53 protein-coding genes (1 of these 53 only partly in view) are annotated in these 56,660 nt (G+C 65.5%); 25 read left to right on the top strand and 28 right to left on the bottom strand.

Annotated features, from left to right (window positions below; translation table 11 throughout):
- The first annotated feature begins 527 nt into the window (after positions 1-527).
- The 3 genes from IB243_RS24795 to IB243_RS24785 all read left to right on the top strand — a co-directional run bounded on the left by IB243_RS24795 (position 528) and on the right by IB243_RS24785 (position 4,143).
- Positions 528-725 (top strand): hypothetical protein, encoded by a 198-nt coding sequence (locus tag IB243_RS24795; protein WP_192429806.1) that lies wholly within the window; start codon positions 528-530, stop codon positions 723-725.
- Between the two features lie 182 nt (positions 726-907).
- Positions 908-2,548: a diguanylate cyclase gene (locus tag IB243_RS24790; protein WP_225585318.1), complete on the top strand. Its 1,641-nt coding sequence runs from the start codon at positions 908-910 to the stop codon at positions 2,546-2,548.
- Positions 2,549-2,658: 110 nt separating this feature from the next.
- Positions 2,659-4,143, top strand: a complete 1,485-nt coding sequence (locus IB243_RS24785; RefSeq protein WP_192429804.1) for an FAD-binding oxidoreductase — start codon at positions 2,659-2,661, stop codon at positions 4,141-4,143.
- A gap of 47 nt (positions 4,144-4,190) precedes the next feature.
- On the opposite strand, the gene IB243_RS24780 is transcribed toward IB243_RS24785, so the two are convergent.
- The 7 genes from IB243_RS24780 to IB243_RS24750 all read right to left on the bottom strand — a co-directional run bounded on the left by IB243_RS24780 (position 4,191) and on the right by IB243_RS24750 (position 16,548).
- The gene (locus tag IB243_RS24780; RefSeq protein WP_192429803.1) at positions 4,191-5,522 is read right to left on the bottom strand and encodes a diguanylate cyclase domain-containing protein; all 1,332 of its coding nucleotides are present in this window, start codon (positions 5,520-5,522) and stop codon (positions 4,191-4,193) included.
- Positions 5,523-5,702: 180 nt separating this feature from the next.
- Complete coding sequence (locus IB243_RS24775) at positions 5,703-6,458, bottom strand: MipA/OmpV family protein (protein ID WP_370540387.1); 756 nt, start codon at positions 6,456-6,458, stop codon at positions 5,703-5,705.
- Between the two features lie 100 nt (positions 6,459-6,558).
- Positions 6,559-7,383: an undecaprenyl-diphosphate phosphatase gene (locus IB243_RS24770; protein ID WP_057272860.1), complete on the bottom strand. Its 825-nt coding sequence runs from the start codon at positions 7,381-7,383 to the stop codon at positions 6,559-6,561.
- A 107-nt stretch (positions 7,384-7,490) separates the two neighbouring features.
- Positions 7,491-8,927 carry an efflux transporter outer membrane subunit gene (locus IB243_RS24765; RefSeq protein WP_100199395.1) on the bottom strand — a complete coding sequence of 479 codons (1,437 nt, stop codon included), beginning with the start codon at positions 8,925-8,927 and terminating at the stop codon, positions 7,491-7,493.
- A gap of 9 nt (positions 8,928-8,936) precedes the next feature.
- Complete coding sequence (locus IB243_RS24760; RefSeq protein WP_192429802.1) at positions 8,937-12,119, bottom strand: efflux RND transporter permease subunit; 3,183 nt, start codon at positions 12,117-12,119, stop codon at positions 8,937-8,939.
- Entirely contained in the window at positions 12,116-15,220 is a 3,105-nt protein-coding gene (locus IB243_RS24755) for an efflux RND transporter permease subunit (protein WP_192429801.1), read from the bottom strand. The genes IB243_RS24760 and IB243_RS24755 overlap by 4 nt, the downstream gene beginning before the upstream one ends.
- A gap of 14 nt (positions 15,221-15,234) precedes the next feature.
- The gene (locus IB243_RS24750) at positions 15,235-16,548 is read right to left on the bottom strand and encodes an efflux RND transporter periplasmic adaptor subunit (RefSeq protein WP_192429800.1); all 1,314 of its coding nucleotides are present in this window, start codon (positions 16,546-16,548) and stop codon (positions 15,235-15,237) included.
- 297 nt (positions 16,549-16,845) lie between these two features.
- Here IB243_RS24750 and IB243_RS24745 point away from each other — a divergent pair, with 297 nt between their 5' ends.
- Genes IB243_RS24745 through IB243_RS24710 form a run of 8 tightly spaced genes read left to right on the top strand, consistent with a single transcriptional unit; the run spans position 16,846 to position 22,721 of the window.
- Positions 16,846-17,256 (top strand): DUF2306 domain-containing protein, encoded by a 411-nt coding sequence (locus tag IB243_RS24745; RefSeq protein ID WP_192429799.1) that lies wholly within the window; start codon positions 16,846-16,848, stop codon positions 17,254-17,256.
- Between the two features lie 45 nt (positions 17,257-17,301).
- A complete protein-coding gene (locus IB243_RS24740; RefSeq protein ID WP_057272863.1) occupies positions 17,302-17,874 on the top strand; it encodes a DUF6622 family protein in 573 nt (190 codons plus the stop codon).
- Positions 17,875-17,932: 58 nt separating this feature from the next.
- Complete coding sequence (locus IB243_RS24735; protein ID WP_010459716.1) at positions 17,933-18,223, top strand: 2TM domain-containing protein; 291 nt, start codon at positions 17,933-17,935, stop codon at positions 18,221-18,223.
- A gap of 37 nt (positions 18,224-18,260) precedes the next feature.
- On the top strand, positions 18,261-19,331 hold the full coding sequence (locus IB243_RS24730) for an alpha/beta hydrolase family protein (RefSeq protein ID WP_370540386.1): 1,071 nt from the start codon (positions 18,261-18,263) through the stop codon (positions 19,329-19,331).
- Positions 19,332-19,364: 33 nt separating this feature from the next.
- The gene (locus IB243_RS24725) at positions 19,365-20,417 is read left to right on the top strand and encodes an alpha/beta hydrolase (protein ID WP_192429798.1); all 1,053 of its coding nucleotides are present in this window, start codon (positions 19,365-19,367) and stop codon (positions 20,415-20,417) included.
- 59 nt (positions 20,418-20,476) lie between these two features.
- On the top strand, positions 20,477-20,800 hold the full coding sequence (locus IB243_RS24720) for a 2TM domain-containing protein (protein ID WP_192429797.1): 324 nt from the start codon (positions 20,477-20,479) through the stop codon (positions 20,798-20,800).
- Positions 20,797-21,885, top strand: a complete 1,089-nt coding sequence (locus IB243_RS24715) for a sensor histidine kinase (protein WP_192429796.1) — start codon at positions 20,797-20,799, stop codon at positions 21,883-21,885. Before IB243_RS24720 ends, IB243_RS24715 begins: the two co-directional genes overlap by 4 nt.
- Entirely contained in the window at positions 21,882-22,721 is an 840-nt protein-coding gene (locus IB243_RS24710; RefSeq protein ID WP_192429795.1) for a LytTR family DNA-binding domain-containing protein, read from the top strand. The genes IB243_RS24715 and IB243_RS24710 overlap by 4 nt, the downstream gene beginning before the upstream one ends.
- Positions 22,722-22,734: 13 nt before the next feature.
- Here IB243_RS24710 and IB243_RS24705 read toward each other — a convergent pair whose 3' ends face one another.
- The 12 genes from IB243_RS24705 to IB243_RS24650 all read right to left on the bottom strand — a co-directional run bounded on the left by IB243_RS24705 (position 22,735) and on the right by IB243_RS24650 (position 35,339).
- Positions 22,735-23,376: a LysE family translocator gene (locus IB243_RS24705; protein WP_192429794.1), complete on the bottom strand. Its 642-nt coding sequence runs from the start codon at positions 23,374-23,376 to the stop codon at positions 22,735-22,737.
- A 97-nt stretch (positions 23,377-23,473) separates the two neighbouring features.
- The gene (locus tag IB243_RS24700) at positions 23,474-24,100 is read right to left on the bottom strand and encodes an ATP-binding cassette domain-containing protein (RefSeq protein WP_192429793.1); all 627 of its coding nucleotides are present in this window, start codon (positions 24,098-24,100) and stop codon (positions 23,474-23,476) included.
- A gap of 190 nt (positions 24,101-24,290) precedes the next feature.
- On the bottom strand, positions 24,291-25,298 hold the full coding sequence (locus IB243_RS24695; protein WP_192429792.1) for a zinc-binding alcohol dehydrogenase family protein: 1,008 nt from the start codon (positions 25,296-25,298) through the stop codon (positions 24,291-24,293).
- Positions 25,299-25,314: 16 nt separating this feature from the next.
- Positions 25,315-26,274, bottom strand: coding sequence for a sugar kinase (locus IB243_RS24690; protein ID WP_192429791.1), 960 nt, complete (start codon positions 26,272-26,274; stop codon positions 25,315-25,317).
- Positions 26,271-27,788, bottom strand: a complete 1,518-nt coding sequence (locus IB243_RS24685) for a mannitol dehydrogenase family protein (RefSeq protein ID WP_192429790.1) — start codon at positions 27,786-27,788, stop codon at positions 26,271-26,273. The genes IB243_RS24690 and IB243_RS24685 overlap by 4 nt, the downstream gene beginning before the upstream one ends.
- The gene (gene manD, locus IB243_RS24680) at positions 27,788-28,999 is read right to left on the bottom strand and encodes a D-mannonate dehydratase ManD (RefSeq protein ID WP_192429789.1); all 1,212 of its coding nucleotides are present in this window, start codon (positions 28,997-28,999) and stop codon (positions 27,788-27,790) included. Before manD ends, IB243_RS24685 begins: the two co-directional genes overlap by 1 nt.
- 22 nt (positions 29,000-29,021) lie before the next feature.
- On the bottom strand, positions 29,022-30,545 hold the full coding sequence (locus IB243_RS24675; protein WP_192429788.1) for an altronate dehydratase family protein: 1,524 nt from the start codon (positions 30,543-30,545) through the stop codon (positions 29,022-29,024).
- The gene (locus IB243_RS24670; RefSeq protein ID WP_192429787.1) at positions 30,542-31,948 is read right to left on the bottom strand and encodes a TRAP transporter large permease; all 1,407 of its coding nucleotides are present in this window, start codon (positions 31,946-31,948) and stop codon (positions 30,542-30,544) included. Before IB243_RS24670 ends, IB243_RS24675 begins: the two co-directional genes overlap by 4 nt.
- Positions 31,949-31,962: 14 nt before the next feature.
- Positions 31,963-32,574 carry a TRAP transporter small permease gene (locus IB243_RS24665; protein WP_192429786.1) on the bottom strand — a complete coding sequence of 204 codons (612 nt, stop codon included), beginning with the start codon at positions 32,572-32,574 and terminating at the stop codon, positions 31,963-31,965.
- Between the two features lie 11 nt (positions 32,575-32,585).
- A complete protein-coding gene (locus tag IB243_RS24660) occupies positions 32,586-33,554 on the bottom strand; it encodes a sialic acid TRAP transporter substrate-binding protein SiaP (RefSeq protein ID WP_010459745.1) in 969 nt (322 codons plus the stop codon).
- 53 nt (positions 33,555-33,607) lie between these two features.
- Positions 33,608-34,621 carry an L-idonate 5-dehydrogenase gene (locus IB243_RS24655; protein WP_192429785.1) on the bottom strand — a complete coding sequence of 338 codons (1,014 nt, stop codon included), beginning with the start codon at positions 34,619-34,621 and terminating at the stop codon, positions 33,608-33,610.
- Between the two features lie 19 nt (positions 34,622-34,640).
- Positions 34,641-35,339 carry a FadR/GntR family transcriptional regulator gene (locus IB243_RS24650; protein ID WP_192429784.1) on the bottom strand — a complete coding sequence of 233 codons (699 nt, stop codon included), beginning with the start codon at positions 35,337-35,339 and terminating at the stop codon, positions 34,641-34,643.
- Positions 35,340-35,859: 520 nt separating this feature from the next.
- Here IB243_RS24650 and IB243_RS24645 point away from each other — a divergent pair.
- The 7 genes from IB243_RS24645 to IB243_RS24615 all read left to right on the top strand — a co-directional run bounded on the left by IB243_RS24645 (position 35,860) and on the right by IB243_RS24615 (position 40,694).
- Positions 35,860-36,228, top strand: coding sequence for a hypothetical protein (locus tag IB243_RS24645; RefSeq protein ID WP_192429783.1), 369 nt, complete (start codon positions 35,860-35,862; stop codon positions 36,226-36,228).
- 135 nt (positions 36,229-36,363) lie between these two features.
- Entirely contained in the window at positions 36,364-37,332 is a 969-nt protein-coding gene (locus tag IB243_RS24640; RefSeq protein ID WP_192429782.1) for an MBL fold metallo-hydrolase, read from the top strand.
- Positions 37,310-37,912, top strand: a complete 603-nt coding sequence (locus IB243_RS24635; RefSeq protein WP_057272875.1) for a histidine phosphatase family protein — start codon at positions 37,310-37,312, stop codon at positions 37,910-37,912. Before IB243_RS24640 ends, IB243_RS24635 begins: the two co-directional genes overlap by 23 nt.
- A gap of 264 nt (positions 37,913-38,176) precedes the next feature.
- Positions 38,177-39,076 (top strand): transglutaminase family protein, encoded by a 900-nt coding sequence (locus IB243_RS24630; RefSeq protein ID WP_035196774.1) that lies wholly within the window; start codon positions 38,177-38,179, stop codon positions 39,074-39,076.
- 85 nt (positions 39,077-39,161) lie between these two features.
- The gene (locus tag IB243_RS24625; RefSeq protein ID WP_010459758.1) at positions 39,162-39,332 is read left to right on the top strand and encodes a hypothetical protein; all 171 of its coding nucleotides are present in this window, start codon (positions 39,162-39,164) and stop codon (positions 39,330-39,332) included.
- A 136-nt stretch (positions 39,333-39,468) separates the two neighbouring features.
- Positions 39,469-40,158, top strand: coding sequence for a glutathione S-transferase family protein (locus IB243_RS24620; RefSeq protein WP_057272876.1), 690 nt, complete (start codon positions 39,469-39,471; stop codon positions 40,156-40,158).
- 17 nt (positions 40,159-40,175) lie between these two features.
- The gene (locus IB243_RS24615; RefSeq protein WP_192429781.1) at positions 40,176-40,694 is read left to right on the top strand and encodes a low molecular weight protein-tyrosine-phosphatase; all 519 of its coding nucleotides are present in this window, start codon (positions 40,176-40,178) and stop codon (positions 40,692-40,694) included.
- Positions 40,695-40,701: 7 nt separating this feature from the next.
- Here the strand turns inward: IB243_RS24615 and IB243_RS24610 are convergent, their stop codons facing one another.
- The 7 genes from IB243_RS24610 to IB243_RS24580 all read right to left on the bottom strand — a co-directional run bounded on the left by IB243_RS24610 (position 40,702) and on the right by IB243_RS24580 (position 48,963).
- Complete coding sequence (locus IB243_RS24610; RefSeq protein ID WP_192429870.1) at positions 40,702-41,784, bottom strand: XdhC family protein; 1,083 nt, start codon at positions 41,782-41,784, stop codon at positions 40,702-40,704.
- Positions 41,785-41,973: 189 nt separating this feature from the next.
- Complete coding sequence (locus IB243_RS24605; protein ID WP_010459765.1) at positions 41,974-42,600, bottom strand: CoxG family protein; 627 nt, start codon at positions 42,598-42,600, stop codon at positions 41,974-41,976.
- A 46-nt stretch (positions 42,601-42,646) separates the two neighbouring features.
- The gene (locus tag IB243_RS24600; RefSeq protein WP_010459767.1) at positions 42,647-43,885 is read right to left on the bottom strand and encodes a VWA domain-containing protein; all 1,239 of its coding nucleotides are present in this window, start codon (positions 43,883-43,885) and stop codon (positions 42,647-42,649) included.
- The gene (locus IB243_RS24595; RefSeq protein WP_192429869.1) at positions 43,872-44,786 is read right to left on the bottom strand and encodes a MoxR family ATPase; all 915 of its coding nucleotides are present in this window, start codon (positions 44,784-44,786) and stop codon (positions 43,872-43,874) included. Before IB243_RS24595 ends, IB243_RS24600 begins: the two co-directional genes overlap by 14 nt.
- A 232-nt stretch (positions 44,787-45,018) precedes the next feature.
- Positions 45,019-45,810, bottom strand: coding sequence for a xanthine dehydrogenase family protein subunit M (locus tag IB243_RS24590; protein ID WP_192429780.1), 792 nt, complete (start codon positions 45,808-45,810; stop codon positions 45,019-45,021).
- 155 nt (positions 45,811-45,965) lie between these two features.
- The gene (locus IB243_RS24585; RefSeq protein ID WP_192429779.1) at positions 45,966-48,353 is read right to left on the bottom strand and encodes a xanthine dehydrogenase family protein molybdopterin-binding subunit; all 2,388 of its coding nucleotides are present in this window, start codon (positions 48,351-48,353) and stop codon (positions 45,966-45,968) included.
- 139 nt (positions 48,354-48,492) lie between these two features.
- Positions 48,493-48,963 carry a (2Fe-2S)-binding protein gene (locus IB243_RS24580; RefSeq protein WP_192429778.1) on the bottom strand — a complete coding sequence of 157 codons (471 nt, stop codon included), beginning with the start codon at positions 48,961-48,963 and terminating at the stop codon, positions 48,493-48,495.
- 178 nt (positions 48,964-49,141) lie between these two features.
- On the opposite strand from IB243_RS24580, the gene IB243_RS24575 reads away from it, so the two are divergent.
- Complete coding sequence (locus IB243_RS24575; RefSeq protein WP_057225494.1) at positions 49,142-50,287, top strand: sigma-54-dependent Fis family transcriptional regulator; 1,146 nt, start codon at positions 49,142-49,144, stop codon at positions 50,285-50,287.
- Positions 50,288-50,415: 128 nt separating this feature from the next.
- Here the strand turns inward: IB243_RS24575 and IB243_RS24570 are convergent, their stop codons facing one another.
- Together IB243_RS24570 and IB243_RS24565 are read right to left on the bottom strand one after the other, a co-directional pair.
- A complete protein-coding gene (locus tag IB243_RS24570) occupies positions 50,416-51,222 on the bottom strand; it encodes a TOBE domain-containing protein (protein ID WP_192429777.1) in 807 nt (268 codons plus the stop codon).
- Positions 51,223-51,261: 39 nt separating this feature from the next.
- A complete protein-coding gene (locus tag IB243_RS24565) occupies positions 51,262-51,705 on the bottom strand; it encodes a helix-turn-helix domain-containing protein (RefSeq protein ID WP_057225491.1) in 444 nt (147 codons plus the stop codon).
- A 115-nt stretch (positions 51,706-51,820) separates the two neighbouring features.
- Here IB243_RS24565 and IB243_RS24560 point away from each other — a divergent pair, with 115 nt between their 5' ends.
- The 6 genes from IB243_RS24560 to modB all read left to right on the top strand — a co-directional run.
- A complete protein-coding gene (locus IB243_RS24560; RefSeq protein ID WP_192429868.1) occupies positions 51,821-52,279 on the top strand; it encodes a DUF2938 domain-containing protein in 459 nt (152 codons plus the stop codon).
- 61 nt (positions 52,280-52,340) lie between these two features.
- Positions 52,341-52,943 carry a flavodoxin family protein gene (locus tag IB243_RS24555; RefSeq protein WP_192429776.1) on the top strand — a complete coding sequence of 201 codons (603 nt, stop codon included), beginning with the start codon at positions 52,341-52,343 and terminating at the stop codon, positions 52,941-52,943.
- Complete coding sequence (locus IB243_RS24550) at positions 52,940-53,188, top strand: DUF2798 domain-containing protein (RefSeq protein ID WP_192429775.1); 249 nt, start codon at positions 52,940-52,942, stop codon at positions 53,186-53,188. Before IB243_RS24555 ends, IB243_RS24550 begins: the two co-directional genes overlap by 4 nt.
- A 75-nt stretch (positions 53,189-53,263) precedes the next feature.
- Positions 53,264-55,231, top strand: coding sequence for a diguanylate cyclase (locus IB243_RS24545; RefSeq protein ID WP_192429774.1), 1,968 nt, complete (start codon positions 53,264-53,266; stop codon positions 55,229-55,231).
- A gap of 85 nt (positions 55,232-55,316) precedes the next feature.
- Positions 55,317-56,084: a molybdate ABC transporter substrate-binding protein gene (gene modA / locus IB243_RS24540; protein WP_225585313.1), complete on the top strand. Its 768-nt coding sequence runs from the start codon at positions 55,317-55,319 to the stop codon at positions 56,082-56,084.
- Positions 56,085-56,241: 157 nt separating this feature from the next.
- Positions 56,242-56,660, top strand: partial view of a molybdate ABC transporter permease subunit gene (gene modB / locus IB243_RS24535; protein WP_010459794.1) — the 5' portion only. 265 nt of this gene lie beyond the right edge of the window; only the first 419 of its 684 coding nucleotides appear in the window; it begins with the start codon at positions 56,242-56,244; its stop codon lies off the right edge, out of view.

The following is a 56,660-nucleotide window of genomic DNA, read 5'->3' as shown; positions in this document are numbered from 1 at the left end:
CTCCGGGAAATACGCGGGTGAATTGGTGCTCACCCCATTGCGCTAATCGACCCGCATTGCCCCGCTCGTGCCGCCCCGCGCCCCCACCGACATCGCCACTGCGGTGTGCTGCTCCGAACTCGCCCATCGCGAGGGACGGAATGACAGCGATGGCGCAGATGCCGGAGCCCACATACAGATCCAGGGCAGCGGATGCGAATACCGGAGCTAACCTGGGAATGATCGGCACAGCGAAGAGCCTGAAAGCCGTGGCCGTCCATGTACTGGGTCACAACAAAGACACAATGCCGGCGTCAGGACGTCAGAAGCATCTGGAAATGCTTGCGTTCAAGGACGTTCTGAACAGCAACTCGGCGTTTCGGACAGGACCAGCAGGCGCCGGTTGCGCGAGTCGATGGCAGGATCGTCGACTTCTTCAGTTTCTTTGCGAATGGCGAGGCGATGCAGCAATGTCACGGCGGCCTGGACTACGACGATTCACACGACGTGAAAGCCTATGCCAAGCTGATCAATGCCGCCATCGCGGCATGGAATCCATCCATGGTTTCAAGCGACTGACGATGGTGCACTCCACAACGAGACAAGCGCCGCGCCGGCTCGCATCTGATGCCGGTGATGATCCGCAGCAGCTGATCCGCCTCGCAGACGCGGCCATGTACGCTGGTAAACAGAGCGGCAAGCATTCCATTCTTCGCAACCAGGGCGACCTGGCACTGTCGTCATGATGCAGGCGCACACCCTACGCCCCTGGCGGGTTCTGCTCCTGTTGCAGCGCCGGGCTCCGGGCTTGTTCCGTGGCCTGGGCTGGTGCCTGCCATGGCTGCTGTTAGCCATGGCGTTGACGCTTGCAGGCCCAACACGTGCAACAGCGGCAACCCCACTGGAACTGCTCGACGACAGGCCTTCCATGGAGGCATGGCCCGCTGTGTCGGTGCTGGCCGATCCCTCGGGCACCCTGCTGGTGGAGGACATCCTGGCGTCGCTCTCGCGCTTCGAACCACCGCCGGGCACCAGCGGCACGCTGGGCGTGCGCACCGAGCCCGTGTGGTTGCACATCCCCGTGATGGTGTCGCCCAGCTCCAGCGGAGTCTGGGTGCTGGACATCGACTACCCGGTACTCCAGCGCATTGAGGTATACCTCACCATCGACGGCCATGTGACCCTGCAGGCCACACTGGGCAGCCTGCAGCCCTACACCCAGCGCCCCCTGCGCAGCCGCTCTCACGCACTGGCGCTGAACATGCTGCCGGGGCACGCCTACGACGTGCTGCTGCGCGTTGAAACCCGGGGCGCCATGGTGCTTCCCATCACCCTGAGCAAACCCACCGAATGGCACAGCAAGGCCCTTAACGAGCAAATGCTGCAAGGCATCCTGACCGGCCTGGCGCTGTGCCTGATCATCTACAGCCTGGCGCAATGGCTCAATCTGCGGGACGTGCTGTTCATCCAGTATGCGCTGCTCATCACCGGCAGCCTTCTGTTTTCACTGCACCTGTTCGGCCTGGGCGCGCAGTATCTGTGGCGCGACATGCCCTGGATGGAGGTGCATGCCGCCAGCCTTGCAGCACTGGCCGCCACCTGCGGCTCCTTCCTCTTCATCAGCCAGGCCTTGGCGGGCGAGCGCCCAGAGAGCTGGCTGCGGCGCTGCATGCGCGGTGGCGCCGTGGTGTGCGTGGCACTCGCCGTTCTGTATGCGCTGGACGTTCTGAGCACCCGTGCGGTCACCGGGATCGTCAGCATTCTGGGGCTGGTGCCGGCGCTTATGGGCATCCCAGGCTCTGTGCGCCGCGCCCGCAGGGGAGACCCCGTCGGCACGACCCTGCTGCTGGCCTGGCTGCTGTATTTCCTGGCCACCGCCACCGTCATCGGCGTGATCAGGGGGTGGGTGCCAGTCAATTTCTGGACCTTGCATTCCTTCCAGTTTGGGGCAACCCTCGACATGCTGCTCTTCATGCGTGTGCTGGGTCTGCGCACCAAGGCCCTGCGCACGGCAGCCGTGGACGCCAACCGCGAACGCGACGCCATGCGATCCCTGGCACACACCGACCCCTTGACCGGCCTGCCCAACCGGCGCGGCCTGAACATCGCACTGGCCTCGGCCCTGCCTCGGTGCGGGCCTGACAAGCTCCTGGCCGTGTATGTGATGGACCTCGATGGTTTCAAACCCGTGAACGACCAGCATGGCCATGACGTGGGCGATGAGCTGCTGGTCGCGGTGACCCGACGCCTGCAGGGCCATGTCCGCCAGAGCGACGTGGTGGCGCGCCTGGGAGGCGATGAATTCGTGGTGATGACGGGCCACCTGGGCAGTGCACAGCAAGCCCAGGAACTGGGCCACAAACTGCTGGACGCCTTTCGCACGCCCTTCACGCTGGGGGATGTACAGGTGGAAGTGGGCTTGACCATCGGCTACGCGATCGCCCCGGACGACAGCAACGACGCCCAGGGCCTGCTGAAGCTGGCGGATGCAGCGATGTACAGCGGCAAGCAAGGCGGCAAATTCTGCCTTCGGCGCAATACGGGCGACCTGGCGCTGTCTTCGGCTTGAGCACACAACGGATGCTCAGTGTCTGAGCAACAAGGGCCATTCCGAACTGGTCAAACGGCTTGGCTTCCGTTAAACACGGGACTTCGCGTTCTCACCAAGGATTGTTCACCATGGCCCATCGCAAAAGCCCCGCCCGCATTGCCAAAGACACCCGCATTGCGCATTTCCAGTCGCTGGCAGCCAGCCAGGCCACAAAGAATGCGCCCGGTGCAACCCTGACCTGGGATGCCGTGGCGGCACTGGAGGCCAAGCTGGTGGGCCGCATCGTGTTGCCGTCCAGCCCCAACTACAACGCTGCGCGGCAAGAATCCAACCCCGCGTTTCAGGCCTATCCCGAAATCATCGTGTACTGCGCGTGCGAGCACGACGTGCTCGAATGCCTTGCCGTGGCCCGCACCTACCAGGTATGGGTGGCCGTGCGCTGCGGTGGGCACAGCACGGCGGGCTACTCTGTCAACAGTGGCATGGTGGTGGACCTGAGCGATATGAGTGGTGTGGTACTGGACCCAGCCCGCGCCTGCGTGCACGTGCTGCCAGGCACCGACTTCGACCATTTCAACGGTGCCATGAACCATACCGGTTGGCATGTGCCCACGGGAGCGTGTGGCAGCGTGTGCGTCGGGGGCTTCGTGCAGGGTGGCGGCTACGGCTACACGTCGCGGGCCTTCGGCATCCAGAGCGATGTGGTGGAATCGTTCCGGGTGGCGCTTGCCAATGGCACCATCGTCACCGCCAGTACCCAAGAGAACCCGGGCCTCTACTGGGCCATGCGGGGGGGCACGGGGGGCAATTTCGGCGTCCTGCTGCAAGTCACCTACCGCATGCACCGGCTTGACCAGGTGTGGGCCTGGGCCATCAGCTGGGATGCCGCGCATGCGGCTGAGGTTCTCACGACGATGCAAGCCCATTACATGAAAACCGGCGCACCCGATGCCCTGGGCTACATGATGAATCTGGGCTACCAGAACAGCACACCGGTGTATATGGTGCAAGGCATGTTCTGCGGCACACGCGATGAGGGCATGAAGGCCATTGCGCGGCTGATGGCGATACCAAGCGCACAGCTGCTGGTGGACAAGACGGGCACCTACCCCGACATGAACATCTGGCTGGAAGACCACCCCTACACCTTGCCAGACAACCTGCCGGACGGCGTGGCGGAAACCAAGGCCTGCGGCTACATCAGCACACCGCTGTCAACGTCGGACTGGCAACGCATCATCGATTACTTCAAGACCTCGCCAAACCCATGGTCGCTGGCTTATCTGGAACCCTATGGTGGTGCCATCAACCGCTATCCCGTGGCAGACAGCGCGTTCATCCACCGTCATGTGGATGCGGATCTGGTGGTGGACGTGTTCTGGACCAATGCCACCGAGCGAGCCCAGATGGAGGCCTGGCTCGATGGATTCATGAACCTGGTCAAGCCCTTCCTGAACGGGCACGTGTACCAGAACTACCCCGACGCAGGACTGCAGGACTTTGCCCAGGCCTACTGGGGGCCCGCGTACCCGCAGCTGCAACAGATCAAGGCCCAGTACGACCCCGAGAATTTTTTCCACTTTCAGCAGAGCATCCGGCTGCCCAGGAAGTAGAAACAGGGCGGCGGGAACCGGGCGACAGGGGCCAAGAGCCCTTGAGCTCAAGAACCAGTAATTTCAGCGTAGTGGAGCCGGCCCTTGCCCGCGCGCTTAGCGCAATACATCGCCTGGTCGGCGCGGTTCATCAGGGCATCAATGTCACCCTCCAGCGGGGGATGTACCGCGACACCGATGCTCGCGCCGACAAACAAATCACGCCCCTCCACGGCCATGGGCTGGTGCAGGGCTTCGATGATGCGGTGGCCGATGGTGTCCGTCACATCGCGGGTGACATCCCGGTCCAGCATGACCAGGAATTCGTCGCCCCCCAGCCGCGCCATGGTGTCACCCGTACGCACGGTGCTGGCAATGCGTTGGGCAACAATGCGCAGCACTTCGTCCCCTGCGCGGTGGCCTTCGGTGTCATTCACGCCCTTGAACCCATCCAGGTCGATGAACAGCAATGCAACAGATCCGGCATTGCGCCGAGCCTGGGTCAAAGACTGTTCCAGGCGGTTCTGAAAAGCCGCGCGATTGAACAGTCCCGTCAGCGAATCGTGGTTGGCCAGGTAATGCTGATGGCGGGCAATCTGGATCTTGGCCGAGACGTCCTGGACCAGCGCCATGATCGATGTGACCTGCCCCTGCGCATCGGTCAGCGCGGAGTTGAACCACTCGCAATGCACCTCGCTCCCGTCGTCCCGCACAAAGCAGGTATCCGCACGGTTCTGGGACTCCTGCCCGGACTGCAAGCGCTGCAAAGCACTTTGAAGCCCTTCGTCCTGGGATGATAGGTTCACAAGTTCGGTCAGCAACCGCCCCTCCAGCCCCGCGACATGCAGCCAGCCCATGAGCTGCACAGCGCGCTGCGAACAGTGCAGGAGCCTGAGGTTGTGGTCCATCTCCAGCACCGCAAGCGGGCTGTTTTCCATGTGGGAGGACAGCCGCTGGTTGGCGGCGCGCAGCGCATTCATGGTGACCTGCAACTCGTGGACGTCGAGCGCCGTGGTCAGGAAACCATCCACAAACCCATGCCGGTTGTGCCAAGGGGTCAGGCAGATGGTGCGCCATTCATCAATGCCATAGGGGGTGCGCAAAAGGCGCTGGTACTGCACCCGCTCGCCCTGCAGAACACGCTCGACAAAGGGCATGAAACGGGCGCAATCGCTCTCGCCATACACATCGACAAGAGATTTCCCAATCAGCTGCTGGGGCACCGTGCCGAACCATCGGGCATATTCATCGTTGACATAGATCATGGTCAGACTGCGATCGACCACGGCCATGGTTGCACCGGCGCTGCGTGTGATCAGATCCAGCAAATCCGCCTTGGACCAGGAAGCCTTGGCGGCGGCGTTGGGGGGCTGCGACAACTCAGGCTCGTCTTGCATCATGCGGCGAAAGCCCCCGGCGGGGAAATGATCATCAACAGAGGAGGCAATCCAACGCCGCCCCCCTTGGCGGTGGCCGCTTCGCATTGCCTTGCTACAGGTAACAGGGTGTCAACGGCAGCTTATCACTTTCGGCCAGAACCGTTGCCCGCGCAAGCCGCAGGCGCCCACCGTAGAACGGCTCTAGCGGCAGCAGCGGTACGCCAGACCCACGGACACGGAATACCCAGTGGGCTCCACCGTGAGCGGGCTGCGGCGTGCATCACCCTTCAGTTGCGATAGACGCGCCGCCCCGAGCACCACCCAGTGGCGATTGATGGCAGACATAACCTCCACGCCGGCGTCCACGCTGTAAAGGCCCGCGCCCGGGTCAAATGCCGGCAAAGCACCTGCACCGCCTGCAGGCACACCAAAATGGCCCCGGAGGTAGGTGTGATCCGCGAAGCTGGCACCGATCCCGAAGACCACCTTGGTTTGCTCGGTTACCGGCCATGTATAGCCTACGCTGGTGGACAGCTGCGCGCCGCCGTCGCGCCCCAGAATGTCTTGCGAGAGGCCCGCTCCCACCGACCAGCGTGGTGTCAGTGCATAGCCTGCACTCACCCTCGCGCGCAGTGTGGAGCGGACAGATGGCAGTCCCACCAGGATCGGGGCATCCGAGCCATCCCGGCCTTTGTCGATGCGCAGCGATGCGCTCAGGTGGAATTGATCTCCCTGCGCCAATGTCGCACTGGCACCCGATTCGCGCGGGCCCAGCCCATGCCCCATGAAGGCACTGCCACGCGATGTACTCAGCCTGAAGCGTCCGTATTCAACAGCCCATGCAGGCCGCAGGCTGTTCTTGCGCCCGTCACCGCCCGCATAGTCCGGGCTGGAGCCAACAATGGCGCCCAGCGCATAGTTGAACAGGGGCTTGGGCGGCGCTTCGGGAACAGGCACATCCTGAGCATGCGCCAAGGGCCCAGCACAAAGGCCCGCAAATATCGCGGCGCATGAAACGAGAGAAACCAGCGGTGCAGGACGGCTCATCCGTGAATTATCAATCCGCCCAATGCACCCATCCAGTCCATGCGGTCACCAAAACAACGATACCAAACACGATGCGGTAGTACGCAAACGGTACAAAGCTGTGGGTACTGATGTAGCGCAACAACCAGCGCACACACAGCCAGGCACTCAGAAAGGAAAAGACCAGCCCGGTGACGAACATGGGCAGATCGGCCGCTGACAGCAGCGCGCGCTCCTTGTATAGGCTGTACACCCCGGCGCCAATGAGCGTGGGAATGGCCAGAAAGAACGAAAAGTCGGTGGCAGCCTTGCGCGACAAACCCAACAGCATGCCTCCGATGATGGTGGAGCCGCTGCGGCTCGTGCCCGGCACCATGGCAAGACACTGCACCAGGCCCACCTTGAGGGCGTCCAGCGGCGTCATGTCATCCACCGACTGGATGCGGGTGGCGGCAGGCGATCGGCGCTCTGCCCACAAAATGATGAAGCCACCAATGATGAAAGTGCTGGCCACCACCACAGGGGTGAACAGATGGGCCTTGATGGCCTTGCCAAACAGCAGGCCCAGCACCACGGCAGGCAAAAAACCGATGACCACATTGAGCACAAGCCGCTGCGCCTGCCGCTGCGTGGGCAAGGCCACCAGCGTGGCGTGGATCTTCTGCCAGTACACCAGGATCACCGCAAAGATCGCACCGGTCTGGATGGCGATGTCAAACACCTTGGCCTTGGCATCATCAAACCCCAGCAGGGAGCCCGCCAGGATCAGGTGCCCCGTGGAGGAAATGGGCAGGAACTCGGTCAGGCCTTCGACCACGCCCATGATGGCGGCCTTGACCAGCAATACAACGTCCACGCACACTCCTTGAGATAAATTTGAATCAAATAAGGCTCTACCGCTTATCCATCAAGCGCTAGTAGCTATCAAAACAGGAGTATATGCCTAACATCCTGGCGCGGCCTTCAGGCAGGGGGTTGCCACGGTGACTGCCACCCGCCACCCAGCGCCTGTACCAGCGTCACCACCGCCAGCTGGCGGTTGACCTGCAGCTGCAGCAGCGCGCGTTGGGCGGACAGTGCAGACACTTGCGCTGTCACGACCTCGGTGTAGCTCACCTGCCCTTCACGGTAGCGGTTGAGCAATTGCTGCGCCGTACGTTCGGCGGCCGATACGGCCTCGCGCCGCAAAGGCTCCTGTTCTCGCAGGGTGCGCAGCACGGTGAGCTGGTCTTCCACGCTCTGGAAGGCCGTCAGTACCGTCTGCCGATAGACGGCCACACGGGCCTCGCGTGCAGCCTGCGCCTCCTCCACGCGGGCAGCCGTGGCACCGGCATCAAACAAGGTCTGTGCAATGGAAAGCCCCAGCGACCACACGGTGCCCGACGCTTTGAAAAGATCCGCCACGCTGCTGCCACCGCTGCCGAGTGTGGCGCCCAGGCTCAGGCTGGGAAAATACGCCGCGCGCTGGATGCCGATCTGCGCATTGGCGGCGGCCACAGCCCGCTCCGCCGACGCGATGTCGGGGCGGCGCTGCAGCAAGGTCGACGGGACGCCTGACGGTACCTCGGGCACTTCGGCCACCCACGGTGCGCGGGGCAGTGCAAAGTCAGCGGGAGCCCGCCCCGTCAGCACCGCCAGGGCATGCTCGAACCTCGACCGGTTCTGGCGCACGGTAGCCAGGTCGGCCCGGGCGTTGGCCAGCTGGGTCTGCGCCTGCAGCACATCGGTCTGCGCCACCACCCCGGCTGCGTAGCGGTTTTTTGCGATCTGCAGGCTGCGCTCGTAGCCCTCCACCGTGGCCTCCAGCAGCCCGATTTCAGCATCGGCCTCGCGCAGCTGGAAATAGGCCGATGCCAGGCTGCCCACGGCGGACAGGCGGGCCGACGCAAGGTCGGCCTCGCTGGCCTGTGCACTCGCCTGGGCATTGTTGACGCCGCTTTCGAGCCGCCCCCACAGGTCCGGGGCCCAGTCCACCCCCAACGAGGCTTGCGTGGTGGTGCCGGATCGTGTGGCCCCCTCGCCGCCCGAGCGCGTGGCTCCGCCCGACAGGCTGACGGAAGGCAGCAGCCCGGCGCGCTGCTGCCGCACCACGGCCTGCGCCTGGGCATAGGCGGCCACTGCCGCAGCGATGTTCTGGTTGGAAAGCTGCACCTGCTCTGCCAGTCGGTTCAGCTCGGCGTCGCCGAACAGCGCCCACCAGGGTCCACGGTCCAGCGCATCGGCTGGCACGGCAGGCGCCCAGGTGGCGCCCGCCTCCTTGAACGCCGCAGGCACCGGCATTTCGGGGCGCTGATAGGGCGGTGTGACAGAGCAGGCCGAAAGCAGCGTCAGCGCAAGCCCCAGGCTGGCCAGCCGGGCGGCATGTGCGCCCGAGGTAAGTGGGATGAAGGGAAAATTCATGGTGCGCAATCAGACAGCGGCACCGGGGGCTCCGGCACGGCTCAGTTGTTGTTCATTGGGTGCGGGCTTGCGCAGTTTGTCGAGCAGCACATAGACCACCGGTGTTGTCAGCAAGGTGAGCAACTGGCTGGCAATCAGGCCACCGATGATCGCCACCCCCAGGGGCTGGCGCAGTTCAGAGCCCTGGCCAAAACCGATGGCCAGCGGCAAGGCGCCCAGCGCCGCCGCCATGGTGGTCATGAGGATGGGCCGAAACCGCAACAGGCAGGCCTCGCGCACAGCCTCCAGGGCCGTGAGCCCGCGCGCGCGCTCGGCGTCCAGTGCGAAGTCGATGATCATGATGGCGTTCTTCTTCACGATACCGATCAACAGAAACACCCCGATGAGCGCAATGATGGTGAACTGCATGTTGAACAGCAGCAGCGCCAGCACCGCCCCCACGCCCGCGGACGGAAGCGTGGTGAGCACCGTGATCGGGTGGATGAGGCTTTCATACAGAACGCCCAGCACGATGTAGATCACCACGATGGCCGTGATGATCAGGAACGCCTGCTGCCCCTGCGACTGCTGGGCGCTGAGCGCCGTGCCCTGAAAACTGCCGCGCACGTTGGTGGGCATGGCAATGTCCGCCTCGGCCTGCCTAATCACCTGGCGCGCCTGCGCAAGCGAGGTCCCCGGGTCGATGTTGAACGAGATGGTGGTGGCCAGTTCGCCATCCTGATGGCTGATGGAGGTGGGAGACGCCCGCTCCACCACGCGCGCCACTGCGCTGAGCGGCACCATGGTGGACGGCGTGGTGCTGATGACGTTGCCCGTGGACGCGCCACGCTGGCCGGGGTTGGCCGCCGTACCCGTGGCGCCGCTGGGGTTCGCCGCCACGTAAATGTCCTTGAGGGCGGGCGGCCCCCGCGTATATTCAGGCCCCCATTCCATGATGACGGCGTACTGGTTGAGTTCACCATAGATCGTGGCCACCGAGCGCTGGCCAAACGCGTTGTACAGCGCGTTGTCGATGGCCGATGCGCTCACGCCCAAGCGCGACGCACTCGCGCGGTCCACCTCCACATAGGTCTCCACGCCGTTCTCGGCCTGGTCGGTGTCCACGTCCTTGAGCAAGGGCTCGTCCTTGATCCGATCGGCCAGCTTGCCCGCCCACTGCTTGAGGTCCGCCATGTTGTCGCTCTTGAGCGTGTACTGGTAAGTGGAGTTGCTGGACCGGCCGCCCATGCGAAGGTCCTGCACGGGATTCAGGAACACCCTGAGGCCGGTGATCTGGTTGAGCTGTGGCCGCAGACGGGCGATGACGGCAGGCGTACTGTCGGTACGCTGCTTGAGCGGCTTCAAGTTGACGAACATGAAGCCACCACCCGCCCGGCTGCCGCCCGAGAAGCCCACCACCGTATCCACAGCCGGGTCCTTGCGGATGATCTCCACCGCCTCGCGCAACTTGCGCGCCAGGGCATCGGACGAGATGCTCTGGTCGGCCCGCAGGCCGGCATTGAGCTGCCCATTGTCCTGCTCGGGAAAGTACCCTTTGGGGATCTTGGCGAACAGGTACACGTTGAGCCCGATCACCGCCAGCAGGATGAGCACCACAAGACCCTTGCTGGCCAGGGCCCAGTCCAGGCTGTGTTCGTACCCACGCAGCACGCCCTGGTAGCCCCGCTCTGCCCAGCGTGCCAGGCGCGATGGGGGCTTGTCGCTGGCCGGGTCGTACGCCCGCAGCAGCCACGCGCACATCATGGGCGTGGTCGTGAGCGAGATCACCAGCGAGATCATCACCGCCGCCGACAGCGTGACCGCGAACTCGCGGAACAGCCGGCCCACCTGCCCGTCCATGAACAGCAGCGGGATGAACACCGCTACCAGCGACAGGCTGATAGACAACACGGTGAAGCCCACCTCACGCGCACCTTGCAGCGCTGCCTCCATGCGGTCCATCCCGGCCTCGATGTGCCGCATGGTGTTCTCCAGCACCACGATGGCGTCATCCACCACAAAACCTGTGGCGACGGTCAGTGCCATCAGGCTCAGGTTGTTCAGGCTGAACCCCAGGAAGTACATCACCCCGAAGGTGCCCAGCAACGACACCACTGTGGCCACAGCCGGGATCACCGTGGCGCGCGCCTTGCGCAAGAAGAGGCCCACCACCAGCACCACGAGGGCAATGGACACCATGAGTGTCAGCTCGATCTCATGCAGGGACGAACGGATGGAGTTGGTGCTGTCGGACGCCACGGCCACCTGGATGTCCTGCGGCAGCTGGGCCTGCAAATCGGGCAACAGGGCACGCACGGCATCCACGGTCTCGATGATGTTGGCCCCCGGCTGGCGCGTGACCAGCACGATGATGGCGGGGTCGCCATTGAACAGACCCACCGTGCGGCGGTTTTCCACACCGTCCACCACGCGCGCCACATCCCCCAGCCGCACGGCGGCGTTGTTGCGCCAGGCAATCACGAGCGACTCGTACTCTGCCGCTTTGCGCGCTGGGGATGGCGTGTAGATCTGCAACCGGCGGCCATCCCCTTCGATGGCGCCCTTGGGCCGGTTGGCGTTGGAGGCCTGGATGGCCGCACGCACATCTTCGGTGCTGATGCCATAGCGATTGAGCGCGAAGGGCAGCAACTCAACGCGCACGGCGGGCAGCGACCCGCCCCCGATCTCCACCTCGCCCACACCGTCCACCTGCGAAAGGCGCTGGCTCACCACATTGGAGACGGCGTCATAGATCTCGCCCGGCGTGCGCGTCTTGGAGGTGAGCGCCAGGATGATGACCGGGGACGCCGCAGAGTTGCGCTTGCGGTAGGTGGGGTTGCTGCGCAGTGTGGCGGGCAGATCGGCCCGCGCCGCGTTGATGGCGGCCTGCACCTCGCGCGCTGCCGCGTCGATGTTGCGGTTCAGATCAAACTGCAGGCTCACACGGGCCGATCCGTTGGAGCTGGTCGAGGTCATTTCGTTGACCCCGGCAATCACCCCCAACCGCCGCTCCAGAGGCGTGGCCACGCTGGTGGCCATGGTTTCGGGACTCGCCCCCGCGAGGCTTGCCGAGACCGAAATGGCCGGATAGTCCACCTGCGGCAAAGGCGATACAGGCAGCACAAAAAAAGCGGCGATTCCAGCCAAGGCTAGGCCAATGGTCAGCAGCACGGTGGCTACGGGCCGCTCCACAAAGGGGCGCGACAGGTTCATGGAGCCTCTCCGGCCTGAACCGGCGCCGCCGCCGTGCCCCGGCCTGACCATCGACGACCCAACCGGTCAAACGCCAGATAGATCACCGGGGTGGTGAACAGCGTGAGCATCTGGCTCAGGATCAGCCCCCCAAAAATGGCCAGCCCCAGGGGCCGGCGCAGCTCGGCCCCTTCACCCCAGCCCAGCATCAGCGGCAGCGCCGCAAACAGCGCCGCCAGCGTGGTCATGAGGATGGGGCGAAAGCGCAGCAATGCAGCCTGGTGGATGGCTTGCTGCGGCCCCATGCCCTGGTGGCGCTCCGCGTCGATGGCGAAGTCGATCATCATGATCGCGTTTTTCTTGACGATGCCGATCAGCAGGATGATCCCGATGATGCCGATCACCCCGAGATCATTGCCCGACACCATGAGCGCCAGCAGGGCCCCCACCCCGGCGGAAGGCAGGGTTGAGAGGATCGTCACCGGGTGGATATAGCTCTCGTACAGCACCCCGAGCACGATGTACACGCAGACCATGGCCGCCAGGATGAGCCACAACTGGCTGGACAGCGATTTTTCGTAAGCCCCGGCAGCCCCCAGAAACTCCATCGACAGGCCCTGTGGCATGCCGATCTCCTTGGCGGCAGCGCGGATGGCGTCCACCGCGCTGCCCAAAGATACGCCCTCGGCCTTGTCAAACCCCAGCGTCGCCGCCGGGTACTGGGCCACGCGCGTGACCTGCAGCGGTGCCAGTTGCTCACGGATGGTGGCCACGGCCGCCAGGGGCGTGGGCGTGCCGGAGCCCGTGCGCAACTGCAAGGTGCCCAGGGCTTCAGGCGTGTTCATGCCTTCCTGCTGCGCCTCCAGAATCACCCGGTACTGGTTGGTCTCGGTAAAGATGGTGGACACGATGCGCTGGCCAAAAGCGCTGTAGAGCGTATCGTCCACCGAGCTGGCCGTGACCGACAGGCGCGATGCCGTGTTGCGGTCAATGTCCACGAAGGCCGAAAGCCCTTGCGCGCCCGCGTCGGTCGTGGCGTTGCGCACCTTGGGCTCGCTCTGCAGCCGCAGGGCGAGTTTGCGGGTCCAGCCATTGACCTGCTCAGCGTCTACTCCGCCAATCGACACGCGGTACTCGGTGGGCCCGGTTTCCGCATCGATGGTCAGATCCTGCGTGGGCTGCAGGTACAGCGTGACACCCGCCACAGACCGCACATGCTCACGCAGCCGCTGCATGATGGCTTCCTGCGCATCCCGCTGCGGCTTCAAGTTGATCAGCATGCGCCCGGCGTTGAGCATGGTGTTGTTGGCCGCATCGACACCCACAAACGAACTGAGCGACAACACATCCGGGTCCTGCAGGATGGCGCGCACGGCCGCTTGCTGCAGTTCGGTCATGCGGGCATATGAGACATCTTGCGATGCCTCGATGCGCGCCTGAAGTTGCCCGGTGTCCTGCGTGGGGAACAAGCCCTTGGGAATCACCACATACAGCAGCGCCGTGAGTGCCAGCGTCATCACAGCCACGACCATGGTTGCGCCCTGGTGGCGCAGCACCCATTGCAGCCAGCGGTCGTAGCCCCCGATCACCCGCTCGAACCCCCGGTTGATGCGCCCTGCGACGCCCTGCGGGCCTCCCACGGGCTCCGGGCGCAGCCAGCGCGCCGCCATCATGGGCACGAGCGTGAGCGACACCACGCCGGAGATCAGGATGGTGATGGCCAGCGTGACCGCAAACTCGCGAAAGAGCCGGCCCACCACATCACTCATGAAGAGCAGCGGGATGAGCACCGCGATCAGCGACACGGTCAGCGAGATGATGGTGAAACCGATCTGCGTGGCCCCCTTGAGCGCCGCCTGGAACGGCGACTCCCCCTCCTCCAGGTAGCGTGCAATGTTCTCGATCATCACGATGGCATCGTCCACCACGAAGCCTGTGGCAATCGTCAGCGCCATCAGGCTCAGGTTGTTGAGGCTGTAGCCCAGCAGGTACATCACGCCACAGGTGCCGATGAGCGAAATGGGCACGGCCAGGCTGGCAATCACCGTGGCGCGCAGGCTGTGCAGAAAGAAGAAGATCACCAACACCACCATGAGCACGGCCAGAACCAGTTCCAGCTCCACATGGTGCACCGAGGCCCGGATGCCCGTGGTGCGGTCAGACAACACCTGCACCTTGAGCGACGCGGGCAGGCCCGCCTGCAGCTCGGGCAGCAGCTTCTTGATGTTGTCCACCGTGGCGATCACGTTGGCGCCCGGCTGGCGCTGCACGTTGAGGATGATCGCCGGAGTCTCGCCCGCCCAGGCGCCCAGGCGGTTGTTCTCGGCGCTGTCCACCACCCGCGCCACCTCCAGCATGCGCACCGGCGCACCGTTGCGCCACGACACGATGAGGTTCTTGTAGTCGTCCACCGTCAACAACTGGTCGTTGGCGTTGATGGTGTAGGAGCGCTGCGGGCCATCAAAGCTGCCCTTGGCACTGTTGGCATTGGCCGACGTGATGGCCGTGCGCAGGGTGTCGAGGCCAATACCGTACGACGCAAGCGCCTTGGTGTCGGCCTGGATGCGCACCGCAGGCCTCTGCCCGCCCGCCAGCGACACCAGCCCCACGCCTGATACTTGGCTGATCTTCTGCGCCAGGCGCGTGTTCACCAGGTTCTGCACCTCGGTGAGCGGCAACGTGTCAGAGCTGATGGCCAACGTCAGCACCGGTGCATCCGCCGGATTGACCTTGGCGTACACCGGTGGCGCGGGCAGGTCCGCTGGCAGCAGCGAGTTGCTGGCATTGATGGCGGCCTGCACCTCTTGCTCGGCCACATCCAGCGCCAGCCCCAAGCCAAACTGCAGCGTGATGATGGACACCCCCGAGGCGCTGGTGGAAGCCATGCGCTCCAGCCCCGGCATCTGGCCAAACTGCCGCTCCAGCGGAGCACTCACGGTGCGGCTCATCACCTCGGGGCTGGCCCCAGGGTACAAGGTCTGAACCTGGATGGTGGGATAGTCCACCTCGGGCAGTGCCGACAGCGGCAGGAAGCGGAAACCCAGCAACCCTGCCAGCACGATGGCAATCATCAGCAGCGCGGTGGCCACGGGCCTTTCAATGAACGGACGCGATGGGCTCATGCTGGCATCCGCGCTCAGGGGTTTTGCGCAGGGCGCTGACGGCGCTGGCGACCTTCACCCGAAGCGCCGCTGCGCGGGCTGCTGCCCCCCGCGCGGGGTGGGCGTGCGGCCTGCGCACCCGGCAGCTGCACGGCCATGCCATCCTGCAAACGGTCCCCGCCCTCGGTCACCACACGCTCGCCCTCCTTCAGGCCCTCGGCGATCGCCATCAGCCCCACCGTGGCCTGGCCGCGCTTGACCTTGCGCAGCGACACCGTGCGGTCTTCGTTGATGACATAGACATAGTCGCCATTGGCACCGGTGCGCACGGCAGTCACGGGCACCACCAGCGCAGGCACATTGCGCAGCAGCAGCTGCACGTTCACAAACTGATTGGGAAACAGCGCGCCCGCCGCATTCTCGAACCGCGCCTTGGCCTTGACGGTGCCTGTAGTGGTATCGACCTGGTTGTCCAGCGTAGAAAACCGGCCTTTGTCGAGCTCGGCCTTGCGGGTGCGGTCCAGTGCCGTCACGGCCAATGCATCCGCGCCGCCATGAGTGGCCTGGGCGGCCTGGATGTCTGCCACACGGTCCTGCGGCACCGAAAACTGCACATCAATCGGGGCCACCTGGGTGATGGTGGCCAGGCCCGCCGCGTCCCCCGAGGTCACGTAGTTGCCCGCATCCACCGCGCGCAAGCCAATCCGCCCTGTGGCTGGCGATGTAATGCGCGTGTAGCCCAGGTTCAACCGCGCTGTGCCCTCCTGGGCCTTGTCGGTCACCACCGTGCCCTCCAGCTGCTTGACCAGCGCGGCCTGGGTGTCCACATCCTGGCGCGCGATGGAGTCTTGCGACAACAGGGTGCGGTAACGCTCCAGGGTCAGGCGGGCGTTCTCCAGCTGCGCCTCGTCGCGCTGGCGGGTGCCCTGGGCCTGCATCAGTGCCTGCTCGAAGGGCCGGGGGTCGATCTGCGCCAGCAACTGTCCCTTCTTGACCATCTGGCCCTCGGTGAACAGCACCTGGGTCAGCATGCCCGACACCTGGGGCCGCAGCGTGACCGTGGTGGCCGGGATCACCGTACCCAGTGCGTCGACGACCACCGGCAAATCCGCCTTGCGCACCAGGGCGTCCCCCACCGTCACCATGGGGCGTCCACCCCCTGGAAAGCCCGGGCCGCCGCCGGATTCGCCATTGGCCCGCTCGATGAGATACCACGCGGCCCCCCCCACCAGCGCCACCAGTACCAGGGCCAGAAGACTCCCTACCCAGCGGGAACGTCGTGGCGGTTTGCCAGAGGGGGCGGGGGGAATCGCCGATGGCGGGGGCGCGTTGACTTCTTGGGGATTCATGGCGGTCCTGATTCGTGTTCTCGGGTGCAGGCTGGGCCGGGGTCCAACCGTACCGGATCGTAGAGGCTCATTTCGCGCTCTGCCTTGAACGCTGTGCGAAGAAAAGTAAACCTTGGGGTCAAAGCCATGGGAGCGGGGAGACCCATGCCCCAGCGACTGCCCCCGGAAGCACCCACAGGTCGCGCCTCGCTCCTGCATTTCACGGCAGTCGATCCGCATTTCGTCGCAAGCCGCTGGAATCACCCCGGCGGTGGCGGCAAAGTCCGCTCCATTGAAGAACGAGCCCGGAGCACCGCCATGCAACTCACCCCCGTCATCGCCATTCACCTCGCCGCTGCGCTGGCAGCCACCGCCATCGGCCCCATCGCCCTGTGGGCCCGCAAGGGCGCTACCCAGCGCCCCCGCCTGCACCGCGCCGCCGGGTACGCCTGGGTGACCCTGATGGTGGCCGCGGCTGTCTCTGCCATTTTCATCAATGGAGGCAATGGTCCCCGCTGGGGGAGCTTCGGGCCCATCCACCTGCTGATTCCGGTCACGCTGGGCCTGCTGGTGCTCTCCTTTGTCTTCCTGGCCCGCCGCAACATCGAAGGCCACCGCCAGACCATGCAAAAGGTCTACATCGGCGCCTGCGTGGTGGCCGGTGGCTTCACCCTTCTTCCCGGACGCTTTCTGGGGCACTCGCTCTGGTCTGCACTGGGCGTGATCTGACTCTTTCCTCCACCCCCCTATCCATCCCTACCCAGGAACCACACCATGCTGCTCAATATGATTGTTCACCAGCCTCAGGCGCTGATCCAGGTCGTCACCCACACCCCCTACTGGGTCTGGGGCCTGCTGGCTGCCTTGGTGGGGCTGGGAGCCAGCCAGCTGTACGACCGCACCGCCAGCCTGCGCCGGACCCAGCTCATGCCCCTGGGCATGGCCGTCTTTTCGGTCGCCGGCGTCCTGTCGGCATTCGGCAGTTCGGCGCCCATGGCCGCACAGGCCGTAGGCGTCTGGCTGGCTGCCGCCGCCGCAATCACCGCGCTGGCACTGTGGTTCCAGCCCACGGCCCCCACCGGCACGCTCTACGCATCCTCGTCGCGCAGCTTCTACGTGCCAGGCAGCGCCATGCCACTCGCACTGATCGTCGGCATCTTTCTCACCAAGTATTTCGTGGGGGTCGAGCTGGCCATGCAGCCCTCCCTGGCGCGGGACGGCGACTTTGCCCTGCAGATCTCGGCCCTGTATGGCGTGTTCAACGGCCTGTTCGCCGCCCGTGCACTGCGGATGTGGCGCCTGGCACAGCAAAGCGTGGTCTACGGCGCAGCCCCCGTGGGCACCTGAGCCCCGCCAGAACCCTCCACTTCCATCGAACTGCCTCACCTTGCCTGGAGACATCACCATGCGCTACGCACACCTCACCCAAGACCCCATCGAACGCCTGGCCCGCAAGCGCGCCGGGGCCAAGCTGGGCTGGTACATGCACGCCGGGGTCTATCTGCTGGTCAACCTGCTGCTGATCACCCTGTCGGCTGCCAGCGGCCGGCATTGGGCGGTGTACCCCGCGCTGGGATGGGGCATCGGCCTGGCGGTGCATGGGGCGGTGGTGTTCCTGGTCGCGGGCGGCGGGCTGCATGAGCGCATGGTGCAGGCCGAGCGAGACCGCCTGGCGCAGCAGGGCCCACGTCCTTGAACCCGCCAACACCCTCCATCTGCACGAAAGAAATCCCATGAAGATGCTTCGACGCCTGACCCTCGCCCTGCTGGCCCTGGGCGCTGCCGCCGCATGCCAGGCGGGCATCGGCCTGGCGGAACTGCCGGGCTTGCCGGGGGATGGCCCCGTCACGGTGTTCTACCCCAGCAGCAGCGCCGACGAACCCGTGCAACGCGGCCCCTTCCAGCTGCAGCTGGCCTGGCAAGGCACCCCCGTGCGGGGCAACGGCCGCCTGATCGTCATCACGCACGGTTCGGGCGGCAACCCTTGGGTACACACCGATCTCGCGCGCGCAATGGTGGCTGCAGGTTTTGTCGTGGCATTGCCCGAACATGCGGGAGACAACTCCAAGGACCCATCCACCCCCGGCCCCGAGAGCTGGAAGCGCCGCCCCGCAGAGGTCTCCCGCGCCATCGACACCGTGGCCCAGGACACCCGCCTGGCCCCACTGCTTGCCTTGGACAAAGTGGGGGTCTTCGGCGGTTCCGCCGGTGGCCACACTGCCCTGAGTCTTGCAGGCGGCGCATGGTCCCCCGCACGCTTCCGCCAGCACTGCGAAGCCCACATCGCTGAGGATTTTTCCTCCTGCGTCGGGTTTATCACCCGGCTGCACGGCAACCTGCTGGATGGCCTGAAGAAATGGTTTGCACTGGCCGTGATACGCCACCGCTTTGGCGATGAAACCGCCTACACGCACCAGGACCCCCGCATACAGGCTACCGTGGCCAGCGTGCCCTTCGCAGCCGACTTTGACATGGCCACCCTCGCCACCCCGCGCATCGCACTGGGGCTGGTGACCGCTGGCATGGATGTCAACCAGGTTCCTCGCTTTCACAGCAGCGCCGTGCTCGCTGCCTGCCAAGACCGCTGCACCCATGTGGCCCACCTGCCGGGCGCCAGCCACGGCGCCATGCTGTCGCCCATGCCACCGCTGCACCTGCTCAACGACGTGCAGACCGCGCTGCTGGGCGATCCCCCCGGTTTTGACCGCAAGGTGCTGCCCGACGTGGATGCACGGATCGTGGCTTTCTTTGCGCAGCACCTGCAGCCACTGCAAGCCCCGCCACCGCTGCAGGCGGCGCACTGACCGGGCCTCAACAATCCACTCGCCCCTCCCATCATGCTGCTCCTCTCTGCCGCCACACTCGGCCTGCTAGCCACCATGACGCCGTCCGCCACACTGCGGCCCCGCCGCCGGTACCCCATGCTCATCACAGCCATCCTCCTGACCGCAGGCCTTGCAGGCCTTGCAGGCCTTGCCGCCGCCATTGCCTGGGGCGGCCCCAAAAACATCCCGCCACTGACCAGCGTCAACGACCCGTTCAAGGGCGTGGACTACAGCCGCGTTCCTCCGGCCCAGCGTTACACAGCGCGCGATGGCACATCGCTGGCATGGCACAGCTACAGTCCCCCCCAGGCAACGGCAGACGCCCCAAAACACCGAGTGGTGCTGGTGCATGGGTCTTCCGCGCGCGGACAGTCCATGCATGTGCTGGCGCAGGCGCTGGCGGCCGAGGGGCATGCCGTGGCGACCCTGGACATACGGGGGCACGGCGCATCCGGCCCTCGGGGCCAGGCCGCCTATGTGGGCCAGCTGGAAGACGACATCGAAGACTTTCTGCGCGCCGTGCCGCACACTGGCCCGCAAACGCTGATGGGGTTTTCGGCAGGCGGCGGGTTTGCGCTGCGTTTCGCAGGCGGCGCGCGGCAGGACCTGTTTGACCGCTATGTGCTGCTGTCGCCTTTTTTGCACCACAACGCACCCACATCGCGGCCTCACAGCGGCGGCTGGGCGTCGGTAGGCCTGCCCCGCATGGTTGCCATCACGATGCTCAACCAGATCGGTATCACCCGATGGAACCACCTGCCCGTGCTGAGCTATGCCCTCAACGATGCAGCACGCGAGCTGCTCACGCCCCGCTATTCATATACGGTAGCCACCAACTTCCGCCCCCACGATGACTACCAGGCTGACATCCGCAATGCCCGGGGCACCGTCTGCATCGTGGCCGGACAGGACGACGAGCTTTTCTACGCAGACCGCTTTGCCGATCTGTTTGCCCAGGCCGGCAAGCCCGTGCCCGTCACCCTCGTGCCTGGCGCCAACCACATCGGGCTGACGCTGGACGCCCAGGCTGTGGCCACGGTGGCGCGCCACGCCTGCCCTGCGTAGCCCGCCCCTAGAATCCCTGCAGCGCCACCCAGCTTCCAACCCTCCCCCCCGCCACTGCCATGTCCTCACCCCTGAGCCCCGAAGAGATCGAAGCGCTGGCCCGCCGGCGCGCCAGTGCCAAGCTGGGCTGGTACGTGCACGCCGTGGCGTTCGTGCTGGTCAACGCGGCGCTCTTTGCCATGTCACGCTATGCGTTCGGTACGCGGCCCTGGTCGGTATACCCGCTGCTGGGCTGGGGGCTGGGACTGGTGCTGCATGGGGTGTCGGTGTTTTTGCTGGGCAGCGGCAGCGGCTTGCGCGAACGCATGGTGCAGCGTGAGCGCGAAGCCCTGCAGCGCGCGCAGGCACAGGAGCAGGATCAGCAGCACCAGAACCGGCCATGACGCAGCAGCACCACTTCAACGGCATCAGCAAGCTGCGGCACTTCCTGCAAACGCTGGCCTTCACCCTGGTCGTTGCCACCATCCAATATGCCTTCATGCCCGACAAACCCTACGGGCCGCTGGTGGTGTACTCGGTGCTGATCGGCACCTTCACCTGGGCCGTGATCGACCTGGGGCGCGAATTGATACCGTCTGCCGCCGAAACAGGCTGGCCGCATGGGTGGCAGGGCATGGCACTGGTGGCGGGGGGCATCGTTGTGGGGTACGTGGCCGGCACGGCGCTGGCCAACGCCTTGTGCGTTTACTACTTTCACTTCTACCCACCGGGCACGTCCACTACCGGGTCTGACCAGCGCACATCCATTCTCATCACGGCCATTGCCGGGCTGGTGGGCAGCTACTACTTCTACGCCATCCACAAATCGGCGTATCTGGAAGACAAGATGGCCGAGGCGCGCATGCACGCGAGCGAGGCGCGCCTGAAGCTGCTGGAAACCCAGCTCGAACCGCACATGCTTTTCAACACGCTGGCCAATCTCCGCGTGCTGATCGGCACCGACCCCGTGCGCGCACAGGAGATGCTGGACCGCATGATCGCCTACCTGCGCGCCACACTCACCGCGTCGCGCAGCACCCAGCACCCGCTGGCCAACGAGTTTGACCGCCTGCGCGACTACCTGGAGTTGATGGCGGTGCGCATGGGCCCGCGCATGGCCTATACGCTGAACCTGCCAGATGCGCTGCGGGATGTGCCCGTGCCGCCACTGCTGCTGCAGCCGCTGGTGGAAAACGCCATCCGCCATGGCCTGGAACCCCAGGTGGAAGGCGGCCACATCACCGTCCGCGCCAGCACGCGCCCGGACGCCAACGGCCCGCTGCTGGTGATCGAGGTCAACGACACCGGCGCGGGCCTTCCCGACACCCTGCCCACCCCGGGCCCCGGCCAGAGCTTTGGCCTGACCCAGGTGCGCGAACGCCTGGCCACATTGCATGGTGCTGCAGGCACTCTTGATTTGATAGCTGCCAGCGCAGGTGGAACAAGCGCCAGCGTCGTTTTTCCTTTGAAATCTGTTACCCCCCCATGAACCAGCCCGCCCCCCGCGCCCTGATTGCTGAGGACGAACACCTGTTGGCCGCCGCGCTGCAGCAGGAGTTGACCCGTGCCTGGCCCGAGTTGCAGATCGCCGCCACCGTGGGGGACGGCCTGTCGGCCGTCAAGCAGGCCCTGGCCTTGCTGCCCGACGTACTGTTCTTTGACATCCGCATGCCGGGCCAGAGCGGCCTGGACGCCGCTGTGGAGCTTGCCGACGCCTGGCCCACCGAAGGCCCCTCGGGCCGGCCCTTTCCCGCGCTGGTGTTCGTGACGGCCTACGACCAGTACGCGGTGCAGGCGTTTGAAGCGCAGGCCGTGGACTACCTGCTCAAGCCCGTGCAGGCGGCCCGGCTGCAAAAAACCGTGCAAAAACTGCAGCTGGCGCTGATGAATAAAACGCAACCAGCTATCAATTTAGAAACAACCATGGAGCGGCTGCGCCACCTGCTGACAGCTCCCGGCATCGCCTCGCCACCCGCTGCAGCGGCACCGAGCAGCACCGCCCCCCTCACCCTCATCCAGGCCAGCAGCGGCAGCCAGATCCACATGGTGCCCGTGGCCGACGTGCTGTACTTTGAAGCGGCCGACAAATACGTGCGGGTGCTGACTGCGGCGCGCGAATACCTGATTCGCACGCCGCTCAAGGACCTGATCGGCCAGCTGGACACCCAGGTGTTCTGGCAGATCCACCGCAGCACCCTGGTGCGCGCCAGTGCCATCACCACCGTGACCCGCGACGAGGCGGGCAAGCTGCATCTGGAGCTGGCGGGCCGCGCTGAAAAGCTGCCGGTGAGCCGCCTCTACGCGCACCTGTTCAAGGCGATGTAGTCCCCGAGAGTTTTTATCGATTGGTGGCCAGCAGCAGGCCACCCGCCCCCATGAAAAACCCGCCGGCGGCCTTGTTGAGGCGCACCACGCCCTGCGAGGTGCGGATAAACCGGCGGATCTGCCGGCCCCCGGCCGCATAGACCGCCGTAGACACAAACTCGGCCCCCAGGTACACAGCCCCCAGCACCACAAACTGGCGCAGGGCCGGCTGGCTGGGGTCGATGAACTGCGGAAAGATGGCCGCAAACAGGATGATGGCCTTGGGATTGGTGATGCCCAGCAAGAACTCCTGCGCGATGAGCGACTGCAGGCGCACCGGCGTGCCGCCCGCCTTCACCACACCCCCATCTGCGCCGTCCACCACGTCCAGCCCACTGAACTCGCGGCTGCGCCACGCGCGCCAGCCCAGCCAGAACAGGTAGCAGGCCCCGACCCACTTCACGGCAGTGAAGGCAGCCTCGGACGCCAGCAACATCGCCCCCAGGCCCACCGCAGACACCGTCAGGAAAATCGCGAACGCAGCCACCCGCCCCAGCGTCGCCACCATGGCCGCACCAATCCCCGCGCGAATGCCGTTGTTGAGGCCACAGAAATTGTTGGGTCCGGGCGTGAGCGCAATGGCAACCGCCACCGGGGCAAAAAGAAGCGCGTCCATGGAACATTCCTTCGGGGAACGGAGAAACACAAAACAGCAGTGCAGTCTAAAACAAGCGGAGGTTGACGGCCACGGCGCCCGGCGGCGAGGACCCGGTTCAACCGTGGAGTTCCACCACCGTGCCCCAGGGCACACCCGGCAAGGTCTCGTAATGCGCTACCACCACCACGCGCCCGGGCTGGCTGGCCACCTGCGCCAGGGCGCGGCCCAGGTAGGCCGCCGACGGCTTGTCGAGCCCGCCCACCGGTTCATCGATCAGGGTCAGCGGCGCGCCCGATGCCAGCGCCCCGGCCATGAGCACCTTGCGTTTGCTGCCGGTGGACAGCGCGTAGAACGGCTTGTCCAGATGTTCATGCAGGCTGAACCCTTCGGTGTGGACCTCCAACGCAGCGGCATCCCACGATGGGTAACGCGCGGGAAGGCTGCCTAGCCAGCCACGGGCCGTGAGTTTGTCCAGGTCGCCCGATCGGGGATCGGCCCAGAAGACTTGTTGGGCATAGGCCTTGGGGGCTTCGCGCGCGTTCACACCCTGCAGCGTGATGCGCCCGGCCTGTGCCGTGAGTTCCCCCGCCAGCAGGCGCAGCAGCGTGGTCTTGCCACTGCTTTCGTCGCCACGCACTAGCGCCAGGCCCGCGGGCAGTGCCACCGACCACTGGTCCAGCACCCCACATTCGGGGTAGGCAAAACACAGGCCCTCCACCTGCAACACCACTTTCTCAGACATCCTGCTCCCTTGGGTTGATGGATGGCGCAGGGCATTCTTCTACAGCCTGCGCCGCCCTGCGATTCTAGAGAGCGGTTGGGTTTGTCTCGGCTGCGCCCGCAGCCAACCCTTGGCCTGGTTGACGCACAGCCCCCACAACGCGGCGTCTGCGCCCGTCGATTGCAGCAGACCTACCGGATGCGTGAGCCGGTCAGCACTCCACAATCGCCTTGATCACGCCGGCCTTGGGGTCCAGCAGGTCCTGGAACTTGGTGGGCACTTCGGCCAGGGTCAGGCGGTGGGTGTTCAGCGCCTGTGGAATCAATCCTGCACGCATGGCGTTCAGCACGGTCTCAAAATCTTCGGCGGTGGCATTGCGGCTGCCCATCAGGGTCATTTCGCGTTTGTGGAATTCGGGGTCGGAAAAGGTGATGTTCGCGCCCACCACCGAGATCAGCACATAGGTGCCGCCATGCGCGACAAATTGGAAGCCGCGCTCCATGGCCTTGGGGTTGCCGGTGGCGTCAAACACCACGTCATAAAACTCACTGTCTGTCAGTGCTGCGAGTTGCGCCTCATCGGACTCACCCAAAGAAACACCGGCTCTCACTCCCAGCGACTGCGTGCAGAAGTCCAGTCGGTTCTGGCGCCCGTCCAGTGCAGTGACCGTGGCGCCGCGCAGCTGCGCAAAAATCATGGCCGCCATGCCGATGGGCCCGGCGCCCACCACCAGCACCCGCTGGCCCGGCCCCACGCCCGAGCGGCGCACGGCATGGGCGCCGATGGACAAAAACTCCACCATCGCGGCCTGGTCCAGCGACACACCTTCGGCCTTGTGCACAAACTGCTGGGGCACGCACAGGTATTCGGTAAACGCGCCGTCGGTGTGCACGCCCAACACCTGGATGCGGGTGCAGCAGTTGGTCTTGCCGGCGCGGCAGGCAATGCAAGTGCCGCACGAGAGGTAGGGCATCACGTACACCGTGTCGCCGGATTGCAGGGCGCTGCCAGAAGGCGCGATTTCCACAATGCCCGACAGCTCGTGCCCCATCACGCGGGGGTAGCTCAGGTAAGGCTGGTTGCCGGTAAAGATGTGCAGGTCGGTGCCACACACGCCCACGCGCTTGACACGCAGCAGCACTTCATCTGCCGCGCGCACCGGTAGGGGGCGGTCGTGGGCACGCAGGGTGCCGGGGGTTTCGCAAACAACGGTCAGCATGACAGGTTCCTCAGGTTCATTCCAAGTTCTGTGCGCTCAGTTCAGCGCGCGTGGGCAGGCCTTCCATGTCGCCCACCACCTGCAGCGCGCGCGAGGCAATCCAGTTCGCGCGGCGCACGGCCTGCGGCCAGCCCAGCCCTTCAAGCTGCGCGCTGATGATGCCCACCGCAAACGCGTCACCAGCACCCACGGTGTCCACCACCACAGGCACGGGCACGCCGGGCACCTGGCCTTGTTCACCGCTGGCGGTGCGAAAGTACGCGCCTTCAGCGCCTTGCTTGATGACCACGGCCTTGGCGCCCCGGTCCAGGTACCACGCGGCAATGTCCGCCGGGGTGTTTTGGCCAGTCAGCAGCTTGCCCTCATCAATGCCCGGCAGCACCCAGTCCGCATGGCGGGCCAGGTCGTTCAGGGTGTCGCGCATGGTGGCCACATCAGGCCACAGGCTCGGACGCAGGTTCGGGTCGAACGACACGCTGCGGCCGGCGGCCCGCAGGGTCAACATGGCGTGGGCCACCAGTTCACGTGCGGCGGGCGACAGGGCTGGTGTGATGCCCGTGGTGTGGACATGCCGGGCGCGCAACGCGTAGTCGGTCTTCAGGTGTGCCACGCTGAGCTGGCTGGCAGCCGAGCCACGGCGGTAGTACTCGATGGCGGGGTCGCTGCCGTCCACACTGCGCGACTTGAGCATGAAACCCGTGGAGCGTTGCGGATCGGTCTCCACCTGTGAGGTGTCCACGCCCTCGGCCTCAATCGTCTTGCGCACGTAGCTGCCAAATGAATCCGCTCCCAGGCGACTCACCCAGCCGACTTTGAAGCCCAGGCGCGCCAGTCCGATGGCCACATTGGTGTCGGCACCGGCAATGCGTTTGCTGAAACTTTGCACCTCGGCCAGTGGGCCGGGCTCCTGCGCGACCAGCAGTGCCATGGTTTCGCCCAGGGACAGAACGTCGAGTGCGTAGGGCATGGTGCTCATGCGGTCAACTCCCCGCGGTTCACCGCTTCCAGCGTGCCTGCCACTCCTTGTGTTTGCAGGGATTGCAGCAAGGGCACCAGCGCGGCGGTGAGCGCTGCATGGCCCGCCAGGTCGCCAAACACCGGCGCATAGGCCAGCATGGCTTGCACGGTGTGCGGGCTCACGCCTTGGCCCAGCGACTGCTGGTACAGCGCGGTGAGCTGGGTGGCATGCGGGTCGTCAATGCCGTAGGTTTGGCTCAGTTCGTCCACGCCACGCAGGTAGTGCATCCACGCGGCCAGACCCAGGGCCATGCGCGGCACGGGCAGTTGCCGGGCCAGGCGGTCGCGCAGCGTGCCCAGCAGGCGTTGGGGCAGTTTTTGAGAACCATCCATGGCGATCTGCTGCGTGCGATGGGCCAGGGCCGGGTTGGCGTAGCGGGCCAGCAGGTTGTGGCGGTAGGCCGCCAGGTCCAGGCCCGGCAAGGCAGGCAGGGTGGGTTCAATCTCGTCGCGCATCAGCGCTTCGATGTGCGTGCGCAATGCGGGCTGCGCAATGGCTTTGTCCACGGTGTGCCAGCCGGCCATGGCGCCCAGGTAGGCGAGGCTGGAGTGGGTGCCATTGACCATGCGCAGCTTGAGCCGCTCAAAAGGTTCGGCATCGGGCACAAAACGTGCGTCGCCCCGTGTCCAGTCGGGGCGGTCGGCAGCAAATTCGTCTTCGATGGCCCAGTCAAAAAACGGCTCGCCCAGCACGGGCCAGGCATCCACGCTGCCCAGCGCTGCGCTCACAGCGGCACGGTCGCCATCCGTGGTTTTGGGCACGATGCGGTCCACCATAGAGCATGGAAAACGGCACTGGCGCTCTATCCACGTGCGCAAGGTGCTATCAATTTCTTCAGCAAAGCGCAGTACGGCGGCACGCAGCACACGCCCGTTGGCCGGCAGGTTGTCCAGTGACATGAGCGTGAGCGGGCCATGGCCTTGGGCGTGGCGCAGCTGCAAGCCGAGCACCAGCATGCCGATGGCGGAGCGGGGAACTTGCGGGTGCGCCAGGTCGTGCACGATGTCGAGGTGGTCCAGCCGCAAGGCACCGGTGGCAGGGTCGTGGCAGTAGCCTTTTTCCGTCACCGTCAGGCTCACGATGCGGGTGTCTGCGGCGGCTATCGCCTCCAGCACGGCTTGAGGGTTCTCGGGTGCTACCAGCAGGTTGCGCACGGCCCCAATGACTTGCAGGCGCTGGCGGGGTTGGCCTTGCGCATCCGCATCACGAATCGCCAGTGTGTACAGCCCGTCCTGCGGCGCCAGGGCATCGCGGGTATCGGCTTGGCGCAGCGACACGCCGGTGATGCCCCAGCGCAGGTCGCCGGCGGCAATCGCGGCCTCGGTGGCAGCGGCCATGTGGGCGCGCATGAAGGCCCCTATGCCGAGATGCACGATGCCGTTTTTCAATGCACGGCGGTCGTAGGGCGGGCGCACCACGGCGGCAGGCAATGGTCCCACCGTGGTGTCGTTCAATCGGTTCATGTCCGCCATCACCAGTTGGTCAGCGTACCGTCGTGCTGCAGGCGGTTGACCGGCAGGTAGGCACGTTTGTAGGGGTACTTGGCGGCCAAGGCCTCGTCGATGGTCACGCCGTGGCCCGGTGCCTCGCCGGGATGCATATAGCCGTCCTTGAAGCTGTAGGCGTGTGGGAACACAGCGTCCGTCTCATCGGTGTGGCGCATGTATTCCTGGATGCCGAAGTTGGGCACCCACAGGTCAAAGTTGAGCGCGGCGCCCATGCACACGGGCGACAAATCGGTGGCGCCATGCGAGCCGGTGCGCACCTGGTAGAGCGCGGCTAGATCCGCAATGCGGCGCAGGTGGGTGATGCCGCCCGCATGGACCACGGTGGTGCGGATGTAGTCGATCAGCTGGTTCTCGATCAGGTCCTTGCAGTCCCAGATGGTGTTGAAAATCTCGCCCACCGCCAGCGGCGTGGTGGTGTGCTGGCGGATCAGGCGGAAGGCCTCCTGGTTTTCGGCAGGCGTGGCATCCTCCATCCAGAACAAACGGCAGGGCTCCAGGTCTTTGCCTAAGCGACCGGCCTCGATGGGCGTGAGGCGGTGGTGCACATCGTGCAGCAGGTGAATGTCTGGCCCCACGGCCGCGCGCACCTTGTCAAACAGCTCGGGCGTGTGGCGCAGGTATTTCTCGGTGGACCAGTCGTGCTCGCTGGGCAGGTCGGCATCGGCCGGTTCGTAGAACATGGTGCCGCGGCCCACGCCGTACACCTTCTCCAGACCCGGCACACCGCTTTGCGCGCGGATGGCCTTGTAGCCCATCTCCTTGTAGCGCAGCACTTCTTCCACGGTTTGCGTGATGTCCTTGCCATTGGCGTGGCCGTAGACCATCACACCGGTGCGGCTCTTGCCACCCAGCAGCTGGTACAGCGGCATGTTGGCCGCCTTGGCCTTGATGTCCCACAGCGCCGTGTCCACCCCGGCAATCGCACTCATGGTGACCGGGCCGCGGCGCCAGTAAGCGCCTTTGTAGAGGTACTGCCAGATGTCTTCGATCTGCTGTGGGTCGCGGCCGATCAGGCAGGGAATGACGTGCTCGGTGAGGTAGCTGGCCACGGCCAGCTCGCGGCCATTCAAGGTGGCATCGCCGATGCCGGTGAGGCCCTCGTCGGTTTCGATTTTCAGGGTGACAAAGTTGCGGCTGGGTGCGCAGATGATGACTTTGGCGGAAGTGATTTTCATGGTCTTGTCAGATGAAGAGGGTTTACATCACGGCGCCCAGCGCCCAGGGGACAAATTCGTTCTGGCCGTAGCCATGCAGCTCGCTTTTGGTCTTGCGGCCCGAGGCTGCGGCCAGCATTTCCAGAAAGATGCGCTCGCCGAGCTGCTCCACGCTCTCGCTGCCGTCGATCACGGTGCCGCAGTTGATGTCCATGTCCTCTTCCTGCTTGGCCCACAGTGCGCTGTTGGTGGCCAGCTTGACCGAGGGCGCAGGGGCGCAGCCATAGGCCGAGCCACGGCCGGTGGTGAAGCAGATGAGATTGGCTCCACCCGCCACCTGGCCCGTGGCCGACACCGGGTCGTAGCCCGGCGTGTCCATGTAGACAAAACCTTTGGCGGTGATGGGCTGGGCGTACTCGTACACGTCCACCATGGGCGTGGTGCCGCCCTTGGCAATGGCGCCCAGTGATTTCTCGAGGATGGTGGTCAGGCCCCCGGCCTTGTTGCCAGCGGACGGGTTGTTGTCCATCTCGGCGTGGTGGCGGGCGCAGTAGTCGGTCCACCACTGCAGGCGGGCCTCCAGCTTGTCGGCCACGACTTGCGATACGGCGCGCTGCAGCAGCAAGTGCTCGCCGCCATAAATCTCGGGGGTTTCGGACAACACGGCCGTGCCACCGTGGCGCACCACCAAGTCCACCGCCGCGCCCAGTGCCGGGTTGGCGCTGATGCCGGAGTAGCCGTCGGAGCCACCGCATTGCAGGCCGACAACCAGGTGACTGGCAGGCACAGGCTCGCGCTGCACGGCATTGGCCTCGGGCAGCAAATGTTTCACCACCTCAATGCCACGCGCCACGCTTTTGGCCGTGCCGCCCATGTCCTGGATGCTGAAGGTCACCAGCTTGGCACCTTCGCGCAGGCCTTCCTGCGCCATCAGTCCCTGGATCTGGTTGGTCTCGCAGCCCAGGCCCACCACGATGACGGCGGCAAAGTTGGCATGGCGGGCGTAGCCTGCGAGTGTGCGGCGCAGCACCTGCAAGCCTTCGCCCTCGCTGTCGGTGGCGCAGCCCGCGCCATGGGTCAGGGCCACGATCCCGTCCACCTGGGGGAAGGCGGCCAGGGCCTCGGGGTGGATGTCGCGGCGAAAATGGTCGGCAATGGCGCGCGCCACGGTGGCTGAGCAGTTCACGCTGGTCAGCACACCAATGTAGTTGCGCGTGGCCACACGCCCGTCGGGGCGTTTGATGCCTTCAAACGTGGCCGGGGTATCGACATAGGCCACGGGCCGCACATCACCGCCCACGGTGTGGCCACGGTCAAAGTGGCTGAACGCCAGGTTGTGCGTGTGCACATGCTGGCCGGCCGCAATGGCCTGTGTGGCGGTACCAATGATCTGGTTGTAGCGCCGCACCGGCGCACCGGCCGCAATGGCGCGCACCGCGATCTTGTGGCCTGGCGGTACCAGGCCAGAGACGGTGATGCTCTCGGATTCGATGCAGGTGCCGCCCAGCAGTTGCTGCCGGGCGATGACCACATCGTCTTGCGGGTGAATGCGGATCACCGGATTCACTTGACCAACCCCATTTGCTGCGGCAACCACAGGGTGAGCGCCGGGATGTAGGTGATGGCGATCAGCGCCAGCATCAGCGGTACCAGCCAGGGCAGGATGGCGACGGTGGTGCGCTCGACCGAAAGCTTGGAGATGCGTGCCAGCACAAACAGCACCATGCCCAAGGGAGGATGCAGCAGGCCAATCATCAGGTTCAGCGTCATGATCAGGCCGAACTGGATGGGGTCAATGCCGAGCTTGAGCACGATGGGCAGGAGGATGGGCACCAGGATGGTGATGGCTGCAATCGTGTCGATGAAGCAGCCCACAAACAGGATCAGCAGGTTGGCCAGCAGCAGGAACACCCACTTGTTGCTGGTGATGGACAAGATCCAGTCCGCCAGGGCTTGGGCGGCCTGGGTGGTGGTGAGCAGCCAGGCAAAGATGGACGCGGCGGTCACGATGAACAGCACCGAAGCGGTGGTCTCTATCGTCTCGAACGTGGCTTGCGCCAGCGTGCGGAGGGTCATGGAGCGGTAGCGCACCAAGCCCAGAAACAGCGCCCAGATGACCGCCGCCATCGCAGCCTCGGTGGGGGTGAACCAGCCCATGGTCATGCCACCAATCAGGATGACGGGCGCCATGAGGGCCAGCACGGCCGAAAAGTTGAAGCGCCAGTCCAGCACCAGCAGGGCCACAAAGGCCAGACCCGCGGCCACGTTGACCGACATGCCGGCTTTGACCGCCAGCCACACCGCCATGGGGAAGGCCAGCACCACCAGAATCTCCAGCGTGGCGCTGCCCAGGCGGGCCCATTGGAAAGCGACGTCCCCACCCCAGCCATTGCGGTGGGCAAAGTAGGCCACCGTGGCCATCATCAGCACCGTCATGAACAGGCCCGGAATGATGCCTGCCACGAACAGCGCGCCGATGGACACGTTGGCCATCATCCCGTAGATCACAAAGGGCAGCGAGGGCGGAATGATGGGGCCCAGCGTGGCCGAGGCAGCAGTGACGCCCACGGCAAATTCGGTGCTGTAGCCGTGCTCTTTCATGGCCTTGATCTCGATCGCACCCAAGCCGGCAGCATCCGCAATGGCCGTGCCGGACATGCCTGAGAAGATGACCGAGCCGATGATGTTGACCTGCCCCAGGCCGCCCTTCATCCAGCCCACCAGCGCCACGGCAAAGTTGTAGATGCGGCTGGTGATGCCGGCAATGTTCATCAGGTTGCCCGCCAGGATGAAGAAGGGCACGGCCAGCAGCGGGAAGGACTCGATGCCCGCAATCATGCGCTGGGCCAGCACGATGTCGGGGACGCTGTCGGATACCAGGATGTAGACCAGCGAGCCGCCGGCCATGGCCACCGCCACCGGCAGGCCACACAGCATCAGCCCCAGGAAGGAAACAATCAGGATCAGCATGGTGCAGGTTCCGTTCAGTCGGTGGAGCCGTCAAAGAAGCCAGGGTTTTGCAGTGCCGAGAAGCCGCGCCGCCAGTTTTCGATGGCCACCTGCACGGCCCGCAGGGCCATGAGGGCAAAACCGGCAAACGCGAGCCAGTACACATGGCTCTTGTTCCAGTCGATGGTGGTCATGGGTTCGTTGTTCACTGCCAATGCATAGCGCGCAACGAGCCAGGCCCCATAGCTGTAGAAGGCAATGGCGGCGATGTCTACCGCCGTCGACAGGGCCCGGCCTGCAGGAACGGGCAGGTAGCGGTAGACTAGGTTGACCTGGATGTGCCGCACCCGCCGCACACACATGGACGCCCCGATGAACACCACCGGCATCAGGCAGTACACGGCCAACTCTTCAGTCCAGGCGAACGAGTCGTTCAGCACATAGCGGCTGAAGAACTGCAGAAATACCAGGCCGGCCATGGTCCAGAAAAAGCCCAGGCAAATCCAGTCCTCGACGCCGTAGACGGAGAGGTCGACCATGTGCTGGTCGGCCTCCGCGAAGCTGGCCACCAGCGCTTCCGCGCTGGTTTCGACGGGATGCGACTCCGCCGCGCCGCCCGACAGGGGCAGGGAGCTGTGAAGCGTCATGGTGCGTCGCCTTACTTGATGGCCTGGATGCGGTCCCAGTCGGCTTTCTGGTAGCCGTACTGCTCAAACGGCACGTTCTTCAGCACGGTGTCGCGGAACTCACCGGTGTTCACCTCGGTCACGCTGATGCCCTTGCTGCGGAACACGGCGGCCAGTTCGCTCTCGCGGGCGGCCACTTCCTTGGAGGCCTTGGCAGCGGCTTCGAGCGCCACTTCCGAGAACATCTTCTTGTCGGCGTCCGACAGTTTTTTCCACAGCCCGCCCGCCACCACGGTGTTCAGGTGGTCCACGATGTGGCCGGTCAGCACGATGTGTTTTTGCACCTCGTAGAACTTCTTGGCTTCGATGGTGGGCAGCGGGTTCTCTTGGGCTTCCACGGTGCCGTTTTGCAGCGCCAGGTAGACCTCGGCAAACGCGATGGGCGAGGTGTTGGCACCGCAGGCGCGTGGCATGGCCAGGTAGGCCGGCACGTCGGGCACGCGCATCTTCAGGCCCTTGAGGTCGGCGCACTTGGCAATGGGTTTGTTGCTGGTGGTATGGCGGGTGCCGTAGTAGGTGGTCGCAATGATCTGGTTGCCGCTTTTCTGCTCATAGCCGGCGGTCAGCTCTTTGTAGATGTCACTCTTGGTGTAGGCCAGCAGGTGGTCCACGTTGCGGAAGGTGTAGGGGTAGTAGGTCACGCCGATGCGCGGAAAGGCCTTGGCCGCAAAGCTCGAGCCCGAGATGATGATGTCCACCGTGCCCAGGCTCAGGCCCTGGTTGATGTCGTTCTCCTTGCCCAGTTGCGACGCGGGGTACACATCGATCTGGTAGCGGCCCGCACTGCGCTTCTTGATCTCTTCGGCGGCCCACACCGATGCGGTGTGGAAGGGCTCGCCCGGCTCGTACACATGGGCCCACTTGAGCTTGGTCTGCGCAAAGGCGGGGGCCGCAACCAAAAGGCTTGCAGCCAGGGCCAGGGTAATCCGTTGGAATGTCATGCTCTTTGTCTCCTGTTGTTGTGGATGTTGCGCAGCCGGGTCGTCACCGGGGTTTAGCCGGGAACAAGCTGCACCTTGGTACTGCGGCCTCTGTCCAAAGCCAGATCGAAGGCCGCTTTCGATTGGCTGATCGGCAACTGGGCGCTGATGAGCGGGCGCACATCGGCCCGCCGGCTGCGAATGGCCTGCACGGCCCAGTCGAATTCGATGTCGGCGCGGAAGGCGCCCACGTAGTCCAGCTCGCGCGACATGATGTCGTTGGCCGGGAAAGGAATTTCGGGCGGCAGCGTGCCCACCTGCACCACGCGCCCGCCGCGGCGCACTGCCGCCAGGCAGCTGGCCAGCGCGGCAGGGTGGCCTGCGGCTTCCAGCGCCACATCCACGCGGCCCTTCCAGGGCGTGGCATCGGGCAGGGCTTCGTCGGCGCCCACGGTCAGGGCCATTTCGCGGGCGCGCTCGCTGGGGTCGCAGGCAATCACGCGGCTGGCACCGGCCAGGCGCGCGGCAATGACCGACATGCAGCCGATGGTGCCCGCGCCGGTGACCAGCACGGTGGCGCCCAAAATTTCGCCCGCGCGGCGCACTGCATGCAGGCCCACCGACAGGGGCTCGGCACAGGCAATTTCGCCCAGGCTCACATCCTCGTCAATGGCAGTGAGCTGGGCCTCGTGCATCACAAAGTGCTCGCGGAAGAAACCGGGGATGTGCGGAAAAATGGCCGCGCTGCCCAGGAACACCATCTTCTCGCACAGGTTGCTGCGCCCGGCGCGGCAGGCGGGGCACACGCCACAGGGGTGGGCAGGATTGACCGCCACTTTTTGCCCCGGCTGCACCTTGGTCACCCCTTCGCCCACGGCGTCCACCACGCCCGAGGCTTCGTGCCCCGGCACAAAAGGCGCGCGGATGGCGAAGATGCCAGCGCGGCCATGCTGGTAGTAGTGCAGGTCCGACCCGCAGATGCCACCCGCACCCAGGCGCAGGCGCACCTGGCCGGGGCCGGGCTCCTGAAGGGCAAGTTGTTCCACGCTGAGGTTCAGCGGGCCATTCAGGGTGCAGGCAAGGCTCATGGTCAGGCGTCCGGTGGGTTCACGCGTCGGCGGGGCTGTTCCAGCCGGCCGAGAAACGTTGGTGCGAGCGGTCCAGGTGACCGCTCATGGCGGCGCGGGCCATCGCGGGGTCGCGAGCGGCGATCGCGTCCACCACGGCGCGGTGTTCGTCCACCGCCTCTTTCCAGGTGGCTTCGCGCTCGAAGTGGCCGCCCAGCGTGGTGAACAGTGGCCCATTGCGCTCGTCAAACAGCTGGGTCACCACCGCTTGCAGGGCACTGTTGTCGCTGGCCTGGGCAATGCGGATATGGAAAGCGCGGTCGCCGCGGATGGGCAGGGTGCGCGCGGCAATGTCGGCCTCCATGTCGCGCAGGGTTTCCAGCAGGTCGGGCACCAGCGTGGGGTCGGTGCTTTTAGCGGCCAGCGCGGCCAGTTCACATTCGATGAGCTGGCGTGCGCGGATGATTTCCAGCGGGCCGTGCGCGTTGTCCAGCAGGCGCACGCTCTCGCGGCCAATCACCACAATGCCCGAGCCCATGCGCACTTCAATCAGGCCCTCTACCTCCAGCGCAATCAGCGCTTCCCGTACCGACGGGCGGGACACGCCCATTTTTGCGGCCAGGTCGCGCTCGGCGGGCAGTTTGGATCCCACGGCAAATTCGCCGCTTTGAATGAGCTGGCGCAGCTGGTCGGCAATCTGGCGGTACAAGCGGCGGGGCTCTATGGGTTGAAAAGGCATGCAGAAATTGGCTCAAAGGTAAATTGGTCAGACCAGTTGGCCGCATTGTGAACGGATGAAAGCGAGCAAGGTTCAGGGTTTTCCCGACAGGTGGTGGTGCAACACCAAAGCCGCCACAAAGGCATTTAGCTATTAATTTAGGAGCTATTGGGATAGACACAGCTTGCGCTAGGTGCCTATATAGGTGCAAATTCGGCACCGGCAGCCGGCGATAAGTGCAATTTGGTCGGCGTCCGGCGCAGCACCACACAAGCCTTGAGGGGCGAACTCCTCCCGGCCAAAGACTCCATCCAAGACAATCGGAGCGGGGGAGCCAAGACCTCGGCAACGAGTCGCTTCGTTCCCATGGAGCGAGACACTGCTGACCTGTTGCCGCCGTTTGAGCAACCCGTTCTGACCAAACTGGCCCGGCAGTACTTCGGGCGTGACCCGCCGCACATCACCCCGACGGCGTTGCTGGGGTGCTGGTCCTCGGCTGCGCCGGCCTCACCCGGGCATGACGCCCTCTTGAATGACAAACATGAAACTGAACTACCTGGACTTTGACTACAGCGAGGATGCGGACGGTGTGGGTACTTTTGATGCCATGGCCAGCGTGTCGTCCGCACAGATTCCCGCATTGCACGCGGAGATCAGTGCCGTACTGGTCTGGGCACACCAGCATTGGCCCGATGTCCGCGGCCCCTCGGAAGATGGGGGCGAATGGCAATACGACCTGCAGGGTGCGCAGGAAGTCAGCACACCGCTGGTGCTGACATTTGATGAGTCCGCCGGGCAGCTGCACGCGGCGGCAGGCAGCCCCGCCCCACCCCGGACCACGATCACCCTGACGGTCAGCGGCAATGCGGCCTTTTGCGATGCGCTGCGCGAAGCCTTCGCGGTCGAATAAGCCTCCGCCAAGGGGTTAACCCCAGTTACCCGCAAAAGCCCCACGTTGCGCACAGGTTAGCGCATCGGCAAACGGCAAACTCTTGGCACCGCTACAGTTGCGACTCATCAGTTCAACTCATTACCGGAAAGTTTCATGCTGTCTCGTCGCCACTTCCTGGGTGCAAGCCTAGCCACCACCGTATACGCCGCGGGATCCTTTGTGCCCGTCTGGGCCCAGAACGCGCCCAACCTCGGCACGCCCACCCTGCCCAGCCCCGCCTTCCGCCGCATGAAGGTGGGCGATGCCGAAGTGATCGCGTTGAACGACGGCATCACGCGCCGCCCGCTGGGCGAGGAGTTTGTGAAAAACGCACCGCTGGCCGAAGTGCGCGCGCTGCTGGCCTCCCAGGGCTTGCCTACGGACTACATCGACGTGCCCTACACGCCGTTCCTGGTGTTGACGGGCGGACGCAAGATCCTCATCGACACCGGCCTGGGCGAGTTTGGCGGCGCCACCACGGGCAAGCTGCTCGACAGCCTGCGCGCCGCCGGCCTGCAAGCGGCCGACATCGACACCGTGCTCATCAGCCACTACCACGGGGACCACATCAATGGCATCCGCAACAAGGCCGGTGAGCTGGTATTCCCCAAGGCCAAAGTGATGGTGCCTGCGGCCGAACACGCGTTCTGGATGGACGATGCCCGCATGGCCGCAGCGCCCGCAGGCATGAAGGGCGCGTTCGAGAACGTGCGACGCACCTTTGCCACCCTGCCGGCCGACACACTGGTGCAATTTGCACCGGGCACCGAAGTCGCCCCGGGCATCCAGTCGGTGGCAGCCTACGGCCACACGCCCGGCCACACGCTGTTCGAGCTGAAGTCCGCCGGGCAAAACTTCTTTTACGTGGCCGACCTCACCAATGTGCCGGCCCTGTTTGCCCGCAACCCCGACTGGGCCGTGACGTTTGACATGGACGCCGAGGCTGCGCGCAAGGTGCGGCGCGAGGTGTTCCAGCGCATTACCGCCAGCAACGCCATGCTGGGCGGCTTCCACTTCCCGTTCCCGGCCTTTGGCCGCGTGACGTCGTCGGGCAACGGCTATGCCTTCCAGCCTGCCGCCTGAGCCCCGCGTTGCCCGCCGTGCGGTGTTGGGCGCCGGGCTGGCCTTTGCCAGCCTGCGCAGCTGGGCAGCCCAGGACGCGGATGCCGAGGCCCTGTTGCGCAGGGGTGGTGTGGTGGCAGCCTTCCGCCACTCGCTGGCCCCTGGCACGTTTGACCCACCCGGGTTTCGCCTGGGTGACTGCAGCACCCAACGCAATCTGAGCGAAGAAGGCCGGGCGCAGGCGCGGCGCGTGGGCATGTGGTTTCAACAAAGGCAACTGCAGCCGGGCAAGGTTTTTTCGAGCCCCTGGTGCCGCTGTGTGGACAGTGCCACCCTTGCCTTTGGTACGCCCCAGGTCTGGCCTGCGTTGGGCTCGCCCCACGGCAGCCCAGAGACCACGGGAGCGAGCCATCTGCGGGAACTGCGCGCGGGACTCTCTGCTGCATCGCTGCGGGCGGGCCGTTTTGAAGTGTGGTTCACCCATATGTTTGTGCTGTCCGATCTGGCAAAGACCAACACCAGTTCGGGTGAAGGGCTGATCCTGCGAGCAGATCGCAGCGGCAAGACCGAGGTGCTGGCACGCCTTGCGGTACCGGCCTGACGAGGTGACCTGCCGGCGCCCCTGAATGGGTAACGGGCGGGCATTGCAGCGGGCCGTTCGCCTACATCGGGCGCCGAAGAAGAGACTATCCTCAAGTCACGCTGCTGTGCCGGATGCCCCGGCATGCAGCGCACGAAGGACATGCCCATGGCAAACACCCAAAGCCCTCCCCTGCAGTTAAATACCCGCAACGCTGCCACCTGGCCCGCCCCCTACCCCGCGCCAGCGGCCCCTGAAGCCCAACCGAGCCATGACCGCGTGCGCATGGAACTGCAGATTGATCTGAGCTACGAGGTGGACCAGCACGGCGCTGATTTTGTCTTCAACATCCACGCTGCGCAGACACCCAACCAGTCTGTGAGTGCGGAACGCCTGGTCATCAACCAGCCCATCGCCCACCACGTTCATACCGATCCAGCCACGGGCAACCGCTACCTGCGGTTGCATGGCGAGCCTGGCACGCTGGAGCTAACGTATTCCGCCACGGTGGATATCAACCACTACCGCGTCGACCCCGCCCAACTGCCAGAAGTGCCGGTGAGGCGTCTGCCACAGGAGGTGATGGGCTACATCTACCCCAGCCGGTATTGCCAGTCCGACCGGCTGCTGCGCCTGGCTACGAATGAGTTTGGAGCCCTGTGGCAAGGGCACAGCCGGGTGCAGGCGATATGCGACTGGGTGCAGCGGCATGTGGCGTTCACGTCCAACACGTCCAACTCGAACACCTCGGCGGTGGACACGTTGGTGGAGCAGGTGGGCGTCTGCCGCGACTTCGCCCATCTCATGATTGCGTTGTGCCGCGCCATCAACATCCCGGCCCGCTTCACCACCGGAACCGACTATGGCGCTGACCCGGCCCTCGGACCGCCCGATTTTCATGCATATGTGGAGGTGTATCTGGGCGACCGCTGGTACATCTTTGACCCGTCTGGCACGGCGATCCCCATGGGCCTGCTGCGTTTTGGCGTGGGGCGGGATGCGGCGGACGTCGCCTTTGCCACCATCTTTGGTGGCGTGTGGGCCAAGCCGCCCGTCATCCGCACGACTGCCATCCAAGACGCAGCGCGGGGTTTTGAACTGCCTCGCCACTGCACGCAGGCCTTGTCCACCGACCATGGCGCGGGTGTGGCTGCAGGCGTGGCTGCAGGTTTTGTCACCCCCTAAAGGTCCTGCCAAACACCGGTCAAAATCCCGGCGACCCGGCTGTGGCCTAAAATCTCCCTTTTTTCCACCAACTCTGAGACCTACCATGGGCAACAAGATCGTCACCGAAGCAGACCGCAAGCGCACTCCCCGCCCTACGCCCGTGCCCGGCTACACCCTGCCAACCGGCGGCCGTGGCCAACGCGTGAGCCTGGAGCGCGGTGTGGCAACCCGCAGCAAGAAGAACCCTGGCAAGCGCTCCAAGAAGGGCGGCTGATCGCCAGATCGCCAAGGGCCGACTGCGGTGGGTCCTCTGCAAAAAGCCCTCGCCAGAGGGCTTTTTGCTTTTCAGGGCCGTCCTTGCCACCCGCAGGTTTGCACCGCGCTCCGGCAAACTGTTCAAATGTTCACCCATGATCACCGTCCACCACCTTGAAACCTCGCGCTCGCAGCGCGTTCTCTGGCTGCTCGAAGAACTGGGCGTTCCCTACGAGCTCAAGATCTACCAACGCGACAAGGCCACCAAGCTGGCCCCGCCCGAGCTCAAGAAGATCCACCCGCTGGGAAAATCCCCGGTGATCACTGACGGCAAGGAGGTCATCGCCGAGTCTGGCGCGATCGTCGAATACCTGGTGGAGACCTACGGCGCCCAGGCGGGCGGTGACCTGGCCCATCTGCAACCAGCGCCGCGCACGCCAGAGTACCGCCAGTGCCGCTTCTGGATGCACTACGCCGAGGGTTCGCTCATGAACTGGCTGGTGATGAAGCTGGTGTTCATGACGATTCCGACCCAGCCCATGCCCTTTTTCGTCAAGCCCATCGCCAAAGCCCTGTGTGGCAAGGTACAGGAAAAGGTGATTGACCCCAACGTGAACACCGCGCTCGACTTCATGGAGCAACACCTGGGCAACCACCGCTGGTTTGCGGGCGAGCACCTCACCATGGCGGATTTTCAGATGAGCTTTGCGGTGGAGGCCGCCCTCTCGCGCGCCAGCAAGGCCAGCGCCTGCCCCAACCTGCAGGCCTACAAACAGCGCATGGAGGCGCGCCCCGCCTACCAGCGTGGCATTGCCAAGGGCGGCCCGGTGGTGATGTCGGCCTGAGAACCTGCGGACAAGACATGCAAGACGAGCACGCACCTGCGGCCACCTACTCCGTGCTTTTTGTGTGCATGGGCAACATCTGCCGCAGCCCCACGGCCCACGGCGTGTTCCGGCACAAGGTGGTTCACAGTGGTTTGGCCGACCAGGTGCGTGTGGACTCGGCGGGCACCCACAATTACCACCCCGGCGAGGCGCCGGATGACCGCAGCCAGCGCCACGCGACGCAACGGGGCTACGACCTTTCCAGCCTGCGCGCACGGCAGATGCTACCCAGGGACTTCGGGCAACACGACCTGATCCTGGCCATGGACTGGGACAACCTGGCACTGGCGCAAGAGCGTTGCCCGCCAGAGCACACCCATAAGCTGCGCCGCATGACCGAGTTCTGCCAACAGTTCGACAGCCCCGTGGTGCCCGACCCTTACTACGGCGGGGCCGCTGGCTTTGAAGAGGTGCTGGACCTGGTGGAAGACGCCTGTGAAGGGCTGCTGCACCACGTGCGGCAGCAGTTGCAGTTGCGGGCCCGGCCCCGTTAGTGCACATCTAAGCCGCGCGCACCCCACATACCAGCACACCCGGGTCGTTGTGCGCCAGTTCCCGGTCGTTCTTGGCCTGGGCTACTTCCATGTCGCGCGGCAGGGTCACGCCGTTTTTGACGGCCAGGATTTCGGCCATCACGCTCACCGCGATCTCGGGCGGCGTCTTGCTGCCGATGTAGATGCCAATCGGCCCACGCAGGCGCGCCAGGCTTTCTTCGGTCTGGTCGAAGTGTTCGATCATGCGGGCATGGCGCGCCTCGTTGTTGCGGCGCGAGCCAATGCCGCCTACATAAAACGCGTCGGTGTTCAGCGCCTCCAGCAGCGCCAGGTCATCGAGCTTGGGATCGTGTGTGAGGGCCACCACACAACTGCGCCGGTCTGGCTTGAAGGCCAGCACCACGTCGTCGGGCATGTCGCTCACCACCGTGGCAGCGGGCACGTTCCAGCTGCCACGGTATTCCTCGCGGGGGTCGCACACCGTCACCGCAAAACCATTGAACAACGCCATGGTGGCCAGGTACTCCGCCAGCTGGCCTGCGCCGATCAGCAGCATCCGGTACTCGGGGCCAAAGGTGTTGGTCAGATTCTCGGCATCCACCACCAGCTCGGTCGGCGCTGCCGCAGGCGTCAGCGTGGCCACCCCATCGGCCAGGCGCACGCTGCGCTGCATCAGGCGCCCGGCCTCCAGCGCGGTGATCAGTGTTGCCAGGCTGTTGGGGTCAGGGTCGTACTCCAGCAGCAACTCCAGCGTGCCGCCACAAGGCAGCCCGAAGCGGTGCGCCTCGTCCGCGGTGACGCCGTATTTCACAAATGTCGGCGGGCCACTCGGAATGCAATGGTCTTTGCCCGCATTCGCCGTGGGAACGCCCTGCGCATAGGCCCGTGTATGGCGGTCAATCAGGTCGTCCTCAATACATCCGCCCGAGACCGAGCCCACCACAGACCCGTCTTCACACAGCGCCATGATGGAGCCCACCGGCCGGGGTGAAGAGCCCCAGGTGCGCACCACCGTCGCCAGCAGCGCCCGCCGCCCGGCAGCCCGCCAGCCCTGCAGCGTGCGCAACACCATCACATCCAGGTTTTCCATCGTTTCATCACCCATTCATTGCCACGGCTCACTCAGAAATCCGCCATCCACACCCGCCGCGTATGAAGCCGCGCAGCACCCATACCAGCGCCACCGTGGATCCGGCTTCGCCGGTCCACCGGAGGCGTCCCCCTCAGGGGGATGACGCGAAGCGGCTCAGGGGGAGCCCATTCCCCGGCACAGGGGGAGTCAATTGATCGCCCAGGCTACCAGCACCAGCGCCGCCGCGCCCACCACCCACACCCAAACCGGTATGCCGCTGGGGGGAATATCCTCCCCCGCCGACGCCGCCAGCGCCCCAGGCTCGGTGGGCGCTTCGGAAGAGGCCGCACCATCGTCCGCCGCTGCGCGCGGATGGCGGCGCTGCATCTCGTTGTCAAAGCGCTTGAAAAAATCCTCGGCCATGCTCTTGGCGGCGCCGTCGATGAGCCGCTGGCCCAGCTGCGCGATCTTGCCGCCCACCGTGGCATGCACGGTGTAGTGCAGCTCGCAGCTGGCCTGCCCTGCGGCATCGGCGGGCAAAGGCACCAGTTTGACTTGTGCATTGCCTTTGCCAAATCCCGCCACGCCACCCGACCCGTCAAAGGCAATGGTGTAGCTCTCGGGCGGCACGATCTCCGACAGCGTGATCTTGCCTGCGAACTTGGCAGACACGGGCCCAATCTTGAGCGCCATGGCGACGGCGTACTGGTTGTCACCGGTCGCCTCGACCTTGTCGCAGCCGGGGATGCACAGCTTGAGCACTTCAGGATCGTTGAGCGCCTCCCAGGCCTGCTGCTGGCTCACGGCAAGGGTGCGGCTGGCTTGCATTTCCATGGTGGATTCCTCTCGGTGTATGGACGATGGTTGTCTCTGAAATCAGTCACTGCCGGAGCACGGCAGCCAGGCTGGCCGCCAGGTCCTGCAGGCGGCTCAGGTTGTGCACGGCCACCATGCCGTGGGCCTGGCGGTGCAGCTCGGCCGCGCCGCGTGCCGTGGGCGCATAGCCCTCAAATCGCAACAGCGGGTTGAGCCACAGCAACCGGCCACAGTGGCGCCGCAGCCAGCCCAGCTCCTGCGCCAGCACCTCGGGCGTGCCCGTGTCCAGCCCGTCGCTGATCAGCAGCACCAGGGTGCGCCGCCCCACCAACCGCCGGGCATGCTGCAAACGCAGCTGCGCCAGGCTGTCACCCATGCGGGTACCCCCGGCAAAGTCACTGATCGAATGGCTGGCCACCTGCAGCATCGCGTCGGTGTCGGCCAGGCGAAAGGCCGGCGTGAGGTCAGTCAGCCCGGTGCCGAACGCGAACACATCCCGGCGCGCGGCGTCACCGGTGTGGCGCGGCGCGGTGGCTGCATGCAAAAAGGCGAGCAGCAGCCGCGCGTAACGCTCCATGGAGCCCGACACATCCACCAGCACCAGCAGCGGCAGCGGTTGCTGGCGCCGCTGCAGCAGCGGGATGCGCAGCACCTCGCCCCCATTGCGGGCCGCGTGGTGCATGGCGCCCGGCCAGTGCGGGCGGCTTCCGCGCACACCGGGGCGGGTGCGGCGGGCGGCGTAGCGCGGCAGGGGCAAGGGCACCTCGCGCGCCAGGCGCTCCACCAGCAGGTATTCGCTCGCCGAAAGCTGGTTGAAGTCGGCCTGGCGCAGACGCTGCAGATCGCTGGCCGTCATGGCGGCGTCGAAATCGATCTTCTCGTCCTCGCGCGGCGGGGGCGCGTTGCGGGCCGCACGCACGGGGGCCAGCGCCTCACTCACGCGCGGGCGGCGCTTGGCGGGCTCGGCCTTGGACTCCGCGCTGGGCAGCATCTGCGCGAGCAGCTTCTGCGCCACGTTGGGGTTGCGAAAGTACGCGTCGAACAACTCGCGGAACACCAAACGGTCCTGCTCGCGGCTGACCAGCACGGCCTCCAGCGCGGCGCTGAAATCCTCACGCCGCAGGCCCACGAGCATCACCGCCTGCTGGGCCAGCGCCATGCGGGCGGCGTCCACGCGCACTCCGGCGCGGCGCAGGGTGCGGCCAAAACCGCTCAGGTTGTCGGCCAGCTTGCCAGTCCGGGCATCGCCCAGTTGGGAAATGGTCTTGCCCTCTGCCACGGCTGCGCCCTCAGGCATCGACATCAGCGGGCTGCAGCAATTGCACCGCTATGTCGCGCGTGAGCGCCGCCACATCCTCGCGCTGTTTGAACAAAATGCCTGCGGTGTCGGACACCACTTCCGGGTCCACCACGATGGTGTCGAGCGCCACCAGCGCCTTGGCCCATTCCACGCTCTCTGCGATGCCCGGCGCGCGCTGGAAGGCATTGGCAAATGGCTGGCTGCGCAAACGGCCCACAAAATCCGCCACCTGGATGGCCAAGGCGGCGCTGGCATCCGGCACCTGCGCACGCACGATGGCCAGTTCGCGCTCGCGCTCGGGGTAGTCCAGCCAGTGGTACAGGCAGCGGCGCTTGACGGCGTCGTGCAGGTCGCGCGTGCGGTTGCTGGTGAGGATGGTGACCGGCGTGGCCGTGGCGCGCACGGTGCCGATCTCGGGAATGCTCACCTGGTACTCGCCCAGGTATTCGAGCAAAAACGCCTCGAAGGGTTCGTCGGCGCGGTCCACTTCGTCAATAAGCAGCACCGCACCGGGGGCGGGCGCCTGCAGCGCCTGCAGCAGGGGGCGGCGGATGAGGTAGCGATCCTGGTAGACCTCGCGCTCCACCTGCGCCATGTCGGCAGTACCTTTGCCTTCCGCCGCCCGCATGTGCAACAGCTGGGCGGCGTAGTTCCATTCGTACAGTGCCTCGCGCTGCTCCAGCCCGTCGTAACACTGCAGTCGGATCAGGCTGCGTTCCAGCACCTTGGAGAGCGCCTGGGCCAGCGCCGTCTTGCCCACGCCGGGCTCGCCCTCCAGCAGCAGCGGGCGCTGCAGCTTGAGCGCCAGGAACACGGCCGTGGCCAGCCGCCGGTCGGCAAAGTAGCCCACGCCCTGCAAGGCCAACACCAGGGCGTCGATGGAGGACAGCGCGGGGGCGGTCATGGGCGCAGGAGGGGAAACGTTCATTACTATAATTTTTATAGCTACTAGCGCTTTATAGATAAGCGCTAGAGGCCAATTTCATTCAAAAATTAACCTTGCATGCCACCCAAGGTGATTGCAACTGGCCTCGCAGCCCCGTAGGTCGGGTTAGCACGCAGGGCGTAACCCGACACCCGCGGAAAGAGTGGCGCAGCAATGTCGGCTTACTCTGCGCTCACCCGACCTACGGATCTCAACCCAGCATCTGCGCCACGGCCCTTTGCGTCTGCACGCTGATCAGGTTGGCGCGATACGCCGCACTCGCATGAATGTCGGCGTTCAGGTCGCTCGCATCAATCTTCACCGCCGCCGCCGATGCGGGCGTAAAGCTCTGGTTCAGCGCTGCTTCCAGCCCCGCATGGCGGAACACGCTGCTGGCCGCACCGGTGATGGCCACCCGCACACCACCCTCGGTCTGCGCCACAAACACGCCCACCAGCGAGAAGCGTGACGCCGCCTGCTTGAACTTGAGGTAGGCCGCGCGCTTCGGAATCGGAAAGCGGATCGCGGTGATGATCTCGCCCTCTTCCAGCGCCGTGGTGTACATGCCCACGAAGAAGTCATCGGCTGCGATCTCACGCTGGTTGGTGATGACCGTAGCGCCCAAACCCAGCACCGCGCTGGGGTAGCAGGCGGCCGGGTCGTTGTTGGCCACCGAACCACCCAGCGTGCCGCGCGCGCGCACCTGGCGGTCGCCAATGTGTGCGGCCAGGTCGGCCAATGCGGGGATGGCTGCTTTGGCGTCGGCACTGTTGGCCACATCCATGTGGCGCGTCATGGCGCCAATGAGCAGCGCATTGCCCTCGCGGCGGATGCCCGCCAGCTCGGGAATACTGTTGAGGTCGACGATCTTCTCGGGGTTGGCCAGGCGCAGGCGCATCGATGGCAGCAGGCTTTGGCCACCGGCCAGCAGCTTGCCACCCTGGGCGATGAGCTGTGCAGCGGCTGCGGTGGAGGAGGGATTTTCAAAGGTAAATGCGTACATGGAGAACTCCTGTCAGTTTTCATGCTTTGACTGCAAAGGCTCGCAGCCAGTGGCAAACGCGCGGCAAAGACCAGCGGCCGCCGGGCAAGGGCCGCCCCGCCGCGCTGGCGGCGTCCTCCTTGAGGGGGAAGGCGCGAAGCGACTCAGGGGGTGTTTCATGATTTGGCCGACTGGATGGCTTCCCACACGCGGTGCGGCGATGCGGGCATGTCGAACTCCTTCACGCCCAGCGGTCGCAGCGCGTCGAGCACGGCGTTGATCACCGCCGGTGGTGAGCCAATGGCCCCGGCCTCGCCGCAGCCCTTGGTACCGAGCGGGTTGTGCGTGCAGGGCGTGCAGACATGGCCGAGCTTGAACTCGGGAAAGTCGTCGGCGCGCGGCATGGCGTAGTCCATGAAGCTGCCGGTGAGCAGCTGGCCCGTTTCGCGGTCGTACACGCAGTTTTCCATCAGCGCCTGGCCAATCCCCTGCACCAGGCCGCCGTGCACCTGGCCCTCCACGATCATGGGATTGATGATGGTGCCGAAGTCGTCCACCGCAGTGAACTTGTCCACGCGCGTGCTGCCTGTGGCCGGGTCGATTTCGACCTCGCAGATGTAGGTGCCGGCGGGGAAGGTGAAGTTGGTCGGGTCGTAGAACGCGGTTTCGTTGAGGCCCGGCTCCAGCACATCCAGGGGATAGTTGTGCGGCACGTAGGCAGCCAAAGACACCGATCCGAACGGAATCTTCTTGTCGGTGCCCCGCACGCTGAATTCGCCGTTGGCAAAGTCAATGTCGGCGTCGCTCGCTTCCATCAGGTGCGCCGCGATCTTCTTGGCCTTGGCCTCGATCTTGTCCAGCGCCTTCATGATGGCCGCCCCGCCCACGCTGATGGAGCGCGAGCCATACGTGCCCATGCCGAAGGGCACGCGGCCCGTGTCGCCGTGCACGATGTCCACGTTCTCCACCGGGATGCCCAGGCGCGCGGCCACCACCTGCGCAAAGGTGGTCTCATGCCCCTGGCCGTGGCTGTGCGAGCCGGTGAACACCGTCACGCTGCCCGTGGGGTGCACACGCACCTCGCCACATTCGAACAGGCCCGCGCGTGCGCCCAGGGCGCCCGCGATGTTGGACGGCGCAATGCCACAAGCCTCGATGTACGACGAATAGCCAATGCCACGCTTCAAGCCCTTGGCCTCGCTGGCTGCCTTGCGCGCCGCAAAGCCCGCCACGTCGGCCAGCTCCTGCGCCTGCGTCATGCACGCGTGGTAGTCGCCCACGTCGTACTGCAGCGCCACGGGCGTCTGGTAGGGCCAGCTGGTGATGAAGTTGCGCTTGCGGATCTCGTCCTGCGACAGGTTCATCTCCCAGCCGCAGCGGGTGACCAGGCGCTCCAGCAGGTAGGTGGCTTCGGGCCGGCCCGCGCCCCGGTAGGCATCGACCGGCGCGGTGTTGGTGAACCAGGCATCCACCTCCACATAGATCTGCGGCGTGGTGTACTGGCCCGCCAGCAGCGTGGCGTACAGGATGGTGGGCACCGCGCTGGCAAAGGTGCTGAGGTAGGCGCCCATGTTGGCGTCGGTGTGCACGCGCATGGCCAGGAACTTGCCATCCTTGTCCATCGCCATCTCCGCATGGCTCACATGGTCGCGGCCATGTGCGTCCGACACGAAGGACTCGCTGCGGTCGGCCACCCACTTGATGTTGCGGTTGAGCTTCTTGGCCGCCCAGGTCAGGCACACGTCCTCGGCATACAAGAAGATCTTGGAGCCGAAGCCGCCGCCCACGTCGGGCGCGATCACGCGCACCTTGTGCTCGGGCAGGCCCATCACGAAGGCCGTCATCAAGAGGCGCTCGACGTGCGGGTTCTGGTTGCTGACGTACAGCGTGTATTCGTCGTTGGCGCGGCTGTACGAGCCAATGGCGGCGCGCGGCTCCATCGCGTTGGGGATGAGCCGGTTGTTGACCAGATCCAGCTTGGTCACATGCGCGGCGTTGGCAAAGGCCGCATCCACAGCGCCCTTGTCGCCAATGGCCCACTTGTAGCAGTGGTTGTCGGGCGCGGCATCGTGCAGGCCTGCGCCGGCTACGGTGCCTGCTGCGGCATCGGCCACACTGACCACGGCGGGCAACACGTCGTAATCCACCTCCACCAGCTCGGCCGCGTCGCGCGCTTGCTGCTGCGTGAGGGCCACGACCATGGCCACGTGGTCGCCCACATAGCGCACCTTGCCCTGGGCCAGGATGGGGTGCGGCGGCTCCTTCATGGGCTGGCCATCGGTGCTGGTGATGAGCCAGCCGCAGGGCAGGCCGTTGATGTTGTCAGCCGCCACGTCGGCACCGGTGAACACGCCGAGCACGCCGGGTGCGGCCTTGGCGGCATCCACGTTGATGCTGTTGATCTTGGCGTGCGCGTGCGGCGAACGCACGAACACCGCGTGGCTTTGCGCGGCCAGCACCACGTCGTCGGTGTACTGGCCCGCGCCGGTCAGGAAGCGATAGTCTTCCTTGCGCTTGAGCGATTCGCCGATGTGCGGCAGCTTGGAAAAGTCGGATGCACCCATGGTTGTCTCCTGGTGTGTGAAATTCGGGACGGGACTACCGGGTTTGCATTCAGTCGGATAACTAGGCGGGGAGCCGCAGACAGTGCTGTAGCACGGCAAGGCGGCCCAACGACGTTAGCCGGTTGAAGGCAAAGCCGGCTTAGGCCGAGGCCATGGCCTTTTGGCCGACCTGTACTGCGCGAACAATGTTCTGGTAGCCCGTGCAGCGGCAAATGTTGCCTTCGAGCAGCTCGCGGATCTCGCCTTCGCCAGCGTTGGGGTGGTTCTGGCACAGGTCCACCGCGCTCATCACCATGCCGGGGGTGCAGAAGCCGCACTGCAGGCCGTGGCATTCCTTGAACGCCGCCTGCATGGGGTGCATGGTGCCGTCAGCGGCTGCCATGCCTTCGATGGTGGTCACCTCGGCCCCCTGGGCCTGCACCGCCAGCATCGCGCAGGATTTGACGGCCCGGCCGTTCACATGCACCGTGCACGCCCCGCACTGGCTGGTGTCGCAACCCACATGGGTGCCGGTGAGCAGCAGGTGCTCTCGCAGCGCATGGACAAGCAGGGTATTGGGGGGGACGTCAACACTGGCAGCGCGCCCGTTGACCGTGAACTGGACTTGCATCTGGCTGTCTCCTGGAATGGTTTTGGCTGGATTGGCATTGCGCATCTTCTGCCGCGCCCCACCACCCATCCCTAGGGACAACCCTAGATTTCCGAGGGTCCTCGCTGGATATTCTCAAAATGAAACATGTTGCAGCGCACACCGGCGCATCATGCGCAGCTCAAGGATTCGGTTCACCATGCTGTCCTCCGCGCCCACCTCCCCCACCCACCGCCATGCGCTCATTGCACAGGCCCGCCAGACCTTGCTGGCGGACGGCGCAGCGCCCCTGCGCGCAGAGGTGGAGCCTTGGATTGCGCGGTCGTGGCAACGCTGCCTGGCCCAGGGGCTCCATCCCACCCAACGTGTTGCGTTTGATGCCGTCAGTGCCACGGCGCTTCGCCGCAGCCGGGAGCAGAACCAACACTTGCTGCGCGCGGCACGGCCCGTGCTGCAGCAGCTCACCCGCGCCATTGCGGGCATGCACTACTTCGCGATGCTGACCGACGCACGCGGCATCGTGGTCGATGTGCAAGGCCATTGCGACCAGGGCGACCCGCGCGCCAGCGCCATCGGCCGCGTGGGCATCGACCTGTCCGAAGCGGCCGTGGGCACCACCGCCATCGGCGCAGCGCTGGCCGAGCTGCAGCCCGTGTGGCTGCACCGGGGCGAACATTTTTTTGACGACAACGCCAGCTATAGCTGCGCAGGCGCCCCCCTGTTCGACCCCCAGGGCCAGTGCGTGGGCATGCTGGACCTGACCGGTGTGGATGTGCCGGAGCGGCCCGAGCTGCGCCACCTGGTGGCCCGGTCGGCCCGCGCCATGGAAGACGCCTTGCTGCGGCAGTTGCCCCATGCCCTGCTGCTGCGCGTGAACTGGCCTGGTTGCCCGCTGGGCAGCGAGGGCGACGGCCTGCTGACGCTGGACGGCGATGGGTTTGTGGTGGGCGCCAACAGCATGGCCCGCCAACTGGTGCCCCAGCCGCTGCGTACACCGGGGGCACCCACCCATGCCAGCGACCTGCTGGCCCTGCCATGGGCCATGTTGTTCGATGCTGCCCGGCGGCACCCGGCGCAGCCGATCGATTTGCCCCTGTGGTCGGGACTGCGCCTGCAGGCTTTGGCGCAACTGCCAGAACACGCCCGTGGCGCCAGCCCTGTCGCCACCCTGTCCCCGGTGCTGGCGGGGGCACCCCCCGCCGCAGCGCCGCTGCGCGAGGCCGAAACCGCCCTGATTCGCCAGGCCGTGCAAGACGCCCGTGGCAACGTGGCAGAAGCCGCCCGGGTGCTCGGCATCAGCCGCGCCACGGTGTACCGCAAACTAGGCCATCCCAAGGGGTTTTGATCGGCAGCGGGGACGCTGATCGGCGGTGCACAGCGAAAAATTTAAGCCAAATTTGCCCTTAGCGCTTACTATAAAAGCGCCAATAGCTATTAAATAAATAGCAAACCAAGCCAGCGACAGGTCTGGCGTCAGACCTCGGCCAAGGCCAGTACCACGGCGTTGTCTTCCACCACCAGCACGACCGGGCTGCCCGCGCGCAGGCCACTGCCGGGCGCCGCAAAGCCCACCATCTGCAAGCCACCCACCAGTTCGGCAGACACCTCGTCACCGGATTCGCCCCGCACCACGCGCGTGGCTTTTGCTGGCAGGCGATGGGTACCGGGGGCATTGGCCACCGCCCCCGCAGACGCCAGGCGCCCGCCCCGCTCCACCCGCACCGCCGTGGCCTTGCACAGCGCCTGCACGGCCAGCCCGGGCTGCAGATCCAGCAGCTCTGCGCTCTCACGGGTGATGCGGGAGGCCAGCACCGCACCATCTGCACCACCGACACCATCGGCCCCGAGGCGCAGCTGCACCCCCACGATCTGCCCCTGCACCAACAGCCGCTCGACCACACAGGGCAATTGGTTGCGCATGCTGGTGCGCACCGCCAGCCGCGCCAGCGCAGGGCCCGCGTGCGGCGTGGCCTGCCAGCGCGAGAGCACAGCCCCCCGCGCCTGCGCCATCGCATCGGCCGCCGCCAGCAGCTGGTGCCCCGCCTCGGTCAGCTGCGCGCCGCCGCCCCCCGCCCCGCCCACGGCCCGGGCCACCAGCGGCGTGCCCGCCAGGTTGGTGAGCGTGTCCACGGCCTGCCACGCCGCCTTGTAGCTCACGCCCACGGCACGCGCGGCCTGCGAGATGGAGCCACAGGCGCCGATCTGGCGCAGGATGTCGATGCGTTTGTCGGCCAGGGCATGGCCCAGCGCATCCGTGAGGGAAAGAGAAACAACAGGCATCCGTGGATGATGCCTGAGCGGCCCCTTCACGCATTCTCTTCACGCAGCCTTGCGGTGCAGCCCCGTGACCGGTTTTGCAAGCTTCTGCTGGCGCGCCAGCGCGCCGTCCGCAGCAGCCTTCAACAACCGCTGGAACGAGGGGCATTGCGCGTGGCTCTCCGCCGGGCAGGCCGCCGCGTGCCGCAGGCCATTGCTCATGGCCTTGAGGCGTTTGACCATGGCATCGAGTTCATCGGCCTTGGCCGAGAGCAGTTGCCTGTCAATGCTGGGCTCGCCGCTGGGCAAAAACATGGCGCGGATGTCATCCAGCGAGAAACCCGCCGATTGACCGAGCGCGATCAGCGCCAGCTGGTCCAGCACGCCCGGCGCAAACCGGCGGCGCTCTCCGGGCTGGCCCACGGAGCGCAGCAACCCTTTTTCCTCGTAATACCGCAGCGTGGATGCCCGCAGCCCGGAGCGCTTGGCGACTTCCGCAATGTCCATCAAAAACCTCTTGACTTCAAGTTGACTTGAACTTCTATATTCCATTCAAAACCTCCTTCCGTCAACTTTTCGAGGTGCTTTGATGACACTCCCACTGCAAGAAATTCCCCTCGCGATGCTGATAGGCATCGGCGCCACCGCCATCATGGACACGTGGCTTTTGCTGCTCCGGCGCATGGGCGTCCCCATACTCAACTTCGCGTTCGTTGGCCGCTGGGTGGGCCATCTGTTTCGGGGCCAGTTCGCCCATACAGCCATCGCCAAGGCGGCGCCCATCCGGGGCGAGCTGGCCTGGGGCTGGCTCACGCACTACGCCGTGGGCGTGGCCTTCGCCACCGTGCTGGTCGGCATCCAGGGCGCCGCCTGGGTACACCACCCCACCCTGCTGCCTGCGCTGGCCGTAGGCATCTGCACCGTGGCGGCACCGCTGCTGGTGATGCAACCCGCCATGGGCGCGGGCTTTGCCGCATCGCGCACCGCTACGCCGCTCAGGAACTGCCTGCGCAGCCTGGTCAACCACACCGTGTTTGGCTTTGGCCTGTACCTGTCCGCGCTCGCCATCGCCCTGGTGTGATGTCGCGACGACGCCTCCCCACTCTTTTCCCCCTCGAAACCACCTGTCTGGAATCCATGCAATGAAAACCATCGCCATCATTTATCACAGCGCCCACGGGCACACCGCCCACATTGCCCGCCAGGTGCTGGAGGGCGCCCAGGGCGTGCCCGGCATCCGGGCCGATCTGCTCCAGGCCGAAGACCTGGCCCGTACGCCCGATGATCTGCTGCGCTACGACGGCTTGATCCTCGGCTCGCCCACCTACCTGGGCGGGGTGTCCGGGCCGTTCAAGACGTTCATGGACGCCACTGGGCGTCTGTGGAAAACGCAGCAGCTCAAGAACAAGCTCGCGGCGGGCTTCACCGTGTCGTCACTGCCTGCGGGCGACAAGCAGTCCACGCTGCTATCGATGTTTGTGTTTGGCATGCAGCACGGCATGGTGTGGGTGGGCAACCCCATCCTGCCGGAACAGCATTCCGGGGTGCCGTACGACGAAGCGGCCAACCGGCTGGGCTCCTGGTCGGGCCTGATGGCGCAGGCGGGCCATGGTGCAGCGCCAGACGCATTTGTGCCAGGCGACACCAAGACCGCCCGAATGTTCGGCCGGCATTTCGCAGAGACCCTGCAGCGCCTGGGCGGTGTGGCCATGACTGAGCAGCCTGGCCAGCAGGTCGCGGCATGATTCCCACCCGCTACGGCCCCGTGCTGTTCAGCCTGATCCTGTCTGGCGTGATGTCGCTGCTGGTGTCCGGCATCTCCACGTTTCGTGCCGTGCCGGTGGACCAGGGGTTTCTGGGTCTCTGGGCGGGTGCTTGGCTCACGGGGTGGCTACTTGCCTTTCCTGCAGTGATGCTGGCGGCGCCGCTGACGCGCAAGCTGGTGACGCTGCTCACGGCCCGGAGCCCCAGCGGATCAGGACACGGATGACGTGTGGCGGCAACACCCATCGCTGCAGGGAAACGGCATTTCGCGCTGTGCAAAAAGCCGGTACGCTGTTGCCCCATGTCCTTGCCCGCCCCACCCACCCTGCGCCTGAACCTGCGCACGTGGCTGCTGGGCCTGTCGTTGCTGACCACCCTGCCCCTGCTGGTGTTTGCGCTTTCGGTGGTGTGGGAGTTCAAGGAGTTCCAGCAGCGCGCCCTGGTGGAACAACTGGAACGCCACAGCGATGAACTGGCCCACGCCGTGGCCGAAAAGCTGCACAGCACCCTGGGCACCCTCAACGCGCTGGCCGAGTCCGACGCCGCCCTGGCGGTGGACGTGCCGAGTCTGTACGCGCATGCGAAGCGCATTGTCGCGCGCGACCCCGACATCCGCGCCATCACCTTGGTCACCCAGGACCGCATCCTGTTTCTGACGGCCGCGCCCCTGGGCCGCACTGGCATGCCCGTGAACGCCGCCGACCGCGTAGAAGCGGCGCTGCGCACCCAAAGCCCCAACGTGTCGGGGCCGTTTTCCTCCCCGGTGAGCCCGATCCAGGTCGTGGCACTCACCGTGCCATTGGCACGTGAAGGCGAGGCCACGTACGCCCTGCGCGGCATCTTGGCCGTGGAATCCCTCAACAGCCTCGTGGCAGCAGAACGCCTGCCCAAAGGCTGGATTGCCGGCATTGCCGACGCCGAAGGCACCGTGGTCGCGCGCAGCCACGATGCCGCACGGTACGTGGGCCACCCGGCCAGCGCCTCGTTCCGCCAGGGCATCCTGGCCTCAGGAAAACCCACCGCATTCCTGGGGTCCACACTGGAAGGCACCCCCACCATGAACCTGGTGCGGCCCGTGTTCGGCTTCGACTGGTACCTGGGCATGGCCGTGCCGCGCACCATCCTGAACGCCTCGATGACCGAAATGCTCTGGCATGTGGCAGGGCTGGGGCTTTTGTGGATGGGGTTGTCTCTGGTGGCGGCCATGGCATTTTCGCGTTATCTGCTGCGCCAGATGAAAACCGTGGCCCGCGCCATCAATCAAACCAGCGAAGCGCCGCTGCAGCCCAGCACGCCATTGCGAGTATCAGAGCTGGCCGCTCTTGTAGGGAAGTTCCACGCCACCCAACGCAGCGAAGCCGCCATGCGGGGCGATCGCGACGTGGCCGTGATTGCGCGCGAGCAGGTGCAAGACCTGTACGACCACGCACCCTGTGGCTACCACTCGTTGGACCAGGAAGGCCGCGTGCTTCGCATGAACCAGACCGAGCTGCGCTGGCTGGGCCTTCCGCTCGCGCAGGTGCAGGGCCGCGCCTACGCCGACTTCCTGACACCCACCAGCCAGCAGATCTTTCAGGAGCGCTTTCCCCAGTTCATGCGCGAAGGCCACGTCAAAGACCTGGAAATGGAGCTACAAAACGCCTCGGGCGCGGCCATGCCCATTCTGGTGAGTGCCACCGCGATCCAAGACACCCAGGGAAACTTTGTGGCCAGCCGTTCCACGGTGTTCGACCACACCGAAAAGAAGAGGGTGCAGGCCCAGCTGGAACACATGGCACGCAGCGACGCGCTGACCGAGCTGAGCAACCGGCGCGACTTCTACGACAAGGCCGAACACGAAATCGCGCGCAGCCACCGGTCTGGCCAGCCGTTTTGTGTGCTCATGCTCGACGTGGATTTTTTCAAGAAGGTCAACGACCACTATGGGCATGCTGGTGGCGACGACGTGTTGCGGCAACTCGCTCGGCTTCTGGTGGCGCAGCTGCGCGTGGTGGACATGCCCGCCCGCTTCGGGGGCGAAGAGTTCGCAGTGCTCATGCCGGGCACCCCGCTGGCCGAGGCTGCCCACGCCGCCGAGCGACTGCGCATTGCCCTGCAGGCCACGGCGGTCGCCCTGCGCGATGGCCAGGAGGTCTACATCACCGCCTCCATCGGGCTGGCGCAGTGGAGTGCCGACGACACGGGCATCGACGCCACCCTGAAGCGGGCCGATGCTGCCCTCTACCGCGCCAAGGCTACGGGACGCAACCGGGTGTGCGTCGAAAGCTGAGGGCACGCGCAGGAGCCTGCGCCGAAGGGCGCGTCTATACTTTCGCTATTCACAAACAGAATAGCGCTTCTTGCGCCCTGCTCCCATGCCATATCCCTTCGCACACGCCGCTCGCACCTTCGTGGCGGTTGGCTTCGTTTTCGGCGCACTTCAAACGGCGCAGGCCGACACCGTTTCCGTCGCGGTGGCCGCCAATTTCACAGCCCCCATGCAGAAGATCGCCGCCGTTTTTGAGGCCGACACCGGCCACAAGGCGGAACTCTCGTTCGGCGCCACCGGCAAGTTCTACGCGCAGATCACCCACGGAGCGCCGTTTCAGGTGCTGCTGTCAGCCGACGACACCACGCCCGCCAAGCTGGAGCGCGAGGCCAGGGCCGTGGCCCACTCGCGCTTTACCTATGCCGTGGGCACGCTGGTACTGTGGAGCGCGCAAGCCGGCATCGTGGATGCGCAGGGTGATGTGCTCAAGAAAGGCAACTTCAAGCACCTGGCCATTGCCAACCCCAAGCTGGCGCCCTATGGCGCGGCGGCCATGCAGGTGATGGACAAGCTGGGCGTGACCGACGCCCTGCAGCCACGCTTGGTGCAGGGGGAAAACATCGCCCAGACCTTCCAGTTTGTCTCCACCGGCAACGCTCAGCTGGGCTTCGTGGCGCTGTCGCAGGTGATGGCAGATGGAAAGATCCGCAGCGGCTCGGCCTGGCAGGTGCCCGCCAGCCTACACGACCCCATCCGCCAGGATGCGGTGTTGCTGGCACCCGGCAAGGACAGCGCGGCGGCCACCGCACTGCTCACCTACCTGCGCGGCGACAAGGCGCGCGCGATCATCCAGTCGTACGGCTATAGTTTCTGAGGGAGCGCGACTACCAAAGCCCTTCTGGCGTGGGTGCCCCGTCTTGCCGCACCTCTGGTACTGTCTGCGCCGGAGCTCCCGGCCAGAGCCGCTTTGCTGAGCTTTGCTAGCCGCTCAACATTCAACAAAACTCCCCGACAATCCACTCGCTACAACCATGCCCTTTTCCAGCGCCGATCTGGCGGCCATCGGCCTCACGCTGCGGCTGGCGGGCACCACCATGGTGCTGCTGCTGGTGCTGTGCACGCCGCTGGCCTGGTGGCTGGCGCACACGCCGTCACGCTGGCGCGGCCCGGTGTCGGCCATGGTGGCGCTGCCGCTGGTGCTGCCGCCCACGGTGATCGGGTTTTACCTGCTGGTCACGCTGGGCCCCAACGGACCCTTGGGGCAGTTCACGCAATGGCTGGGGCTGGGCACCCTGCCCTTTACGTTCTGGGGGCTGGTGGTGGGCTCGCTCATCTATTCGCTGCCCTTTGCCGTCCAGCCGCTGCAACACGCTTTTGAAGCCATTGGCCAGCGCCCGCTCGAAGCGGCGGCCACGCTGGGTGCGGGGCCGCTGGACCGGTTCTTTACGGT

It is taken from the genome of Acidovorax sp. ACV01 (assembly GCF_014851495.1).
Taxonomy (GTDB): Bacteria; Pseudomonadota; Gammaproteobacteria; order Burkholderiales; family Burkholderiaceae_C; genus Acidovorax; species Acidovorax radicis.
The sequence above is the reverse complement of the archived record's forward strand: the minus strand, read 5'-3'. Positions and strand labels throughout refer to the sequence as shown.

Bases quoted from the DNA above. Each gene is read 5' to 3' on its own strand.
- IB243_RS24545 (WP_192429774.1), top strand. From the start codon at position 53,264: ATGTCCTTGCCCGCCCCACCCACCCTGCGCCTGAACCTGCGCACGTGG.
- IB243_RS24795 (WP_192429806.1), top strand. From the start codon at position 528: ATGGAATCCATCCATGGTTTCAAGCGACTGACGATGGTGCACTCCACA.
- IB243_RS24670 (WP_192429787.1), bottom strand. From the start codon at position 31,948: ATGCTGATCCTGATTGTTTCCTTCCTGGGGCTGATGCTGTGTGGCCTG.
- IB243_RS24565 (WP_057225491.1), bottom strand. From the start codon at position 51,705: ATGGACATTGCGGAAGTCGCCAAGCGCTCCGGGCTGCGGGCATCCACG.
- IB243_RS24630 (WP_035196774.1), top strand. From the start codon at position 38,177: ATGGAACTGCAGATTGATCTGAGCTACGAGGTGGACCAGCACGGCGCT.
- IB243_RS24555 (WP_192429776.1), top strand. From the start codon at position 52,341: ATGAAAACCATCGCCATCATTTATCACAGCGCCCACGGGCACACCGCC.
- IB243_RS24550 (WP_192429775.1), top strand. From the start codon at position 52,940: ATGATTCCCACCCGCTACGGCCCCGTGCTGTTCAGCCTGATCCTGTCT.
- IB243_RS24605 (WP_010459765.1), bottom strand. From the start codon at position 42,600: ATGGAAATGCAAGCCAGCCGCACCCTTGCCGTGAGCCAGCAGCAGGCC.
- IB243_RS24590 (WP_192429780.1), bottom strand. From the start codon at position 45,810: ATGTACGCATTTACCTTTGAAAATCCCTCCTCCACCGCAGCCGCTGCA.
- IB243_RS24730 (WP_370540386.1), top strand. From the start codon at position 18,261: ATGAAGATGCTTCGACGCCTGACCCTCGCCCTGCTGGCCCTGGGCGCT.
- IB243_RS24595 (WP_192429869.1), bottom strand. From the start codon at position 44,786: ATGACCGCCCCCGCGCTGTCCTCCATCGACGCCCTGGTGTTGGCCTTG.
- IB243_RS24710 (WP_192429795.1), top strand. From the start codon at position 21,882: ATGAACCAGCCCGCCCCCCGCGCCCTGATTGCTGAGGACGAACACCTG.
- IB243_RS24580 (WP_192429778.1), bottom strand. From the start codon at position 48,963: ATGCAAGTCCAGTTCACGGTCAACGGGCGCGCTGCCAGTGTTGACGTC.
- IB243_RS24700 (WP_192429793.1), bottom strand. From the start codon at position 24,100: ATGTCTGAGAAAGTGGTGTTGCAGGTGGAGGGCCTGTGTTTTGCCTAC.
- IB243_RS24625 (WP_010459758.1), top strand. From the start codon at position 39,162: ATGGGCAACAAGATCGTCACCGAAGCAGACCGCAAGCGCACTCCCCGC.
- IB243_RS24635 (WP_057272875.1), top strand. From the start codon at position 37,310: ATGCCTTCCAGCCTGCCGCCTGAGCCCCGCGTTGCCCGCCGTGCGGTG.
- IB243_RS24570 (WP_192429777.1), bottom strand. From the start codon at position 51,222: ATGCCTGTTGTTTCTCTTTCCCTCACGGATGCGCTGGGCCATGCCCTG.
- IB243_RS24560 (WP_192429868.1), top strand. From the start codon at position 51,821: ATGCTGATAGGCATCGGCGCCACCGCCATCATGGACACGTGGCTTTTG.
- IB243_RS24725 (WP_192429798.1), top strand. From the start codon at position 19,365: ATGCTGCTCCTCTCTGCCGCCACACTCGGCCTGCTAGCCACCATGACG.
- IB243_RS24740 (WP_057272863.1), top strand. From the start codon at position 17,302: ATGCTGCTCAATATGATTGTTCACCAGCCTCAGGCGCTGATCCAGGTC.
- IB243_RS24735 (WP_010459716.1), top strand. From the start codon at position 17,933: ATGCGCTACGCACACCTCACCCAAGACCCCATCGAACGCCTGGCCCGC.
- manD (WP_192429789.1), bottom strand. From the start codon at position 28,999: ATGAAAATCACTTCCGCCAAAGTCATCATCTGCGCACCCAGCCGCAAC.
- IB243_RS24665 (WP_192429786.1), bottom strand. From the start codon at position 32,574: ATGACGCTTCACAGCTCCCTGCCCCTGTCGGGCGGCGCGGCGGAGTCG.
- IB243_RS24600 (WP_010459767.1), bottom strand. From the start codon at position 43,885: ATGTCGATGCCTGAGGGCGCAGCCGTGGCAGAGGGCAAGACCATTTCC.
- IB243_RS24575 (WP_057225494.1), top strand. From the start codon at position 49,142: ATGCTGTCCTCCGCGCCCACCTCCCCCACCCACCGCCATGCGCTCATT.
- IB243_RS24620 (WP_057272876.1), top strand. From the start codon at position 39,469: ATGATCACCGTCCACCACCTTGAAACCTCGCGCTCGCAGCGCGTTCTC.
- IB243_RS24720 (WP_192429797.1), top strand. From the start codon at position 20,477: ATGTCCTCACCCCTGAGCCCCGAAGAGATCGAAGCGCTGGCCCGCCGG.
- IB243_RS24765 (WP_100199395.1), bottom strand. From the start codon at position 8,927: ATGAATTTTCCCTTCATCCCACTTACCTCGGGCGCACATGCCGCCCGG.
- IB243_RS24695 (WP_192429792.1), bottom strand. From the start codon at position 25,298: ATGCTGACCGTTGTTTGCGAAACCCCCGGCACCCTGCGTGCCCACGAC.
- IB243_RS24690 (WP_192429791.1), bottom strand. From the start codon at position 26,274: ATGAGCACCATGCCCTACGCACTCGACGTTCTGTCCCTGGGCGAAACC.
- IB243_RS24645 (WP_192429783.1), top strand. From the start codon at position 35,860: ATGAAACTGAACTACCTGGACTTTGACTACAGCGAGGATGCGGACGGT.
- IB243_RS24660 (WP_010459745.1), bottom strand. From the start codon at position 33,554: ATGACATTCCAACGGATTACCCTGGCCCTGGCTGCAAGCCTTTTGGTT.
- IB243_RS24755 (WP_192429801.1), bottom strand. From the start codon at position 15,220: ATGAGCCCATCGCGTCCGTTCATTGAAAGGCCCGTGGCCACCGCGCTG.
- modA (WP_225585313.1), top strand. From the start codon at position 55,317: ATGCCATATCCCTTCGCACACGCCGCTCGCACCTTCGTGGCGGTTGGC.
- IB243_RS24705 (WP_192429794.1), bottom strand. From the start codon at position 23,376: ATGGACGCGCTTCTTTTTGCCCCGGTGGCGGTTGCCATTGCGCTCACG.
- IB243_RS24780 (WP_192429803.1), bottom strand. From the start codon at position 5,522: ATGATGCAAGACGAGCCTGAGTTGTCGCAGCCCCCCAACGCCGCCGCC.
- IB243_RS24685 (WP_192429790.1), bottom strand. From the start codon at position 27,788: ATGGCGGACATGAACCGATTGAACGACACCACGGTGGGACCATTGCCT.
- IB243_RS24745 (WP_192429799.1), top strand. From the start codon at position 16,846: ATGCAACTCACCCCCGTCATCGCCATTCACCTCGCCGCTGCGCTGGCA.
- IB243_RS24750 (WP_192429800.1), bottom strand. From the start codon at position 16,548: ATGAATCCCCAAGAAGTCAACGCGCCCCCGCCATCGGCGATTCCCCCC.
- IB243_RS24760 (WP_192429802.1), bottom strand. From the start codon at position 12,119: ATGAACCTGTCGCGCCCCTTTGTGGAGCGGCCCGTAGCCACCGTGCTG.
- IB243_RS24655 (WP_192429785.1), bottom strand. From the start codon at position 34,621: ATGAGCCTTGCCTGCACCCTGAATGGCCCGCTGAACCTCAGCGTGGAA.
- IB243_RS24615 (WP_192429781.1), top strand. From the start codon at position 40,176: ATGCAAGACGAGCACGCACCTGCGGCCACCTACTCCGTGCTTTTTGTG.
- IB243_RS24610 (WP_192429870.1), bottom strand. From the start codon at position 41,784: ATGGAAAACCTGGATGTGATGGTGTTGCGCACGCTGCAGGGCTGGCGG.
- IB243_RS24650 (WP_192429784.1), bottom strand. From the start codon at position 35,339: ATGCCTTTTCAACCCATAGAGCCCCGCCGCTTGTACCGCCAGATTGCC.
- IB243_RS24640 (WP_192429782.1), top strand. From the start codon at position 36,364: ATGCTGTCTCGTCGCCACTTCCTGGGTGCAAGCCTAGCCACCACCGTA.
- IB243_RS24790 (WP_225585318.1), top strand. From the start codon at position 908: ATGGAGGCATGGCCCGCTGTGTCGGTGCTGGCCGATCCCTCGGGCACC.
- IB243_RS24585 (WP_192429779.1), bottom strand. From the start codon at position 48,353: ATGGGTGCATCCGACTTTTCCAAGCTGCCGCACATCGGCGAATCGCTC.
- IB243_RS24785 (WP_192429804.1), top strand. From the start codon at position 2,659: ATGGCCCATCGCAAAAGCCCCGCCCGCATTGCCAAAGACACCCGCATT.
- IB243_RS24715 (WP_192429796.1), top strand. From the start codon at position 20,797: ATGACGCAGCAGCACCACTTCAACGGCATCAGCAAGCTGCGGCACTTC.